This is a genomic window from Pollutimonas bauzanensis, assembly GCF_900129885.1.
In the GTDB taxonomy this organism is placed as follows: domain Bacteria; phylum Pseudomonadota; class Gammaproteobacteria; order Burkholderiales; family Burkholderiaceae_B; genus Pollutimonas; species Pollutimonas bauzanensis.
On sequence record NZ_FQXE01000006.1, the window covers coordinates 307,182 to 348,444 of the forward strand.

The 41,263-nt window shown below is 64.3% G+C and carries 45 protein-coding genes and 4 pseudogenes; 37 read left to right on the plus strand and 12 right to left on the minus strand.

Annotation, left to right across the window (positions count from 1 at the left end; translation table 11 throughout):
• Positions 1-41: 41 nt before the first annotated feature.
• Genes arsH through BUB23_RS13755 form a run of 5 tightly spaced genes read right to left on the minus strand, consistent with a single transcriptional unit; the run spans position 42 to position 3,100 of the window.
• Positions 42-764, minus strand: coding sequence for an arsenical resistance protein ArsH (gene arsH / locus BUB23_RS13735; protein ID WP_013391794.1), 723 nt, complete (start codon positions 762-764; stop codon positions 42-44).
• Positions 757-1,179, minus strand: coding sequence for an arsenate reductase (glutaredoxin) (gene arsC, locus BUB23_RS13740; protein ID WP_013391795.1), 423 nt, complete (start codon positions 1,177-1,179; stop codon positions 757-759). Before arsC ends, arsH begins: the two co-directional genes overlap by 8 nt.
• Before the next feature lie 16 nt (positions 1,180-1,195).
• Entirely contained in the window at positions 1,196-2,272 is a 1,077-nt protein-coding gene (gene arsB / locus BUB23_RS13745; protein ID WP_013391796.1) for an ACR3 family arsenite efflux transporter, read from the minus strand.
• A gap of 10 nt (positions 2,273-2,282) precedes the next feature.
• Positions 2,283-2,777, minus strand: coding sequence for an arsenate reductase ArsC (locus BUB23_RS13750; RefSeq protein WP_013391797.1), 495 nt, complete (start codon positions 2,775-2,777; stop codon positions 2,283-2,285).
• A gap of 2 nt (positions 2,778-2,779) precedes the next feature.
• Entirely contained in the window at positions 2,780-3,100 is a 321-nt protein-coding gene (locus BUB23_RS13755) for an ArsR/SmtB family transcription factor (protein ID WP_016445103.1), read from the minus strand.
• 168 nt (positions 3,101-3,268) lie between these two features.
• Between BUB23_RS13755 and pilL2 the strand changes: the two genes are divergently transcribed.
• The 23 genes from pilL2 to BUB23_RS13870 all read left to right on the plus strand — a co-directional run bounded on the left by pilL2 (position 3,269) and on the right by BUB23_RS13870 (position 23,399).
• A complete protein-coding gene (gene pilL2 / locus BUB23_RS13760; protein ID WP_013391799.1) occupies positions 3,269-3,835 on the plus strand; it encodes a PFGI-1 class ICE element type IV pilus protein PilL2 in 567 nt (188 codons plus the stop codon).
• Complete coding sequence (locus BUB23_RS13765; RefSeq protein WP_013391800.1) at positions 3,832-4,476, plus strand: hypothetical protein; 645 nt, start codon at positions 3,832-3,834, stop codon at positions 4,474-4,476. The genes pilL2 and BUB23_RS13765 overlap by 4 nt, the downstream gene beginning before the upstream one ends.
• Positions 4,477-4,490: 14 nt before the next feature.
• Entirely contained in the window at positions 4,491-5,216 is a 726-nt protein-coding gene (locus BUB23_RS13770) for a TIGR03759 family integrating conjugative element protein (protein WP_013391801.1), read from the plus strand.
• Positions 5,198-5,788, plus strand: a complete 591-nt coding sequence (locus BUB23_RS13775; protein ID WP_013391802.1) for a transglycosylase SLT domain-containing protein — start codon at positions 5,198-5,200, stop codon at positions 5,786-5,788. Before BUB23_RS13770 ends, BUB23_RS13775 begins: the two co-directional genes overlap by 19 nt.
• A complete protein-coding gene (locus BUB23_RS13780; protein ID WP_013391803.1) occupies positions 5,785-6,324 on the plus strand; it encodes an integrating conjugative element protein in 540 nt (179 codons plus the stop codon). The genes BUB23_RS13775 and BUB23_RS13780 overlap by 4 nt, the downstream gene beginning before the upstream one ends.
• A 4-nt stretch (positions 6,325-6,328) precedes the next feature.
• The gene (traD, locus tag BUB23_RS13785) at positions 6,329-8,518 is read left to right on the plus strand and encodes a type IV conjugative transfer system coupling protein TraD (protein ID WP_013391804.1); all 2,190 of its coding nucleotides are present in this window, start codon (positions 6,329-6,331) and stop codon (positions 8,516-8,518) included.
• A complete protein-coding gene (locus BUB23_RS13790; protein ID WP_013391805.1) occupies positions 8,515-9,264 on the plus strand; it encodes a TIGR03747 family integrating conjugative element membrane protein in 750 nt (249 codons plus the stop codon). The genes traD and BUB23_RS13790 overlap by 4 nt, the downstream gene beginning before the upstream one ends.
• Positions 9,265-9,362: 98 nt before the next feature.
• Entirely contained in the window at positions 9,363-9,746 is a 384-nt protein-coding gene (locus tag BUB23_RS13795) for an integrative conjugative element protein, RAQPRD family (RefSeq protein WP_013391806.1), read from the plus strand.
• Complete coding sequence (locus tag BUB23_RS13800; protein ID WP_003050225.1) at positions 9,743-9,976, plus strand: TIGR03758 family integrating conjugative element protein; 234 nt, start codon at positions 9,743-9,745, stop codon at positions 9,974-9,976. Before BUB23_RS13795 ends, BUB23_RS13800 begins: the two co-directional genes overlap by 4 nt.
• Before the next feature lie 16 nt (positions 9,977-9,992).
• Positions 9,993-10,352, plus strand: a complete 360-nt coding sequence (locus BUB23_RS13805) for a TIGR03745 family integrating conjugative element membrane protein (protein ID WP_003090173.1) — start codon at positions 9,993-9,995, stop codon at positions 10,350-10,352.
• Positions 10,353-10,363: 11 nt separating this feature from the next.
• Positions 10,364-10,762 (plus strand): TIGR03750 family conjugal transfer protein, encoded by a 399-nt coding sequence (locus BUB23_RS13810; protein WP_003050133.1) that lies wholly within the window; start codon positions 10,364-10,366, stop codon positions 10,760-10,762.
• Positions 10,759-11,451, plus strand: coding sequence for a PFL_4703 family integrating conjugative element protein (locus BUB23_RS13815; protein WP_003116810.1), 693 nt, complete (start codon positions 10,759-10,761; stop codon positions 11,449-11,451). The genes BUB23_RS13810 and BUB23_RS13815 overlap by 4 nt, the downstream gene beginning before the upstream one ends.
• Complete coding sequence (locus BUB23_RS13820) at positions 11,448-12,359, plus strand: TIGR03749 family integrating conjugative element protein (RefSeq protein ID WP_003116809.1); 912 nt, start codon at positions 11,448-11,450, stop codon at positions 12,357-12,359. The genes BUB23_RS13815 and BUB23_RS13820 overlap by 4 nt, the downstream gene beginning before the upstream one ends.
• Positions 12,349-13,767, plus strand: coding sequence for a TIGR03752 family integrating conjugative element protein (locus BUB23_RS13825; protein WP_003116808.1), 1,419 nt, complete (start codon positions 12,349-12,351; stop codon positions 13,765-13,767). The genes BUB23_RS13820 and BUB23_RS13825 overlap by 11 nt, the downstream gene beginning before the upstream one ends.
• Entirely contained in the window at positions 13,748-14,197 is a 450-nt protein-coding gene (locus BUB23_RS13830) for a TIGR03751 family conjugal transfer lipoprotein (protein WP_003116807.1), read from the plus strand. The genes BUB23_RS13825 and BUB23_RS13830 overlap by 20 nt, the downstream gene beginning before the upstream one ends.
• The gene (locus tag BUB23_RS13835; RefSeq protein ID WP_073103764.1) at positions 14,197-17,091 is read left to right on the plus strand and encodes a conjugative transfer ATPase; all 2,895 of its coding nucleotides are present in this window, start codon (positions 14,197-14,199) and stop codon (positions 17,089-17,091) included. Before BUB23_RS13830 ends, BUB23_RS13835 begins: the two co-directional genes overlap by 1 nt.
• Before the next feature lie 13 nt (positions 17,092-17,104).
• Positions 17,105-17,869, plus strand: a complete 765-nt coding sequence (locus BUB23_RS13840) for a DsbA family protein (RefSeq protein ID WP_073103765.1) — start codon at positions 17,105-17,107, stop codon at positions 17,867-17,869.
• Between the two features lie 175 nt (positions 17,870-18,044).
• Complete coding sequence (locus BUB23_RS13845; RefSeq protein ID WP_003116804.1) at positions 18,045-18,539, plus strand: JAB domain-containing protein; 495 nt, start codon at positions 18,045-18,047, stop codon at positions 18,537-18,539.
• A 163-nt stretch (positions 18,540-18,702) separates the two neighbouring features.
• Positions 18,703-19,149 carry a TIGR03757 family integrating conjugative element protein gene (locus tag BUB23_RS13850; protein ID WP_003116803.1) on the plus strand — a complete coding sequence of 149 codons (447 nt, stop codon included), beginning with the start codon at positions 18,703-18,705 and terminating at the stop codon, positions 19,147-19,149.
• Between the two features lie 83 nt (positions 19,150-19,232).
• Entirely contained in the window at positions 19,233-20,096 is an 864-nt protein-coding gene (locus tag BUB23_RS13855) for a TIGR03756 family integrating conjugative element protein (protein ID WP_425439547.1), read from the plus strand.
• Positions 20,097-20,105: 9 nt separating this feature from the next.
• A complete protein-coding gene (locus BUB23_RS13860) occupies positions 20,106-21,500 on the plus strand; it encodes an integrating conjugative element protein (RefSeq protein WP_013391809.1) in 1,395 nt (464 codons plus the stop codon).
• On the plus strand, positions 21,497-21,868 hold the full coding sequence (locus BUB23_RS13865; protein WP_013391810.1) for a hypothetical protein: 372 nt from the start codon (positions 21,497-21,499) through the stop codon (positions 21,866-21,868). The genes BUB23_RS13860 and BUB23_RS13865 overlap by 4 nt, the downstream gene beginning before the upstream one ends.
• 13 nt (positions 21,869-21,881) lie before the next feature.
• Positions 21,882-23,399 carry a conjugal transfer protein TraG N-terminal domain-containing protein gene (locus BUB23_RS13870; RefSeq protein ID WP_013391811.1) on the plus strand — a complete coding sequence of 506 codons (1,518 nt, stop codon included), beginning with the start codon at positions 21,882-21,884 and terminating at the stop codon, positions 23,397-23,399.
• 15 nt (positions 23,400-23,414) lie between these two features.
• On the opposite strand, the gene BUB23_RS13875 is transcribed toward BUB23_RS13870, so the two are convergent.
• From BUB23_RS13875 to BUB23_RS13885, 3 genes are read right to left on the minus strand one after another with little or no spacing between them, the layout of a single operon-like run.
• Entirely contained in the window at positions 23,415-23,792 is a 378-nt protein-coding gene (locus tag BUB23_RS13875; protein WP_013391812.1) for a DUF3742 family protein, read from the minus strand.
• 26 nt (positions 23,793-23,818) lie between these two features.
• Positions 23,819-24,277, minus strand: a complete 459-nt coding sequence (locus tag BUB23_RS13880; RefSeq protein WP_013391813.1) for a type II toxin-antitoxin system YhaV family toxin — start codon at positions 24,275-24,277, stop codon at positions 23,819-23,821.
• Complete coding sequence (locus BUB23_RS13885; RefSeq protein ID WP_013391814.1) at positions 24,277-24,594, minus strand: type II toxin-antitoxin system PrlF family antitoxin; 318 nt, start codon at positions 24,592-24,594, stop codon at positions 24,277-24,279. The genes BUB23_RS13880 and BUB23_RS13885 overlap by 1 nt, the downstream gene beginning before the upstream one ends.
• Before the next feature lie 299 nt (positions 24,595-24,893).
• On the opposite strand from BUB23_RS13885, the pseudogene mobH reads away from it, so the two are divergent.
• The 4 genes and pseudogenes from mobH to BUB23_RS13900 form a co-directional block, all read left to right on the plus strand.
• Positions 24,894-26,226, plus strand: a pseudogene (mobH, locus tag BUB23_RS13890) (MobH family relaxase); the annotation flags it as partial.
• 104 nt (positions 26,227-26,330) lie between these two features.
• Positions 26,331-26,771, plus strand: a pseudogene (locus BUB23_RS27915) (conjugal transfer nickase/helicase domain-containing protein); the annotation flags it as partial.
• Entirely contained in the window at positions 26,768-26,992 is a 225-nt protein-coding gene (locus tag BUB23_RS13895) for a hypothetical protein (RefSeq protein WP_034012201.1), read from the plus strand. The pseudogene BUB23_RS27915 and the gene BUB23_RS13895, both read left to right, overlap by 4 nt.
• Positions 26,993-27,025: 33 nt before the next feature.
• Positions 27,026-27,283 (plus strand): heavy-metal-associated domain-containing protein, encoded by a 258-nt coding sequence (locus tag BUB23_RS13900; RefSeq protein ID WP_013391817.1) that lies wholly within the window; start codon positions 27,026-27,028, stop codon positions 27,281-27,283.
• On the opposite strand, the gene BUB23_RS13905 is transcribed toward BUB23_RS13900, so the two are convergent.
• On the minus strand, positions 27,243-28,667 hold the full coding sequence (locus tag BUB23_RS13905; protein WP_073103838.1) for a heavy metal sensor histidine kinase: 1,425 nt from the start codon (positions 28,665-28,667) through the stop codon (positions 27,243-27,245). The genes BUB23_RS13900 and BUB23_RS13905 overlap by 41 nt on opposite strands.
• Positions 28,651-29,343: a heavy metal response regulator transcription factor gene (locus tag BUB23_RS13910; RefSeq protein WP_073103840.1), complete on the minus strand. Its 693-nt coding sequence runs from the start codon at positions 29,341-29,343 to the stop codon at positions 28,651-28,653. Before BUB23_RS13910 ends, BUB23_RS13905 begins: the two co-directional genes overlap by 17 nt.
• Before the next feature lie 253 nt (positions 29,344-29,596).
• Between BUB23_RS13910 and BUB23_RS13915 the strand changes: the two genes are divergently transcribed.
• From BUB23_RS13915 to BUB23_RS13955, 9 genes and pseudogenes are all read left to right on the plus strand, one after another.
• The gene (locus BUB23_RS13915) at positions 29,597-31,528 is read left to right on the plus strand and encodes a copper resistance system multicopper oxidase (RefSeq protein ID WP_073103766.1); all 1,932 of its coding nucleotides are present in this window, start codon (positions 29,597-29,599) and stop codon (positions 31,526-31,528) included.
• Positions 31,529-31,553: 25 nt separating this feature from the next.
• Positions 31,554-32,534, plus strand: coding sequence for a copper resistance protein B (locus tag BUB23_RS13920; protein WP_005408883.1), 981 nt, complete (start codon positions 31,554-31,556; stop codon positions 32,532-32,534).
• 37 nt (positions 32,535-32,571) lie between these two features.
• On the plus strand, positions 32,572-33,057 hold the full coding sequence (locus BUB23_RS13925; RefSeq protein ID WP_003090303.1) for a DUF411 domain-containing protein: 486 nt from the start codon (positions 32,572-32,574) through the stop codon (positions 33,055-33,057).
• Positions 33,058-33,090: 33 nt separating this feature from the next.
• Positions 33,091-33,363 carry a DUF2933 domain-containing protein gene (locus tag BUB23_RS13930; protein WP_003097518.1) on the plus strand — a complete coding sequence of 91 codons (273 nt, stop codon included), beginning with the start codon at positions 33,091-33,093 and terminating at the stop codon, positions 33,361-33,363.
• A 155-nt stretch (positions 33,364-33,518) separates the two neighbouring features.
• A complete protein-coding gene (locus tag BUB23_RS13935; RefSeq protein ID WP_218598994.1) occupies positions 33,519-35,957 on the plus strand; it encodes a heavy metal translocating P-type ATPase in 2,439 nt (812 codons plus the stop codon).
• A 141-nt stretch (positions 35,958-36,098) separates the two neighbouring features.
• Entirely contained in the window at positions 36,099-36,485 is a 387-nt protein-coding gene (gene copC / locus BUB23_RS13940; RefSeq protein WP_003090319.1) for a copper homeostasis periplasmic binding protein CopC, read from the plus strand.
• A gap of 4 nt (positions 36,486-36,489) precedes the next feature.
• A pseudogene (gene copD, locus BUB23_RS13945) lies at positions 36,490-37,415 on the plus strand (copper homeostasis membrane protein CopD).
• A 128-nt stretch (positions 37,416-37,543) separates the two neighbouring features.
• Positions 37,544-37,828 carry a CopK family periplasmic copper-binding protein gene (locus BUB23_RS13950; RefSeq protein ID WP_003090336.1) on the plus strand — a complete coding sequence of 95 codons (285 nt, stop codon included), beginning with the start codon at positions 37,544-37,546 and terminating at the stop codon, positions 37,826-37,828.
• A 231-nt stretch (positions 37,829-38,059) separates the two neighbouring features.
• Entirely contained in the window at positions 38,060-38,950 is an 891-nt protein-coding gene (locus BUB23_RS13955) for a LysR family transcriptional regulator (protein ID WP_054517493.1), read from the plus strand.
• Positions 38,951-38,954: 4 nt separating this feature from the next.
• Here the strand turns inward: BUB23_RS13955 and BUB23_RS13960 are convergent, their stop codons facing one another.
• Positions 38,955-39,260: a helix-turn-helix domain-containing protein gene (locus tag BUB23_RS13960; RefSeq protein ID WP_071659031.1), complete on the minus strand. Its 306-nt coding sequence runs from the start codon at positions 39,258-39,260 to the stop codon at positions 38,955-38,957.
• A gap of 107 nt (positions 39,261-39,367) precedes the next feature.
• Between BUB23_RS13960 and BUB23_RS13965 the strand changes: the two are divergent.
• A pseudogene (locus tag BUB23_RS13965) lies at positions 39,368-39,931 on the plus strand (LysR substrate-binding domain-containing protein); the annotation flags it as partial.
• Between the two features lie 76 nt (positions 39,932-40,007).
• Here BUB23_RS13965 and BUB23_RS13970 read toward each other — a convergent pair.
• A protein-coding gene (locus tag BUB23_RS13970; protein WP_118996436.1) for an IS3 family transposase occupies positions 40,008-41,200 on the minus strand; the annotation gives its coding sequence in 2 pieces (ribosomal slippage) (positions 40,008-40,930 and positions 40,930-41,200; 1,194 coding nt in all).
• Between the last annotated feature and the right edge of the window lie 63 nt (positions 41,201-41,263).

The window sequence follows — 41,263 nt, forward strand, 5'->3', positions numbered from 1 at the left end:
GACCGAGAGGTCGTCGGCTCTTTTTTCAGCGCCTCGCAGCGTCAAATTGCACCTTGCCGTACACGCCTGGACAGTGATTCAGCGCTTTCCTTGCGCTCGCTGTAACGATCCACCAGATACGGCGCCACGTCGCGCGTGAGCAGCGTGAACTTCATCAGTTCTTCCATCACGTCCACCACGCGGTCGTAGTAGGCCGAGGGCTTCATGCGTCCGGCCTCGTCGAACTCCTGGTACGCCTTGGCGACCGAGGACTGGTTCGGGATGGTCAGCATCCGCATCCAGCGGCCCAGCACGCGCATCTGGTTGACGGCGTTGAACGACTGCGAGCCGCCCGATACCTGCATCACCGCCAGCGTCTTGCCCTGGGTCGGGCGCACCGCGCCGACCGACAGCGGAATCCAGTCGATTTGGGTCTTCATCAGGCCGGTCATCGCGCCGTGGCGCTCCGGCGAACTCCACACCATGCCCTCGGCCCATTGCACCAGTTCGTGCAGTTCCTTGACCTTCGGGTGATCGGCCGGCGCATCGTCCACCAGAGGCAGCCCGGACGGATTGAACAATCGGGTCTCGCCGCCCAGCGCCCGCAAGATGCGTGCGGCTTCTTCGGCTGCGAGGCGGCTGAACGAGCGTTCGCGCAGCGAACCATAGAGCAGCAGGAAGCGCGGCGCGTGCGTGGCCCGTGCCGGCGCGAACAGATGTTCGGTGTCCGGTTGCTGGAACAGCGCCGTGTCGATGTTCGGCAGGTCGAGACGAGATTCAGACACGGCGGCCGTCCTGATCGACCACCGGCTCGCCGTCTTCCTTGTTGAACGCGCCGCGCTGCGGCTGCGGCAGCAGGTCGAGCACGGCTTCCGAAGGCCGGCACAGGCGCGTGCCTAGCGGCGTGACCACGATAGGCCGGTTGATGAGGATGGGATGCTGGAGCATGAAGCCGATCAGGTCGTCGTCGCTCCACTTCGGGTTGCCCAGGTCGAGGTCGGCATAGGGCGTGCCTTTCTCGCGCAGCACGTCTCGCACCGGCACGCCCATCGCCGCGATCAGCGCCTGGAGCGTGTCGCGGTCGGGCGGCGTTTTCAGGTACTCGATGATGGTCGGTTCCTCGCCGCTGTTGCGGATCAGGCCCAGCACGTTGCGCGAGGTGCCGCAGGCTGGGTTGTGGTAGATCGTGATGGTGCTCATGGATGCCTCTTGGAGGTTACGAAGTGGTCGCGCGGCGTTCGTACCAGCCGCGTGAGCGATTGACCACGCGCACCACCAGCAGCATGACCGGCACCTCGATGAGCACGCCGACCACTGTTGCGAGTGCTGCGCCGGAATGGAAGCCGAACAGGCTGATGGCGGCGGCCACGGCCAGCTCGAAGAAGTTGCTGGCACCAATCAACGCGGATGGCCCAGCGACGCAGTGCTTTTCGCCCACCTGGCGGTTGAGCCAGTACGCCAGACCGGAATTGAAGAACACCTGGATCAGGATCGGCACCGCCAGCATGGCGATCACCAGCGGCTGCCGGATGATGGCCTCGCCCTGGAAGGCGAACAGCAGCACCAGCGTCAGCAACAGCGCGGCGATGGACAATGGGCCGATGCGTTCCAGTGCCCTGTCGAACACGGCCTGCCCCTTGCGCAGCAGCGCCCGGCGCCAGAGCTGGGCCAGGATGACCGGAATGACGATGTACAAACCCACCGACACCAGCAAGGTGTCCCACGGCACCGTGATCGACGACAGGCCCAGCAGCAGGCCGACGATGGGTGCGAAGGCGAACACCATGATGGTGTCGTTCAAGGCCACTTGCGACAGCGTAAATACCGGATCACCGCCAGTCAGCCGACTCCAAACGAAAACCATTGCGGTACACGGTGCAGCAGCCAGCAGGATCAGGCCGGCGATATAGCTGTCGAGCTGATCGGCGGGCAGCCAGTCGGCAAAGACGTGGCGGATGAAGATCCACGCCAGCAACGCCATTGAGAACGGCTTGACGGCCCAATTGATGAACAGCGTGACCCCCATGCCCCGCCAATGCTGGCGCACCTGGCCAAGCGCGGCGAAGTCCACCTTCAGCAGCATGGGGATGATCATTACCCAGATCAGCAGGCCGACCGGCAGGTTGACCTTGGCAATCTCCATGCGGCCGATGGCCTGGAATGCGGCGGGCGCGAACTGGCCCAGAGCGATCCCCGCGATGATGCACACCGCCACCCATAGCGTCAGGTAACGCTCAAAGCCGCTCATGGCGGAGTTTGCTGGCGCGGGGCCGGCAGTATCGGTTGCGCTCATCGGGCGGGCCTCACTGGCGGCCGATGTCGCGCAGTTCACGCTGCAACGACATGGCATCGAGACTCTTGATCGGAAGCGACAGGAACAACTCGATACGTCGGCGCAGCGTCATGGCGGTATCGAAGAACGCCTTGCTTTGTCGTTCCAGGGTGCCTTCCACGGCTGCCGGGTCAGGCACGCCCCAATGCGCCGACACCGGCTTGCCCGGCCACAGCGGACACGCCTCGCCGGCTGCGTTGTCGCAGACGGTGAAGATGAAATCGAACACCGGCGCATCGGGCTTCACGAACTCGTCCCAGCTCTTGCTGCGGTAGCCCGTTGTCGGAAGGTGCAGCCGCTCCAGCGTGGCGAGTGCCAGCGGGTGAACTTCGCCTTTCGGATGGCTACCTGCCGACCAGGCGTGAAACCGCCCTTGGCCCATGTCGTTGAGGATGCCTTCGGCGAGGATGGAGCGGGCCGAATTGCCCGTACAGATGAACAAGGCGTTGTAAGTGGTATCGGTCATGGTCAGCAGCAGGTCTTGGATGGAGAAACCTCGCATACGCCACCTTGGCAGCAATGCTCGGTCAGGTAACCGATCAGACCGTCCATGCGGCCGTACTCGGCGCGATAAATCAGGTTGCGGCCCTGCTGCTCGATGCTGACGAGGCCAGCATGGGCCAGTTCCTTCAAGTGGAAGGACAAGGTGTTGCGGGCCACGTCGAGCTGGTCAGCTAGCGTGCTCGGCGTCAGTCCGCCCGGGCCAGCAACGACCAAGGCGCGGAACACGCGCAGGCGCTGGGTGTGAGCCAGGGCGTTTAAGGCGGAAATGGCTTGATCCTCTTTCATGATTCGATAATACAACATTTATAGAATTAATGTGCAAACCACAGTTGGATTTGCGGGTTGCGCTATGTGTTGGACTGCAAAAGCGGGCACCCCCCAGTTCGCATTTCTGACTGACCGCGCAGCCGCGCGCAGCCAAGGTATCGGCATCGCAACAGAAGAGCCGATGCCATGCCTGCAATCCATGTATCCCGGTGTCTGGTCGGTACCAGCCTCCTGGCCGCAGCCTTGGCCAGCGGCTGCGCGACCACGCCACCGCCGCTGGCCGCCAGCACCGTCGAGGACGTCCCACCCGCGCCCGAGGCTGCACCGCCCGAGTTCATTCCCGTCGTGCGCTATGGCCGCTACACCCTGGTGGAGCTGGCGCCGATGGCGGCGCAGCGCGATCTGCTGGTGCAGACCATCGACGTGTCCATGCCCGAGGAGGTCCGCGCCACGGTCGGCGACGGGCTGCGGCATGTGCTCAAACGCAGCGGCTACCAGCTTTGCGAGACCCCGCATGCGGTGATCGAGCTGTACGCGCTGCCGCTGCCGGCGGCGCACTTGCATCTCGGCCCCATGACCTTGCGCGATGCACTGCTCACCCTGGCCGGTCCGGCTTGGGAACTGCACGCCGATGACCGGACGCGGCAGGTCTGCTTCGAGCGGCCTGGTCGCGACACCGGTGCCGAGCCGGTGTCCGAGCCGCCTGCTGCCGAGGCCGTGCAGACGTTCCCCTTTGCGGGAGGCCAGCCATGAACGCGGCACAGCCGCTCCGGCGCCCGACCGCCGCCGTGGTGTTGCAAAGCCTGCTCTGGCTTTGGCTGCTGGGTCTCAGTGTCTTCGCGATCCTGGGCCACCAGACGATGACCGATCAGGCCGACCAGCAGCAGCTCGATGTCCGGTTGCAGCGCCTCGAAGCCCAGGTGACCGGGCTGGCCGAGACCACGCGGGCCTTGCAGCAGCAGCCCGCAGCCGCCACCGCCGCAGGCCTGCAAGACGCTCGGCAGGCAATGGAGGCGCGCATCGTTCAAGCCGAACAGGCGCTGGGTGGCTATGCCACCGCCGAGGACGTTCAGGCGCTGCGTACCGAAGTCGAGCAGATCAAGGTGCGCCAAGCGACTGCGCGTGCAGCGGCGCCTACCCAGCGGCGCACCCCGAGCCAACCGGCCACCGCCAAGTCCGAACCGCCGCCGCTGCCATTTCGTGTCGTCGGCGCTGAGCTGCGCGCGGGTCAGCGCAGCGTGTCCGTCGCCCCGAGTGCCGGAGATTTCACGCCCGATCAGCTCCAGGTGCTGCTGCCGGGTGATGCGCTGGGTCCGTGGCGCCTGCAGGCGATCGAGGGCAATGCCGCGGTGTTCCAGGCCGGCGACCAGACCCGTCGCGTGGCGATTCCTTGACCGGAGCCCACCACATGAAGCCGTCGATCATCCTGTACGCGTTCCTGCTGGGCTCCATGCAGTTGCCCGCCTGGGCGCAGCAGCCCGCCACGACCCCCGCCCGCAATGCGCAGAGCCAGGAGCGCCCGCTGGCCGCCCGCATCCTGGACGACCGGGTGGCAGGCGAATGGGGCCTGCAACCGCAGGAATGGGCGCGCTATCGCGACTTGATGGATGGGCCGCTGGGCATCTACTCGCCAAATCTGGACCCGCTGTCCGCCCTGGGCATCGAGGCGCGCACCGACGAAGAACGGCGGCGCTACGCAGAGCTGCAGGTGCAAGTCGAAGCGCGCCGCGTGGAGAAGCTGCTCGCGTACCAGCGCGCCTACGACGAGGCCTGGCAGCGCCTGAACCCCGGCATGCAGCGGGTGAACCTGTCTGACGAGAGGCCAGGCGCCGCCGCTGCGCGGGGCAGCGGTCGCACGGCAGTGTTCATCAAGGACGGCTGCGCGGCTTGCGGGCAACTCGTCCAACGCCTGCAATCCTCGGGTGCCGAGTTCGACCTTTACATGGTCGGCAGCCGCCAGGACGATGCGCGCATCCGCGACTGGGCCAAGCGCGCCCAGATCGACCCGGCCCGGGTGCGCAGCGGCGGCATCACGCTCAACCACGACGGCGGCCGCTGGCTGTCGCTGAGCCTGCCCGGCGATTTGCCTGCGGTTGTGCGCGAAGTGAACGGCCAATGGCAACGCCAGCCGTAACGGCGCTGCTGCGCGCACTGGCGCTCACTGCGGGCCTGTTCGCCTGCGCCGCCCATGCCCAGGAGGTTCCGCCACCGGCCTACCAGCTTGCCGCACAGCGCGCGGGCATTCCCTCGACGGTGCTCTACGCCGTGGCCTTGCAGGAGAGCGGCATGCGACGCAATGGACGCATCGTCCCATGGCCGTGGACCCTGAATGTCGCCGGCCAGTCGCGGCGCTTCGCCACCCGTGCCGATGCCTGCGCCGGTTTGCAGCAGGCGATGCGATCTACGCCACCCACGCGCATCGACGCGGGCCTGGGCCAGATCAACCTGGGCTACCACCCGCACCGCTACACCCATGCCTGCGACTTGTTGGACCCGTACCGCAATCTCGCCAGCGCCGCCGAGATCCTCAAGGAGCAGTACACCCCCGGTGAAGACTGGCTGCTGGCCATGGGCCGCTACCACCGGCCCGCGGGCGGTGAGCCTGCCGCCCGCTATCGACGCAGCGTATCCCGACACCTCGCCCGCGTGCAGGGCACGCACTCAATCGCCACGGCGCGAGCCGTGCGTCAGGAGTCGACCCCATGACGAAACCGCTCTGGACCCTGCGGGGCCTGCTCGCGCTGCTGGCGGCGCTGCCGTTGGTCGCGCATGCCGCCGAACCGCTGATCGTGGTCGAGGACCGCGGCGGCGCGTCGGCGCTGCCGTACTACGAAGCGCTTAACCTGCAGCCACGCGCCAACAGCGCGTTGCGGCCTCCCATTCCGACGCCGCAGATTCCCGCCACCCCCGCTGACGAGGCAGCGATGCTGCCGGTACGCAGCGCGAAGCTGATGCCCGGCTTCGTCGCGCGGCGCGTGATCGAGGCACCGGGCCTGCGGCCTTTCGTGGTCATCGGCGACGATGAGACCTCGCAAGCCTGGCTGCGCCGTCACGCGGCGTCGCTGCACGACCGCGGCGCGGTCGGCCTGGTGGTCAATGTCGAGACCGCGCAGGCTTTGGCGCGGTTGCGCGCACTGGCGCCTGGCGTGCCGATGGCCCCCGTGGCCGGCGATGATCTGGCCGAACGCCTGGGCCTGCGGCACTACCCGGCGCTGATCACGGCGACCGGCATCGAGCAATGAGGCCATGTCGGGGAAACAGCCCGTCGAAGTCCTGTTGCGCCCAGCGGTGGAGCTATACACCGTCGCGGCATGTGCGGGCGCCGCGTTTCTGTCCCTGGTGGCCCCGTGGTCGCTCGCGCTGAGCCCAGCCATGGGCGTCGGTGCCGCACTGGCGTTCGGCGCCTATGGCGCGATCCGCTACCGCGATGCGCGGGTGATCCTGCGCTACCGCCGCAACATCCGGCGCCTGCCGCGCTACGTGATGACGAGCAGGGACGTGCCGGTCAGCCAGCAGCGCCTGTTCGTGGGGCGCGGTTTCCTGTGGGAACAGAAGCACACCCACAGGCTGATGCAGACGTACCGGCCGGAATTTCGCCGCTACGTCGAGCCAACACCGGCATACCGGCTGGCGCGACGCCTGGAGGAGCGGCTGGAGTTCGCACCGTTTCCACTGTCTCGCCTCGTACGGCTCACGGGCTGGGATGTGTCATTCAACCCCGTGCGGCCACTGCCACCGGTAGGCGGCCTGCCGCGATTGCACGGCATCGAACCCGACGAGGTCGACGTCAGCCTGCCACTGGGTGAGCGCGTCGGCCATTCGCTGGTGCTGGGCACCACGCGCGTGGGGAAGACGCGGCTGGCCGAGTTGTTCGTCACCCAGGACATCCGTCGCACGAATGCAGACGGTGAGCATGAGGTCGTGATCGTCATCGACCCCAAGGGCGACGCGGATCTCTTGAAACGCATGTACGTCGAAGCCAAGCGAGCGGGTCGCGAGGGCGAGTTCTACGTCTTTCACCTCGGCTGGCCCGAGTTCTCTGCACGCTACAACGCGGTGGGGCGCTTCGGACGCATCAGTGAAGTCGCCACGCGCATTGCCGGGCAACTCTCCGGCGAGGGCAACAGTGCAGCGTTCCGCGAGTTCGCATGGCGCTTCGTCAACATCATTGCGCGCGCATTGGTGGAACTGGGGCAGCGCCCGGACTACATGCTGATCCAGCGGCACGTAATCAACATCGACGCGCTGTTCATGGAGTACGCCCAACACTACTTCGCCAAGACCGAGCCCAAGACCTGGGAGGTGATCGTCCAGATCGAGGCCAAGCTCAACGAGAAGAACATCCCAAGGAACATGATCGGGCGCGAGAAGCGTGTGGTGGCGCTGGAGCAATACCTCTCCCAGGCGCGCAACTACGACCCTGTGCTCGATGGCCTGCGCTCGGCGGTGCGCTACGACAAGACCTACTTCGACAAGATCGTTGCATCGCTGCTGCCGCTGCTGGAAAAGCTCACCAGCGGCAAGATCGCCCAACTCCTGGCGCCGAATTACTCCGACCTGTCTGACGCGCGCCCGATCTTCGACTGGATGCAAGTCATCAGGAAGCGCGCCGTGGTCTATGTCGGCCTGGATGCGCTGTCGGATGCTGAAGTCGCCGCGGCGGTCGGCAACTCCATGTTCTCCGACCTGGTGTCGGTAGCCGGGCACATCTACAAGCACGGGATCGACGACGGCCTGCCGGGTGCCTCGGCTGGCACGCGCATTCCCATCAACGTCCATGCCGACGAGTTCAACGAACTGATGGGCGACGAGTTCATCCCCCTTATCAACAAGGGCGGCGGTGCCGGGCTGCAGGTGACCGCGTATACGCAGACGCTCTCGGACATCGAGGCCCGCATCGGCAACCGCGCGAAGGCCGGCCAGGTGATCGGCAACTTCAACAACCTGTTCATGCTGCGGGTTCGGGAAACCGCCACCGCGGAATTGTTGACCCGTCAATTGCCCAAGGTGGAGGTCTATACCACCACCATCGTCTCCGGCGCGACCGATGCCTCGGACATCCGCGGGACGACGGACTTCACCAGCAACACGCAAGACCGCATCAGCATGTCGAGCGTGCCGATGATCGAGCCATCCCACGTCGTCGGCCTGCCCAAAGGCCAATGCTTCGCGCTGCTGCAGGGTGGTCAGCTCTGGAAGGTCCGGATGCCACTGCCAGCGCCTGACCCCGATGAAGTGATGCCGGCGGACTTGCAGCAACTGGCTGGGTACATGCGTCAGAGCTACAGCGAGGCCACGCAATGGTGGGAGTTCACCAGTTCCCCAGCCTTGCAGGAGGCTGCCTTGCCCGACGACCTGCTGGATGACGCCGCTCCGGCCGAGCCTGACGCGGTGGCCACCGGCGCCGACGACAGCACCGGCGAGGCCGCACCATGAAGGATGCCGCCTCGACCGCGCAGCGGGAGCAGAACCAGCGCCAGGGGCTGATCGTCGGCACCATCACCTTGCCGTTCAGGCTGCTCGGGGTGCTGATCGGTTCGCTGCTGTTCTCGATCGTGGTGGAGTGCGTCGGCATGCACCTGTTCTGGAAGGACCAGGGCTGGCGCCACTCCCAGCAGATGCTGCAGTACGAACTCGGGCACCTGTCGAACCACTTCACGCGCAGCGTGGTGGTGCAGGAGCCCGGGCGCACGGCGCACGAGCTGGTGGATACCGGGTACGGGTGGGTGTTCGTGCGCTCGGGGTTGCTGGAGCGCATGAGCCAGACCGCCGAGCGCGCCCGTGCGCCCAGCCGCGAGCCGACGCGCAACTTCCGCTATTACATCAGCCAGGCCTATGTCTGGGCCGAGAGCTACCTGATCGCCGCGGCCTTCACGACGCTCACGTTCCTCGTGCGCCTGCTGGTCCTGGTGCTCACGCTGCCGCTGATCCTCACTGCGGCATTCGTCGGCCTGATCGACGGCCTGGTGCGGCGGGACGTGCGGCGGTTCGGCGCGGGCCGGGAATCCGGCTTCATCTACCACCGCGCGAAAGCGAGCCTGATGCCGCTGGCCGTGCTGCCCTGGATCACCTACCTCGCGCTGCCGATCTCGGTGCATCCGCTGCTGATCCTGCTGCCCAGCGCAGCCTTGCTGGGACTGGCCGTGAGCCTGACCGCGGGCAGCTTCAAAAAGTACCTCTAGGCCATCAATCCGGTCGCTTCCGGGTTCCTATTGTTTGCGGCCTGAAACAGCCCTGATCTCCACGATCAACCCATTGCTGATCACACAGGAATGGCGCGATGTTGGCTTCGATCTGGCTGCGCGCCGCGCATCGCGGCGTGCCCACTTTTCTCGTGACGGCCCTCGTGCTGGGCCGGTCCCCGATGGCCTTGGCCGAGTCCCCGGCGCAGCGCCAGGAGTTGGTCGCCGCGCTGCGCCAGCTCGACGCGCTGGAACGCACCGTCGCGGACAGCGCCGCGCATACCCCCATCACACCGGGCGAGCGCTACCACTTCGATTACCCGCGGCTCCAGGCTGACTTGGCGCGCGTGCGCGCCGGCATCCAATTTCACCTGACGCCATCGCGCGCTCAACCGCGCGCCCCCTCCGAACTGGCCGGCGAATACCGCACCGAACGGGCGACCGAGCCGCTGCCGGCGACGACTGCGGAGGGCAAGCAATGAACGGCGCCCAGGTCTCGGCATTTCAAGCCAACAGCGGTATCGCGCCTTCCGCGATGGCGACCGTTCTGGTCGGCGTCGTGTTCGCGGTCCTGCTCGTGTGGGGCGTCTGGGCCATCCGAACGGCCTACGTGGGGTGGTCCGAGAGCCGCCTCAACCAGCGCCAGTTCCTCGGCGTCTGCATCCGCTTCGTCGCGATGTACCTCGTCCTGAGTTTCTTCCTTCTGTCCTGACCTGAAAGGCCCGACCATGCACAACCGCAACCTCACTTCCCGTTTTGCCCAGCGCGCCGCCGTGGCCCTGGGCGCCGCCGCGCTGCCGGCGCTGTCGTTCGCGCAAGGTCTGCCGCAATTGGAGAACCCCACGCGCGGCACCGGCAACGGCATCATGGAGACGATCCGCAACTACGGCTACGACATCATCATGCTCGTGGCCCTGCTGGTGGTGGCGTCGATGTTCATCGGCGTCTGCTACCACGCCTACGGGACCTACGCGGAGATCCACACCGGCCGCAAGACGTGGGGCCAGTTCGGCCTCACGGTCGCTATCGGCGCCGTGCTGCTTGTGATCGGCATCTGGCTGCTCACCGAAGCCACCGGCATCCTGTAAGCGAGGCCGGTATGTCCGAGCAGCAGCACGTCCGTGCGGACGGAACGGTCACCTTCCTTCCGCACCGGCTCAACCGCCATCCCGTTGTGGTGCGCGGCCTCACCGCTGACGAACTCTGGATTTGCTGCGGCCTGTCCGGTGCCGCCGGCCTGCTGGTCGGCGCGCCGCTGTCCTGGGTGTTCCGCACGATCGCGCTGGCGCCGACCTTCGTCGTCCTGGGCGTGGCGCTCGGCGTCTTCATCGGCGGCGGCATCCTGCGCCGCCTCAAGCGTGGGCGTCCCGACACCTGGCTGTATCGGCAACTGCAATGGCGCATCGCCACGCGCCATCCGCTGATGGCCGGCTGGGTGGGTGGCCATGTGCTGATCTCGCGCTCGGGCTTCTGGTCCACCCGCAGGAGCATGCGATGAGCCGCTTCAAAAACGAGATCACCCACCTGCAGGCGCACATCAAGACCTTGCGGCTGGCCGCGGGCGCGCTGGTCGTCGTCGCCCTGGTCATGGGCGGCGGCTGGTGGAGCGCGCCGCGCGACCTGACCATCCACGTCCCGCCCGACCTGCGCTCTGGCAGTACCCGCAAGTGGTGGGAAGTGCCGCCCGAATCGGTCTATGCGTTCACGTTCTACGTGTTCCAGACGCTGAACCGCTGGCCAACCAATGGCGAGGAAGACTACTCGCGCAACCTCCACACGCTCTCGCCGTACCTCACCCCGTCCTGCCAGGCCTTCCTGCGGGCGGACTATGACTACCGCCGCTCCACGGGCGAGCTGCGTCAGCGCGTGCGCGGCATCTACGAGATTCCCGGCCGCGGCTATGGCGACGACCCCACGGCGCGCGTGCGCACCGTGTCCGATCGCGACTGGGTGGTGACGCTGGACATCACGGCGGACGAGTACTACGGCGCCGAGCAGGTCAAGCGCGCCCTGGTGCGCTATCCGATCAAGGTCACGCGGGTGGACGTCGATCCCGCCCGTAACCCGTTCGGCCTGGCGCTGGACTGCTACGACGGCGCGCCCCAGCGCATCAGTGCACCGGAGCCGACGCGCCCGGCGCCGAGTGGCCTGTCTCCGCAAGCGCCTCAAGGAGGAAACACCCCATGAAGCACCCTGTACTCGCGCTGCTGGGGCTACTGGCCGTGGCCGCGGCACCCGTCGCCCATGCAGTGGAAATCCTGCGCTGGGAACGCATGCCACTGGCAGTGCCGCTGAAGGTCGGTCAGGAACGCATCGTGTTCATCGACCGCAACGTGCGCGTGGGCGTGCCCGCGGGCGTGGGCGAACGCCTGCGCGTGCAGAGTGCGGGGGGCGCGGTGTACCTGCGCGCCAGCGAGCCGATCGAGCCCACGCGGTTGCAACTGCAGGACGCCGACACGGGCGCGCTGATCCTGCTGGACATCGCAGCCGAACCACCCAAGGACGGGGAAGCCGAGCTGGAGCCGGTGCGCATCGTCGAGGGTGACAGCGCACCGGGACGCTATGGCGAGCAGGCCGACAGTGCCGAGGCCCCGGCACGCGCCCAGGGCCAAGCAGGTGCGCGGACCGCGCGGCGCGAAACTCCGGTCCCTGTCGTGCTGACGCGCTTCGCCGCGCAGAACCTCTACGCACCGCTGCGCACCGTCGAGCCGCTTCCGGGCGTCATGCGGGTCAACCTGCCCCGCGACCTCGACCTGGACACACTGATGCCAACGCTGCCCGTGCGCGCGGTCGCACTCGCGTCGTGGCGCCTGGAGGACCAGTGGGTCACTGCCGTGCGCCTAACCAACGGCAGCGGCGGCTGGATCACGCTCGACCCGCGCGTGCTGCAAGGCGATTTCCTCACCGCCACCTTCCAGCACGAGGCGCTGGGCCCGCGCGGCACGCCCGAGGACACGACCGTCCTGTACCTGGTCACGCGCGGCCGCGGTCTCGCGCAGTCGCTGCTGCCGGCGATTCACCGCTTCGACCCGGCCGTGCATCTGCCGCAGCCGGACGGCGACGAGAACACCAAGGAGGCCCGCCATGCGCAGTAACGGCCTGCTCAAGTGGCTGATGATCCCTGTTGCCATCCTGGTGCTGTTCGTCGGTATCCGGCTGTTCTCGGGTGGAGGCAGCACGGCGCCACCCGCGGCGGACAACGGCGCCCAGCTCACGCCCGATGAAATGAAGGCGCTGGGCATCGAAGGCGACACCCCGCGCGACACCGTGGCGACGCTCGTTGCCCAAGTGAAGCAGTTGCGCACCGAGCTTCAGACCGCGCTCTCGGACAACAAGTCGCAGCGTGAAGAGAACCAGCGACTGCGCCAGCGCGAGAACTCCATCGACCAGCGCATCAACTCGGCGCTCGAATCCGAGCGGTCCAACCTGCGCCGCGACCAAGAGCAGGCGGCCAGCGCGCGCCAGCAGACCGAAGGGCTGCTCGCCGACCTGCAGCGGCGTCTGGACAGCATCGGCGGGCGCGGCGGCGGCCATGCGGACCTGCCCGTGGGCCTGGGGCTGCAGGGCGGCGACGAGGCAGGCATGGAGGGCGGCGTGCGGTGGGTCGAGCCGGACGACGCAAAGCCCGCCGAGGGGCGCAACGGGGGGCGTGGCGCGAGCGGCGGCATGAGCTTCCCCACGAGCTTCGGCCCGGCGCAGAGCACGCTCGAAACCACTGCGGAAACCGTGGCCAACGCGGGCGCCCGCGCCGCCGGGGTCAAGAGTGCCAAGCCGGTCTACACCGTGCCGACCAACTCCACGCTCATGGGTTCGGTCGCCATGACAGCGCTGATCGGCCGCGTGCCGATCGACGGCACGGTCAACGATCCCTATCCGTTCAAAGTTCTGGTCGGGCCGGACAACCTGACCGCCAATGGCATCGACATTCCCGACGTGGCCGGCGCCGTGTTCAGCGGCACCGCTTCGGGCGACTGGACGCTCTCGTGCGTGCGCGGCCAGGTGCGCAGCATCACGTTCGTCTTCCACGACGGCACGATTCGCACGATCCCCGAAGACCGCGAGGGCAACCAGCAGAACAACCAACAGCGCGATGGCTTGGGCTGGATCAGCGATCCCCACGGCATTCCTTGCGTCAGCGGCGAGCGGCGCAGCAACGCCCAGCAATACCTCGGCTCGCAGGCCCTGATCACCGCGGCCGGCGCCGGTGTGGCCTCACTCATCGAGAGCGACAGCGGCCGCATGTCCTATGTCGGCTCGGACGGCTCCATCGGCACCGTGGGCATCACCGGCCAGGAAGCGGTCGGCCAGATTCTGGCGGGCGGCGTGCGGGACATGTCGGCCTGGGTCAACAAGTTGTACGGCCAGGCGTTCGCCGCCGTCTATGTCCAGCCCGGCGCCAAGGTTGCCGTCCACCTCGAAAAGCCGCTCGCCATCGACTTCGATCCCGAAGGCCGCAAGGTCGATCACCGCGCAGGAGAAAGCCATGCACTCGAACTTGACTAACCTGGCCCGTGGCCTGGCACTGGCCCTCGCCGTCGCGGTGCTTGGCGGCTGCGCCACCAGCAAGGAAAAGCTGCTGACCCACGGTGACCGCACGATGATGGACATCTGGCAGCAGGAGGCCGGCGACGGCGGTGGCGCAGCCGGACGGAACGCCGGCCGCCAGCTGCTCGATGCGCGCCAGAGCCTGCGTCGGCCCCTGACCGACGCCGACGTGCAGGTCGCACCCGTCGAGCAGATGCGCTACACGCGCACCGCGCGCAATGAGGTCCACCGCCAGTTCCAGCGTCTGCCCAATCCCGATCTCGTCATGTACGTGTATCCGCACCTGGCGGGCACGGACCCCGTGCCGGTGCCGGGCTACACGACGGTCTTCCCGCTCAACCAGCGCATCCAGTACGCCATGCCAGGCGAGCGCGTGGAGGCCTACTGATGCGGTGGAAACTTCCCTGGCCTAAGCCGGCCGCGCCGAAGCTGGCCGCATCCGGCGCTGGTGATGATGAGCAGCCGGACGGCTGGCAGCGCCACGTCGAGGCCTTGCGGCAGGTCGGCATCCCCGAACCCGGCTCGGCAGCCCGGGGCCGCAAGCCGGCGACGGAGGCCGACGAGCAGGCGCTGTACGACGTCGCACCGTCCTTCGTGGAACTGCTGCCCTGGGTGGAGTTCTTGCCCGAGTCGAAATCGATGCTCCTGGAGGACGGCCAATCGGTGGCCGCCTTCTTCGAGCTGGTGCCGCTGGGGACCGAGGGCCGGGAACCCGGCTGGCTCGCGCACGCCCGCGACGCCTTAGAAAACGCGCTCCAGGACAGCTTCGATGAACTGGACGAGAACCCCTGGGTGTTGCAGCTCTACGCCCAGGACGAACCGAGCTTCGACCAGTACATGCAGACGTTGCGCGACTACGTGCAGCCGCGCGCCCGTGGCACGGTGTTCACGGAGTTCTACCTGCGGTTCTTTGCCCACCATCTGCGCGCGGTGGCCAAGCCCGGTGGCTTGTTCCAGGACACGGTGGTCACACGCTTGCGCTGGCGCGGCCAGACGAGGCGTGTGCGCATGGTCGTCTATCGCCGCGTGACCGGACAAGGACAGGGCCAGGCAAACCGCCGGGGCCAGACACCCGAGCAGATGCTGAACATCGTCTGCGACCGCCTGTGCGGCGGGCTGGCGAACGCCGGCATCCAGGCTCGCCGCCTGGGTGCGGCAGACGTCCATGACTGGCTGCTGCGCTGGTTCAACCCGCGTCCGACGCTGCTCGGGCCTGGGGTCGAGGACCGGGAGCGCTTCTATGCGTTCGCGCGCTACCCCGCCGACACCGAGGCTGGCGAGATCGAACTGGCGAGCGGGCGGGATTTTAGCCAGCGGCTTTTCTTCAGCCAGCCACGCTCGGACGTGGAGCATGGCACCTGGCACTTCGACGGCATACCGCACCGTGTGTTGGTCACTGACCGGCTGCGCATGCCGCCCGGAACGGGACACCTGACTGGCGAAACCCGCAAGGGCGATGCGATCAACACGCTGTTCGATCAGATGCCCGAGGACACGACGATGTGTCTGACCATGGTGGCGACGCCCCAGGACATTCTCGAATCGCACCTGAACCACCTGGCGAAGAAGGCAGTCGGCGAAACACTGGCATCGGAGCAGACGCTCAAGGACGTGCAGGAGGCGCGCTCGCTCATCGGCAGCGCGCACAAACTCTACCGCGGCACGCTGGCCTTCTATCTGCGCGGACGCGACGAAGCCGAGCTTGACCGGCGCGGTCTGGACCTCGCCAACGTGATGCTCAACGCGGGGTTGCAGCCCGTTCGCGAGGACGATGAAGTCGCGCCGCTCAACAGCTATCTGCGCTGGCTACCGTGCTGCTACAACCCCGCGCAGGATCGGCGAAACTGGTTCACCCAACTGATGTTCGCCCAGCATGTGGCGAATCTCTCGCCGGCGTGGGGTCGCAGCCAGGGTACGGGCCATCCGGGCAACACGTTCTTCAACCGCGGTGGCGGGCCGATCACGTTTGATCCGCTGAACCGCTTAGACAGGCAGATGAATGCCCATCTATTCCTGTTCGGCCCCACCGGCTCGGGCAAGAGCGCCACGCTCAACAACCTGCTGAACCAGGTCACGGCCATCTACCGGCCGCGCCTCTTCATCGTGGAAGCCGGCAACAGCTTCGGGCTGTTCAGCGACTTCGCCAGGCGCCTGGGCCTGACGGTGAACCGGGTCAAGCTGGCCCCCGGATCGGGCATCAGCCTGGCACCGTTCGCGGATGCCCGCCGGCTGATCGAAACACCCAGCGACGTGCAGACGCTCGATGCCGATGCGTTGGACGAAGACCTGCCACCGGATGCCTCGGTCATGGAGGCAGACGAACAGCGTGACGTGTTGGGCGAGTTGGAGATCACGGCACGGCTGATGATCACCGGCGGCGAGGACAAGGAGGAAGCCCGGATGACGCGGGCCGACCGTTCGCTGATCCGCCAGTGCATCCTCGACGCCGCCGAACACTGCGTGGCTGAGAAGCGCACGGTGCTCACTCGCGACGTGCGCAACGCGCTGCGCGCCCGCGGTCAGGACTCGACGCTTCCCGAGATGCGGCGCATGCGGCTGCTGGAGATGGCGGACGCGATGGACATGTTCTGCCAAGGCACCGATGGCGAGATGTTCGACCGCGATGGCACGCCGTGGCCCGAGGCCGACATCACGCTGGTGGATCTGGCGACCTATGCCCGCGAGGGCTACAACGCGCAGCTCTCCATCGCCTACATCAGCCTGATCAGCACGGTGAACAACATCGCCGAGCGCGACCAGTACCTGGGTCGTCCGATCATCAATGTGACCGACGAAGGCCACATCATCACGAAGAACCCGTTGCTCGCGCCCTACGTCGTGAAAATTACCAAGATGTGGCGCAAATTGGGCGCCTGGTTCTGGCTGGCGACCCAGAACATCGACGACCTGCCGCGTGCCGCAGAGCCCATGCTCAACATGATTGAGTGGTGGATCTGCCTGTCGATGCCGCCCGATGAGGTCGAGAAGATTGCACGCTTCCGTGAACTCTCACCAGCGCAGAAAGCGCTGATGCTTTCTGCGCGCAAGGAGGGGGGGAAATTCACCGAGGGCGTGATCCTGTCGAAGTCGATGGAAGTGTTGTTCCGCGCGGTGCCGCCGAGCCTTTACCTCGCGCTTGCGCAGACCGAACCCGAGGAGAAGGCCGAGCGCTACCAGCTCATGCAGCAATACGGCTGCACCGAGCTGGAAGCCGCCTTCAAGGTGGCCGAGAAGATCGACCAGGCACGCGGCATCGAGTCGCCCGCCTTGGAACTGTCGTAAGCCGGAGAACGCCATGGAACACAAACATCCTTCCATCCCGATGCAGGTGCAGGCGTTCCGCCGTCGGCGCTGGGGGACCCGCTGGCCGTGGGCGTTGGCTGCAGTGCTGGTTGCGCTGCTGCTGATCTGGCTCGTGTCCCGTTCGCCAGGCGGGTCCACACCTCAGACTTCGGCGCCAGTCAGCGAGACACAGGTGGCAGGGCCTCCGTGGCAGATGGGCAATCCGGAAGGTCGTTTCACACTGACGCTGTACGCGGACCTCGAATGCCCGTTCTGCCGGTCCTATTTCCCTGTGCTCAAACGTTGGGTGGCCGGCAATGCCGACGTGGCCTTGCAATGGCACCACCTGCCGTTGGCCGCACATGAACCGGCCGCTTCTGCCGAAGCGCGTCTGGCGGAATGCGCCGGCGAAGCCGGCGGGCATGCCACCTTCTGGCAAGCCGTCGAGTGGGTATATGCCCACACGCGCAGCGACGGCCAGGGCTTGCCCGAGGACCTGCGCTACCCCGACCTGACGCCAGCCATCGAGCAGTGCATCGCGAGCGAGCGGCCCGACGCGGCGATTCGTACCCAAACTGCGGAAGCCACGAACAGCGGCGTGACCGCCACGCCGTCGCTGCGGCTGCACGATCGCGAAAGCGGCAACGCGATCCTGCTGCAGGGTCCGATCGAGGGCGATGCCTTGCTGTCAGCCATGGACATGCTCGCCGCCGGCGATCCCGCCACCACACCCACATCGGAAATGCCTGCCGACGTCGTCGGCGACATGCCCAGGTAGCCCCGGTCTTCAAGGCTACGGCGCAGTCCGCTGCGCTGACCGCAACCCGTTCGCCTCGCGTCCTGGCCGCGAACGATCACCGCTACCGCGGTGATGGATGCACCTTGTTCGTTCCCCAGGAGGGCTTGCCCTCCCAGGGCGCGCGCCCTCCGATCTCACCGTCTGGAGGTTCGCCATGTCTTTCGTCGTCAATGACTCCTACCTGGAGTCGCTTTCCGCCATCGCTACCCAACACGAGGACTGGATCATCCAGCAAGCCATCGTGCTGCTGGAGAGACGGATCTTCAAAGCTGGACCGTGCCTCAGCCGACCGGCCGCTGTGCGGGACTACCTGCGTCTGAAACTGGTCGCTGAGCCCAATGAGATATTCGCCGCTGTGTTCCTGGACAGCATGCACCAGGTGCTGGCCTACGAGCCGTTGTTCAGGGGCACGATCAACTCGACATCGGTCTATCCGCGTGTCGTCGCGCAGCGTGTGCTGGAGTTGAATGCCGCCGCGGTGGTCTTCAGCCACCAGCACCCCTCGGGCATCTCCGAACCGTCGAGCGCGGATCGCATGCTGACCCAGCAACTGCAGGTCGCGCTGGCGCTCATCGATGTGCGGGTACTGGACCACATCATCGTCGGCCAGGGTGCCCCGTTCTCCTTTGCGGAGTCCGGCCTGCTGTAAAGGTTGCACTGCTTCGTTGATCAGCGCGGAGGCTTCGGCCTCCGCTTTTTCTTCGCAGCGACGCAAGCAGGTATGCGGGGTGGCCGCGATGCGCATTGTTTGTTGGGGCCGCGTGGGGTTCGGCGTTTGACTATGGCCCTGATCAACTTCCGGGGCGCATGACATGCCAGCAGCTTTTACCCGGTTCGCACCAGGCTGGCGAACCCTTGGCCTGGCCGTGGCGCTGCCGGCATCTCTGGCCGTGTTCAGCCCGGCCACCTTCGCCGCCGACGTGGTGGTCGTCACCGACAGCCGCCACCCGGTCAAGACCGCCGGCGGCGAGCGGCTGATCGAGTTGGACGAAGCGCCCCGGATCGAGGCCGAGCTTTCCGCGGATCTGCCGGCCGACCCCGAGCGGGCAGCAGCCATCGTCCGGCAACGACTGAACCAAGGCGGCACCGATCTTCAGCGCCGCATCGGCACCGCCTACCAGGGCGTCGCCGATGCATGGAGCCTGGGCGTCGCCGCCATCCCGGCCGTCGTGGTAGATCAACGCTATGTGGTCTATGGCGAGCCGGACGTGGCCCGGGCGGTGTCCCGCATCGAGCAGTACCGGAGGACGCAGCCGTGACCCATCGCCCATTCGACTTGCTGCGCCGCCTGCGCGTCGCCGTGGCCTCGCTGCTGTTGGTCAGCGCCACCGGCAGCTACGCCCTGAACACCGCCACCATCGTGTCCTCCGTCATGTCGCCGGACTGCCTGGAATACCGGGTGGTGGGCATCTGCTACTGGCTCTACTGCACCTGGACGGGCTGCACGGTGCGCACGTCCACCAAGGTCCGGCACTACGTGCCCGATGCGGTCGTCTCCAGCTACAGCAACACCGGGGAGAACCCCTGGGTCGAAGTGCAGGCGATGAGCACGCCCAACCCATCCGCACAGGCAGGTGGGGATGGGACCACGAACGAAGACCACGAAAACAACCTCGCCAAATTCAAGAACAGCGATGTCATCGGCCATCCTGGCGGCGAGGTATTCAACCAGTTCGCATCGTCGTCGGGCTATTTCTGCCAAGGCGCGGGCACGGCCTTCATGCCGTATCTACTCAGCACGCTGGACACGCTGGCTTGGCGCTACAACGTGCCTGAAATGGCCTACCCGGAGGCGTTGATTCCGGGCATGCGCGAGGTCGGTGCGCGCACCACGATGAATCTCTGGGGCAACGTCTATCCGCGCGGCGGCTTCCTGCACCAGACCGACGACCAAAAATCCGGGGCTGTGGTGGCCCAGCGCGCGGGCGATGTCGTCACGCGCCGCGGGCAGATCCACGTGTACCAGCCGCTGCTTGCCAACGCCCGCGACGGCTACTGGCCGGCCGGCGAGCTGATGGAGGGTGATGCCTCTACGGGCAAGTGGCAGGAGCTGACGCCGCGCCTGTCCAACACCTGCGTGGTGTTCCCGCACAGCGGCACGCTGACCCAGGCCCAGCAAGGCGACTACGCCTGGGCGCTGTGGCGTCCCTATGCGTGCTGCGAACGCCGCGGTCAGGTGTTCCTGGGCAGCGTCGATTTCCTCTGAGGTGCCACGATGAAGCGTCCTGAACCGATGAACCTTTCCGCCAAGGCGTGCCGCCTGCTGCGCCCGACGGCGCTGGCCGGCACGCTCGCTCTGGTCTGCGGCATGGCGTGGGCGCAGGTCGGATACCAGAACAGCGGCCCCGTCCTCGGCGATGACGTCATGTACTCGATCGGCGGTGGCAGTGCGGTGTCCATGGGCCGCGCGGCCGGCATGCGTTCCATCGGGGTCGGCGTGGGGTGGAACAGCAACCTGATCTGCGGCGACATGAGCATCCAGACCACGCTGCGCAATCAGCTTAACGGCATCACGAACGGCTTTCAGCAGATCATGAGCAACGTGATCCAGAGCGCGACCAGCGCGGTTGCATCGCTGCCGGCGCTGATCATTCAGCGCGCCGATCCGGGCCTGTACAACCTGCTGACTAACGGCGTGCTGCAGGCGCGGCTGGACTTCGACCGCTCCAAGCTGACGTGCCGCGCCATGGCGGAGAAGATGGCCGAGACGGCGGGTGGCCAGCTTGGCTGGAGCCAGATGGCCGAAGGCATGGCCCTGCGTGACGCGGTTGGCAGCAACGATGCCGTATCGGCCGTCGAGCAGGCCGAGACGCGCCGCGGCAACGACGGCGTGCCCTGGGTGGGCGGCAGCAATGCCGGTGGCGCGGGCCAGTCCGCCATCCGGGTGGTCGGCGACGTCACCCGCGCGGGCTACAACCTGGTCAACGGTCGCGGCGTGACGGACACCTCCTCCATCGCGTCCACCAGTTGCGCGAGCCTGTCCTGCCAGACCTGGACGTCGCCGCAGCAGGCGACCGAATGGGCCACGCGCGCCCTCGGAGAGCAGGTGCAGCGCACGTGCGACTCCTGCACTAAGACCGAGACGGTGCCCGGCGTCGGGCTGACGCCGCTGATCCAGGAGGAGTACGAAGCCAAGCTGGAGGTCTTGCAGGAGCTGGTTTCCGGCACGCGTAATACCACCTTCGAGAACTTGCGCGAGGCCGGCAGCACGTCGCTGCCGATCACCCGCGGCGTGATCGAGGCGCTGCGCGACGAGCCGGACCAGGACCTGCTGGCGCGGCGCCTCGCGTCCGAAGTGGCGCTGTCATCGGTGCTGGAGAAGGCGCTCCTGCTCCAACGCACGCTGCTCACGGGCAAGAAGGAGCCCAACGTCGCAGCCAACGAACTTGCGGTGCAGGCCGTGAACCATGAGAGCGACACGCTCGACCGGGAGATCCGCAACCTGAAGACGGAATTGGAGCTGCGGCGCGAACTGGCGAACAACTCGCCGATGGCCATCATCCAGCGCCACGGCACGCGGGCGGCCGGCTCGCGCGGCATCTACGAGGGCGATCCGGTACCCGACCGCCTTGACCAGTTGCAGAAGGGCAATCCCGGAGCCAGGCCATGAACGCGGAGCGCATGGCCTGGCGCCCCTTGCGCTGGCTCTTCAGCCGGCGCGCGGCGACGGCGCTGCTGTGGGCGGTGGTGCTCGTCGCCGCTGCGGTGGGTGCCAACATCGCCGGCATCTACCTGGTCGGCAGCGTGGCCGGATGGGAGCGGTGGCTCGCGGCCGCATCGGGCTACTTCTTCGTGTGGCGGCTGTGTCTGTACGGGGCCACGGTTTACGGGTGGCTCTGGATGCGCCGCCGGCTGCTGGCGCGCGAAGACCAGGACGGGGCAGATGGGCAGGCACGGCGCCGCCTGATGCGCAGCGAGATCGCGGGCGTCGTCGCCATCGTCGTGCTGGAAGCCAGCTTGTTGATGCAGGCCGCTTGAGGGGATCGAGGCCATGACGCTTTTCACGACCGACTACCTGGAGTACTACCTCACACTCGTTTCCTGGATCGTCAACAACGGCATCTGGGCGGCCCTCGTATCCAGCGGGGTATTCGCGCTGCCTTTCGTCGCCATCGTCGTGCAGGAGTGGTTGAAAGCTCGTGCTGAAGGCGCCGACGAGGGCAATAAAGGCGTGCTGAGCGCCGCCCGCATCGAGAACCGGGTCTTCGTCGCCATCGTGGTGGTGATGTTCGCCGGCATTCCGTTCATCGACGTGGACCTAAACACCATCCAGTACGACAGCTCGCGCTCGGCCCAGTGCCAGGTCAGCGTGGCGCAGCCCGCGGATACCGGCTGGTCGCAGTCCTTCAGCACCATCAACAACCAGTCGGCGAAGGTGCCGGTGTGGTGGGCGTTCATGCACGCGCTCTCGCGCGCCGTCACGGGCGCTTCGGTGGCGGCAATCCCGTGCGGCACGGACCTGCGGCAGATGCGCATGGAGATCGACGCCACGCGCATCGATGATCCGGTGCTGGCTCAGGAAGTAGCGGATTTCTCTCGGGATTGCTATGGGCCTGCACGGGCCAAATTGTTCATGCAGCGCCCTCAACTTGATGAGCAGCAGATGCACGACGTGACCTGGATCGGATCGCGGTTCTTCACCGACACGAACGGGTACTACGACACGTATCGCTCCAGCACGCCGCGCGATGACTGGCCCTATGACAGCAACCGCGACGCTGGGCTGGCCCAGGTATCCAGTGGCGGTGGCTACCCGACCTGCAGGCAATGGTGGGCTGATGGCAGCAATGGCCTGCGGGCACGGCTGCTGGGACAGGTGGACCCGAGCCTGCTCAATCGCCTGGCGGGCTGGGCTGGCTTCCTGAGCCGGGCCGAGGTGGACAATTCGGTGATCCGCGCGATCGCGTCACCGCGGCAGCAGAAGCTGAACCAAGGCAGCGTCTATACCGACTACGGCGGCCAGATCGACAAGACCTTGCCAAACATCGTGACGCGGGCTACGGGAGACGTTGGAATGGCAGTTGGCGCGATTGCCTCGTTTCCCGCGATGGACGTCGTGCGGCAGGCGCTGCCGATGGTGCTCGCCTTGCTCAAGATGGCATTGGTAATCTGCATCCCGCTCGTGCTGGTCGTGGGCACCTATGACTTGAAGACGGTCGTCACGGTCAGCGTCGTGCAGTTCGCGCTGTTCTTCACGGATTTCTGGTTTCAGCTTGCGCGCTGGATCGATTCGACGATCCTGGACGCACTTTATGGCTGGGGGTTCGGCTGGAACCGGCCGCACACCAACTTCGACCCGCTGGTGGGGCTGAACAACGCCTTCGGCGACATGCTCCTGATGTTCGTCACAGGCACGATGTTTCTGGTCCTGCCGACGTTTTGGGTCGCTGCTTTGGGGTGGGTCGGAGTTAAGGCTGGGGTGATTGCTCAGAACCTTGCTGTCGGCTCCAAGGAAGCGCGTGATAGCGCCGGGTCAGGTGTAAACAAGGTAGCCGGCAAGGTTCTGTGACAAACAGGCCAAACCTCAGTCATCGAACGGATCGTTCGGGTCGTGAGGGTCGAGCCGCTGGCCATTGGAAGAATACAGGCCAAAGCCCGCCTCGCCATTGCGCAATTCATCCTGTTGCGTCCAGCGGTCTTCATCTCTAGCCGAATTGCCAGCCATCCATACCGCCGCAACGCCCAGCAGTAGCAACACCGCCAGCCAGAAGGTGGTGTACAGCAGCACCCCGAGCGCAACCAGCTTGACCACCCACACGAGCGCGGTGGCACCGGCCGCCGCCCCCCCCTTTGACACCAACCAGCTCGATGCCCGGCGTTCGCCGCGCACGTAGGCACGCCATCCGCGACCCAAGGTGCGGCCGAGTCGTTCTGCGGTACGGATGCGTGTCGTGGTGTTCATGGTCGTCTCCTGCTATTGAGCGATGCCTATTCCAGTTTGCTCCAATCCTGCTTGCTTGCCTGTATCAGCGCATGCCAGTCGTCTGGTGGGTTCCCGCGCCCGAGCATCTTCTCGAACACGACATACGGGTCCGATTTGCTACCCGAAGACCGCAGGGTCTGTTCATCGTTGACCCAGGCGTACACGATGACCTTCGCCTTCGAGTCATACCGGAAGAACAGCCGGAACCGCCGTCCGATCTTGGCCCTTCGCCAGTGGCGGTGGGCAGGTCCCAAGGTGTTGCCCTGGCGGTACTCGTCGCGTGCCGGATCGCCTGGCACCACATCCAAGATCAACTGGCTCAAGGCCCGGAAGAGCTTGACGTTGGCATTGGACTCGAAGCCCGTCGGGTCGTTCTCCTGCGCGCGCCTCGCGGTCGCATGCAGTTTCTGCAACTGCTCGATCACGCAGTCGTGGAAGAGCAGCGTCCAGCCATGCCGTTGCATCAGAGTTCCACTTTCCCGTCGATCTCCTCGTCCAGGTCCAGACCGTGGCCAGCATGCTCCAGCATGGCGCGGGCCAGATCCTCGGGCAGGCCCTGGACGTTCCGGCCAGCTTCGATGTCGCGGGCCAGCAGGCTCAGGAATGCGCCGATGGCGGGGTCCTCATGCTCGGCATCGACGCGGGTGACGACGACTTCGCTGCCCCGCAGATCGAACGCGAGCTTGCCACCGGCATCGACGCCGAGCGCCTGCCGGATGGGCTTGGGCAGCGTGATCTGGCCTTTGGAGGTCAGCGTGGCAACTTCGTGGATGGCAGGCATGGCGGCTCTCCTGATTGCGATACCCGCATGGTAAGGAAATTTCCTTACTTTGTCAACGTGAAGCCTCACGGCGTTCTCCGAGTCCAAGAATCGGCCCATCGTAGGGCGTGAACAGCCAGCCTTCCTGCATCAATCCGGCCCTGCTGCAACCCGCATTGGCGGTGGACGGTCAGCACCCGTCGCCCTATACCCAAAGGCTGTAAAGGGTCGAAATGGCAAGGGAATGGGGTGCAAGGGGAAAGGCTCTATCCCGAAAAGGCAAAAAGGCCTCCCCGCTCGGCCCGCGACAGGACACCCGCATGCTCTCTCTGTTCCAGCGAAAACGGCCCGCGGTTGCTGCTGCTCCGACGCCACCATCGGTCACCGACCTCCCGAAAGGGTTGATGCGGCCCGAGTCGGCCGCATCGCTGCTGGCCACCCCGCGCCGGCAGAAGCTGCTGGAGCACATCTGGCAGCGCACGTCGCTCTCACGTAAGCAGTTCGCCACCTTGTACCGGGCGCCACTGGAACGCTACGCCGAGCTGGTCCAGGCTTTCCCGGCTTCCGAGGCGCATCATCACGCTTACCCCGGCGGCATGCTGGACCATGGCCTGGAAATCGTCGCCTACAGTCTGAAGCTGCGGCAGTCCCATCTGCTTCCCATCGGCGCAAGCCCCGAGGACCAGGCTGCGCAGGCTGAGGCCTGGACTGCTGCAGTCGCCTATGCCGCGTTGTTGCACGACATCGGCAAGATCGCCGTCGATCTGCACGTCGAACTGGCCGATGGCTCGCTGTGGCACCCGTGGTACGGTCCGCTGCACCAGCCGTACCGCTTCCGCTACCGCGACGATCGCGAATACCACCTGCACAGCGCGGCGACGGGCTTGCTCTACCGCCAACTGTTGGACACCCAACTCCTGGACTGGCTCAGTGGCTATCCCGACCTGTGGGGACCGCTGCTCTACGTCCTGGCCGGCCAGTACGAGCACGCCGGTGTGCTGGGCGAACTGGTCGTGCAGGCCGACCGCGCTTCCGTGGCCCAGGAACTGGGCGGCGATCCGGCGCGCGCCATGGCCGCTCCCAAGCACGCGCTGCAACGCAAGCTGCTCGACGGGCTGCGCTACCTGCTCAAGGAACAGTTGAAGCTGAACCAGCCGGAAGCCTCCGATGGCTGGCTCACCGAGGACGCGCTGTGGCTGGTGAGCAAGACGGTATCGGACAAACTGCGTGCGCACCTGCTGTCCCAAGGCGTTGACGGCATTCCTGCGAACAACACCGCGGTGTTCAACGTCCTCCAGGATCACGGCATGTTGCAGCCGACGCCCGACGGCAAGGCGATCTGGCGCGCGACCGTGACCAGTTCCACCGGCTGGTGTCACTCGTTCACGCTGTTGCGCCTCGGGCCCGCGCTGATCTGGGAGCCAAGCGAGAGGCCGGCGCTGTTCGCCGGCACAGTGGCGATCGACGCGGCGGCCACGGACAAAGGGCCCGATGTGTCAGCCACTACTCCGCCGGCCGGAGCGCAGTCAGCCTCGGAGGGCCAAGAGGTTCCGCCATGGGAGGGAGGTAACCCCTCTCGTCCAGCGAAAGGTGAACCGCTGCCCGACGCCATGGAAGACATGCTTTCGATGGTGGGCATGGTGAATTCACCCGCAACCCGGCAGGACGCTGAAGCACCTTCGGAGCCGGTGTCTGCCGCGCGTACTGAAGCGACGACCTTGACCGCACCTCAGCGTTCGTCCCCAGCGCCCAAGCCCACGACAGCGCCATCCGGAGAGCACTTCATGGCGTGGCTGAAACAAGGCATCGCTTCCCGCCGGCTCATCATCAACGACGCGAAAGCGCTCGTGCATACCGCGAGCGGCACCGCCTACCTGGTCAGCCCCGGCGTATTCCAGCGCTATGCGCAGGAGCATCCGCAAGTCAGCGCGCTGGCCAAGCAGGAGAGCCAGCAAGACTGGCAGTGGATACAAAAGCGCTTCGAGAGGCTGCAGCTGCATCGCAAGCAACCGAACGGCCTGAACATCTGGACCTGTGAAGTAACCGGGCCTAGAAAATCCCGCCGTCTGCATGGATACCTTCTGGAAGATCCGAGCCTGCTTTTCTCGGAAACGCCTCCGAGCAATCCCTATCTATCCCTGTTGGGTGAGACCAGACACTGCGAACAGACTTCAGGAAAGCAAGGGGCGTCAACATGACCTCCTCAATTTCGCCGGGGCAGTCTATTGCCGCCAAAGCGCACCTTTATTCAGACAGAGCCAAAGGCCCGATGAGCGCAGCGATGATGGAACAAGGCAGCGCCTCTCCCGTCTCTGGGCTGCACTACGCCGGCAAGAAGCATAAGGTCATCGCTCCCGACCGGGAGATTGTCTTCGAGTTCTCGCAGGACTGTCTGGACTCGGGCCGATTCGCTCCTTGACACCACAAATACAGCTAACAGGAAAGAGCATTCATGAAGTCGATCAACGTTGAAGTCGGAGGGCTTGTATCGAGCCTGAGCGGTGAGGGAGTGCGCCGCAAGCTGCTGTATCTTCACGGCGTCCATAATGCGGATGCCAACTATGTTGCGGGAAGCGCAACGATTCATCTCGACGAGCGATGCCTCAGGGTCAAGGATCTGCGCCATTGCATCTCCGAATGCGGCTATCCGGCACCGAAGCTCACCCGGACTACTGCCGCAGATGGGGCAGTGCCAAGTCAAATCTTGTGACAAGCTCGCTGGAGGTCACGGCAACAGAACCACCATGCGCCTCCGCAATCGATTTCACGATGGCAAGGCCAAGACCGGCGCCCGCCGTATTTCGTTGCCGTGCCGGATCAACTCGGTAGAATCGATTGAAGAGCTTTGGTAGATCGGGCTCAGGAATTTTCTCACCGGGATTGACCACACTGATCGTTGTCCACTGCTCATCCTGCGAGAGCAAGACCGTGATGCTCTTCCCGCGAGGAGTGTGTCGAATTGCGTTCGAGAGAAGATTGTTCAGCGCCCGGGTGAGCATTTCCCGATCCGCCGCTATGCTGCCGATCGCCCCTTTAACGCCAAGCGTAATGCCGCTATCTTCTGCCAGCGCCTCGAAATAGTCGAACAGACTCCGCACCAATTCGGACAGATCAATTGTAGACAAGCGCAAGTTGCGGGGATCATTTTCCGTTTGGGCAAGAAACAGCATGTCTCCAATCATGCGTCCCATCCGATCAAACTCTTCCAAATTTGAATAGAGGATTTCTCTGTATTCCTCGTTGCTGCGCGGCTGGCCAAGCGCTACGTGAGTCTGCGTGACCAGGTTGGTGACGGGCGTGCGCAACTCGTGCGCTATGTCTGCGGAAAAGTGTGATAGCCGGGTGAAGCCTTCCTCGATTCTCGCCAACATATCGTTGAAGGCAAATACCAGTTCCGCCAGTTCGATCGGCACATCCCGAGGATCCAACCTCACATCCAGCTTTGAAGAGCGAATCGCCCGAATCTCTTCATTGACCTTGCGAATCGGCAGATGGCCCCACTGCACCGCCAGCCAAGCCACACCGAGCGCCAGACACATGACCAAGCCGGTTGCCCACCAAAGCATGCGCTTGAACTCCGCCAGGAAGTCGAGATGAAAGCCGATGTCCATGGCGGCGACGATGCGGTAGCCGGACGCCGCTGAATCGTCAGCAGGCAGTTGTACCACCACACCTCGATATGACCTCTGATCCTCGTGCCACACGATCAAATCGTCAGCGGTGATGCGGTTCACCAACTTTTTGTTACTGTCAAGTTTCGACAGGTCAGGACCGGGCGTGGCATAGATGCTGTTGCCAGACCCATCGTAGACGCCGTAGGTCATCCCATGATGTCCTGCGACTGCGTTGGCCAAGTGTTGCTTTAGCTCGTCGCTTGCGATGTCACTTGCAAGCTGGTGCAAGGGCTGAGCCAAGGCGGTTGTCACTGCCTCCAGTTCGTGGGCATCCTGTTGAGCAAAGTGGTGCTCCAATGACCGGAGAATGACCCAGTTGAACACCAGAAACACCAAAGTCGTGGCGATACCAACCAGGGCCGTGACCCTCAATGCAAGCGACGCTGGACGGCTTTGCCGCGGCTTATGGCGCAAGGGCATCATCGGGCGCGTCGAGCGTGTATCCCATTCCACGCACGGTGTGGATGAGCTTCGGATTGAACGCATCGTCTATCTTCGCGCGTAGACGGCGGATGGCTACATCGATGACGTTGCTGTCGCTGTCGAAATTCATGTCCCATACCTGCGACGCGATCAGCGAACGCGGAAGGACTTCGCCCTGGCGACGGGCCAAGAGCTCGAGCAACGCGAACTCCTTGCTTGTGAGATTGATACGTTGGCCAGCGCGCGTTGCACGTCGGCGCGCCAAGTCCAGCACCAAATCGGCAACCTGGATGCGATCAGGCTGGCTCGGAGCGCTTCCGCGTCGCAGCAGCGTCCGCACCCGCGCCAGCAACTCAGAGAACGCGAATGGCTTGACGAGGTAGTCGTCCGCTCCCAGTTCCAATCCCTTGACACGGTCGTCTACACCGCCACGCGCCGTCAGAAAGAGCACAGGGACCTGTTTGCCGGCATCTCGAAGGGCACGCACAATGCGCCACCCATCCACATCCGGCAGCATGACATCCAAGACCACCAGATCGTATGTCTCGCCCATGGCCAGGTGGTGGCCGTCCAGTCCGTTGCGCGCTAGGTCCACGACAAACCCTGCCTCCATGAGACCTTGGCGGACGTAATCCGCCGTCTTGTTCTCGTCTTCAACGACCAGCAGTTTCATCGCATGTCCCATGAAATCGCTACGGCGTAGAAAATTAGCCAATCACGATGTACCATTCATCCACTTTTGATCAGTAATTTACTGGTTGCCACCTTCCATGAACATGACATGAACATTACATGAATGTAATTCAATGGTCATTCGGTGGAAAGTGCCCAACCCATAGCATGACCTGCATTGCGTCGAACTGTGCCGCTCCGGATGGGGTGGCGTTTAGAACGACTTTCGAGTCATCTATGGAGGATTTCAGGCCATGCCGCCTCGTTCACCCTTTTTTATCGTGCCCCCACTGGGCCTTTCTCGTCGGCGTTTTGTCCAAGGATTAGCCGTCGGCGGCGTTCTCGCTGGGCTGTCCACGCCGGCGTTCAAGGCATTTGCCCAGCAAGGCTCCGCGACGCGCGGTGCCGCCCCTGTGCTAAAGGGCACCGAGTTCGACTTGGTGATCGCCGAATCGCCCGTGAACTTCACGGGCAAGCCAGGCGTGGCTACGACCATCAACGGCTCGCTGCCGGCACCGACATTGCGTTGGCGCGAGGGTGACACCGTCACAATCCGTGTGACCAACAAGCTTCGTGAAGCCACATCCATCCACTGGCACGGGATCATCCTGCCGTATCAGATGGATGGCGTGCCGGGCATCAGCTTCAATGGCATCGCTCCCGGCGAGACCTTCACGTACCGCTTCAAGGTTCAGCAGAGCGGCTCCTACTGGTACCACTCGCACTCCGGCTTCCAGGAACTCACGGGCATGTACGGGGCGATCATCATCGACCCCGCTGGCGCCGAGACCATCCGCGCCGACCGTGACCACGTGCTGCTGTTCTCGGATTGGACCGACGAAGACCCGATGCGGGTGTTCACCAAGCTCAAGTCCCAAAGCGACTACTACAACTACAACCAACCTACCGTCTTCGACTTCTTCCGGGACGCCTCGCGCGAAGGCACGGCCGCTGCGATCGACAAGCGCAAGATGTGGAACGAGATGCGGATGAATCCGACGGATCTCGCAGATCTGTCTGCCGCCACGCTGACCTATCTGGCCAACGGCGTCACCCCCGCCGGCAATTGGACGGCGCTGTTCCGACCGGGTGAGCGCGTGCGGCTGCGCATGGTCAACGGTGCGGGCAACACCTTCTACGACGTACGCATTCCCGGACTGAAACTCACGGTGGTGCACGTCGATGGTGTTGACGTGGAGCCGGTGACCGTCGATGAGTTCCGATTCGGTCCGGGCGAAACCGTCGACGTGATCGTCCAGCCACGGGATGACGCTTACACGATCTTCGCCCAGGCGATGGACCGGACAGGCTACGCGCGTGCCACGCTGGCCGTGCGTGAAGGTCTTCAAGCTCCCGTGCCTGCCCTCGATCCGGTCGAATGGCTGACCATGAACGACATGATGGGCGGCATGATGGGGGGCACGATGGGGGGCATGGACCATGGCGGGTCCGGCCAGGCCATGGAGATGACCGGGATGACCGGGATGACGGGCATGACCGGGATGACGGGCATGACCGGGATGACCGGGATGGGCTCGGGTTCGATGTCCGGGATGGATCATGGGGCGATGGCAGGCATGAATCACGGCGCCATGAACCACGGTGGCATGGCGATGGATCACAGCCAACACGCCGCGGCGGCGGGGGGACTGGCCGTGCCCAGCACTACTGCTCGCCACGCTCGCACCGAGTATGGTGCCAGCACGGACATGCGCGTTGACATGGCGCGCACCAACCTCGATGACCCCGGCATCGGACTGCGCAACAACGGTCGGCGCGTGTTGACCCTCGCGGATCTGCATACCCCGTCGGGGCCGCTGGACAAGAGAGGCCCCGGCCGGGAGGTCGAACTGCACCTCACGGGCAACATGGAACGCTACGCATGGTCCCTGGACGGGCTGGAGTTCGGAAAGTCCACGCCGGTGCACTTCAAACACGGCGAGCGGCTGCGGGTCATTCTGCACAACGACACCATGATGACCCATCCCATGCACCTGCACGGCATGTGGAGCGAGCTGGAAAGCCCCGACGGTCGCTTCCTTGCGCGCCGCCACACCCTGCCGGTGCAGCCGGCACAACGCATCAGCTTCCTGGTGACAGCCGACGCGCTCGGCCGCTGGGCGTGGCACTGCCACCTGATGTTCCACATGGATGCCGGCATGTTCCGCGAAGTCGTGGTGTCTTGAACCCAGCGCACAAGGAAGACCAAGAATGTCCAAAGCACTCCCCACTCGCGCACTGGCCACGACGCTTCTGGCCCTGGTAAGCGTCGCCGCCCAGGCACAAGCACAGAACGACCATGCAGCGCACGGCCAGGCCGACGCTCAAACGGCCGCGCCATCCACTCAGACCGTGGCTCCTGCCGCCGACCCGCACGCGGGTCACGCGACGTCGGCGAGCGGCTCGACCGCGGCCCCGGCCATGGATCACGGCAACATGCAGATGCAGGGCGGGTCGGCGCCTCCTGACGCCCGCGATCCGCATGGCTACTCCAATGGCCTGACATTGGGATCGGGCGACTACGCCGTACCCGGTGTGCCGCGGCTGATGCTGGCCGACGAACACAGGTTCTTTTCGTTGCGCGGCGAAACCCTGGAACGCCGCTTCACGCGCAAAGGAGACGATTCCACGGCCTACGACCTCCAGGCGTGGTATGGGACGACCTACAACAAGGCCGTCGTGAAGGCCGAAGGCGATATCGCCAAAGGAAAGCTCGAAGAATCGCGTACCGAGCTTCTCTGGGGGCACGCCGTCGCACCGTACTGGGACACCCAGCTCGGCGTTCGGGTGGATAACGGGGAAGGCCCGAGCCGTCAATGGTTGGCTTTCGGCATCCAGGGCCTCGCCCCCTACTGGTTCGAGCTGGAGGCGACGGGCTACGTGGGAAGTGGTGGACGTACGGCGCTGCGTGTCGAAGGCAGCTACGAGCTGCTGCTGACCCAGCGACTGATTCTGGAGCCTCGCGCCGAGTTGCAGTTTTATGGCAAGGACGACCCGGAACGCGGTATCGGCAAGGGCCTGGCCGAAGCGTCTGCTGGCTTGCGCCTGCGCTATGAATTCAGTCGCCAGTTCGCCCCCTATATCGGCGTGGAACGGGCGGGCAGCTTCGGACGCACCGCGGACTATGTGCGTGCCGAAGGCGGCCGTGCGCAGCAGACGCGCTGGGTGGCTGGCGTGCGATTCTGGTTCTAGAACCTAGCGGGTTTGATCATCTGATGAGAGGCGATCCATGAACATGCACTACGACAGAAGCCAGGGCAAAGTGCCGAGACGCCAGGCATTGATCGCTGGCTTGTTGGTGATGGCACTCGCAGGACCGAGCCTGGCGCAGAGCCGACCGATTGCCAAGGTCTGGAAGGACCCGAGCTGCGGATGCTGCAAGGACTGGGTCTCACACCTGCAAGGCGCAGGCTTCGATGTGCAGGTTCTCGACACCGGGAACACCGCAGCGCGCACGCGGCTGGGCATCCCGCAGAAGTACGGTTCTTGCCACACGGCGCAGATCGGCGGCTATGCCATCGAGGGTCATGTGCCTGCCTCGGACATTCAACGCTTGCTGCGCGAAGCCCCGCAGGCCATCGGCCTCGCGGCGCCCGGCATGCCGGTCGGTTCGCCCGGCATGGATGGTCCGGCCTATGGTGGACGCAAGGACGCCTACGACGTGCTGCTGATTGGGAAAAACGGTAGCAGCACGGTCTATCAGTCGCATCGCTGACCATCCATCAACCCTTCTCCGTGGAGATATGCCATGCAGCATCAGCACACACAGACCCCCAGCGATCGCCCCCGGTTCTGGCGATCGCGCTACGGCGTGGCGTTCCTCATCATCGCCGCTGTCGCCGCGTATTTCCTGCTCAAGGAGCACACGGCACATGTTGCCGGCTATCTCCCCTTCCTGCTGCTGGCGGCTTGTCCGCTGATGCACCTGTTCATGCACCGTGGTCACGGCCACGGCGGACACGATCATGCCGCGCGTCAGGGTAAGGAAGGTGCCGCAGCCTCCAAGGAGCAGAAGCAATGAGTCGAGGCACTCGCACCGTGCGAGCACGCGACGCCGCGCTTGTCTCCTTGCGCGCCTGCGGCCTGCTGCGATCACCAGACACCAAAGGTTAACGGCGGAGGGCACTTGTCACTATGAATTCACCCAGCAAGTCTTCAGGACATGAGCACGCAGGCATGGCGGCGGGTGCCACAACGTCCGGCCCGCATACGCACCACCATCACGCCAGCCATGCTGGAAGTGACGACGCGGGCGGGTCCTCAAGCCACACGCAGCCCGATGCCGCGACGCGAGATCCGGTGTGTGGCATGGCGGTCACGGCGGCGTCGCAGCACCGTTCCACGCACTTGGGGAACACGTACTTGTTTTGCAGCACCGGATGCAAGGCCAAATTCGACGCCGATCCGGCGCGATATGCCAGCGGTGACGCGGGCATAGGCACAGGCAGCGGCCATGTACCGCATCACCATGCCAGCACCGCAGTTTCACCGGCCCCGGCGGCATCGCCAACCGCGCCCGGAACCATCTACACCTGCCCGATGCACCCGGAGATCCGCCAGGATCATCCGGGAACCTGCCCCAAGTGCGGGATGACGCTGGAGCCTCTGCTGCCCGACCTCGATGACGACAACCCGGAGTTGCGTGACTTCTCGCGTCGCTTCTGGTGGACCTTGCCGCTGACGCTCGTGGTCTTGGCGCTGGCGATGCTGGGCGAGCGGCTGCACCTGATGGACATGGCTACACAGAGCTGGGTCGAGTTGGTGCTGTCGTTGCCGATCGTGCTGTGGGCCGGCTGGCCCTTCTTCTCCCGCGGCTGGCTGTCCGTGGTCAACCGCAGCCCGAACATGTGGACACTGATCGGCCTGGGAACGGGTGCGGCATTCATCTACAGCGTTGTGGCAACCGTTGCGCCGGAAGTGTTTCCAGCTTCCTTCATGTCCATGGGACGGGTCGGCGTGTATTTCGAGGCCGCCGCCGTCATCATCTCGCTGACACTGCTCGGCCAGGTGCTGGAACTCAAGGCCCGCTCCCAGACTTCGGCAGCCATCAAGTCGCTGCTGGGGCTGGCACCCAAGACGGCGCGGCGCATCAATGCGGACGGCAGCGAGGAAGACGTGCCACTCAGCCATGTGCACGTCGGCGACCTGCTGCGCATCCGACCCGGCGAGAAGGTGCCGGTGGATGGCATCGTGCACGAGGGCAGCAGCTCGATTGACGAATCCATGCTGACCGGCGAACCGCTGCCCGTCAGCAAGCGCGTGGGCGACAAGGTCATCGGGGCCACACTCAACACCAGCGGCGCGCTGATCATGCGTTCGGAGCGGATCGGCTCGGACACCGTTCTATCGCAGATCGTCCAGATGGTCGCCCAGGCGCAGCGTTCCAAGGCACCGATGCAACGCATGGCCGATGTCGTTGCCGGCTACTTCGTGATGGCCGTCGTCGCCATTGCGGTAACGACGCTCCTTGTATGGGGATTCTTCGGGCCACAGCCCACCTGGGTCTATGGACTGATCAATGCGGTGGCCGTCCTGATCATCGCCTGCCCGTGCGCGCTGGGTCTGGCCACGCCGATGTCGATCATGGTCGCAACGGGCCGTGGCGCCACGCAGGGCGTGTTGTTCCGCGATGCCGCGGCGATCGAGAATCTTCGCAAGGTCGATACCCTCGTCATCGACAAGACAGGAACCCTGACCGAAGGCCGACCTGCTTTCGATCAGGTCGTCGCAGCACCCGGCTTTACGAACGACGAGGTGCTGCGTCTTGCGGCCAGCCTGGACCAGGGCAGTGAACACCCCCTGGCCGACGCCATCGTGCAGGCCGCGCGTGCCCAGGGCCTCCAACTCGTGAAGCCTCAGAGCTTTGAATCGGGAACCGGCATCGGCGTGCGCGGAAAGGTTGAGCACCGGCAACTGGCGTTGGGCAACACAGTGCTGATGGAACAGTCTGGCGTATCGGTGGAACCGCTCGTACCCCAGGCCGAAGCTCTGCGCGGCGAAGGGGCCAGCGTCATGTACCTGGCGGTGGACGGGCAGCTCGCGGGCTTGCTCGCCGTGTCCGATCCGGTCAAGGGCAGCACCCCCGAGGCCCTGGCCGCGTTGAAGGCTGCGGGCCTGCGGGTCATCATGGCCACCGGGGACGGGCAGACCACCGCCAAAGCCGTCGGTGCACGCCTAGGCATCGACGAGGTGCATGGTGAGGTCAAGCCGGCGGACAAGCTCATGTTGATCGAGCGACTGCAGAAAGAAGGACGCATCGTCGCCATGGCCGGAGACGGCATCAACGACGCGCCGGCCTTGGCGAAGGCAGACGTGGGCATCGCCATGGGAACGGGAACCGACGTGGCGATGAACAGCGCCCAGGTCACGCTGGTCAAGGGTGACCTGCGTGGCATCGCTGTCGCTCGCACGCTCTCGGTGAGTACCGTGCGCAACATGAAGCAGAACCTCATGTTCGCCTTCCTCTACAACGCGCTGGGCATCCCCATCGCCGCCGGGGTTCTCTATCCCCTCACGGGCTGGCTGCTGTCGCCGCTGATCGCAGCATTGGCGATGAGCCTGAGTTCGGCGTCGGTCGTTGGCAACGCCTTGCGCCTGAGAGCGAGCCGACTGTGACCGGATTTTCTTTCTGAAACTACAGGAGCCTGCTATCGCCCAGCAAACCGTTTCTTTCGTTCCACGCCGTTGCAAAGGTGCAAGCCTTATCTCGGCATTTCGTTCTTAAACCACACCTCACACATCCAGGTAGAAACTTCTATGACCCGTTCACATTTCATCGCCAAGCTCGTCGCGCCGATCGCTGCTGGTCTGTTCGCCACCGCCGCATTCGCGCATCCTTCGCTGGTGTCTTCAACGCCGGCCGACAAGTCGCAGGTTTCTGCGCCAGCCACCATCGAACTGAAGTTCTCCGAGACGCTGGTGCCGCAGTTCTCCGCCGCGAGCCTTGTCATGACTGGCATGCCGGGAATGGCGAGCCATGGCCCGATGAAGATCAACGCCAGCGTCGCGGCTGCCGGCGACGGCAAGACCATGGTCATCACGCCGGCACAGGCGCTCCAGCCCGGTGACTATCGCGTCGAATGGCGTGCCGTCTCCTCGGACACGCATCCGATCACGGGTAACGTCACCTTCAAGGTGAAGTAAGCCCATGGCCGGGGATTGGTTGACCATCGTCCTGCGCCTGGCGCTGTATCTGGACCTGGCGGCGGCGTTTGGCGTCGCCATGTTCGGTCTCTATGCTTTGGGCAACGACGAGCGATCCTCGACGATCTCGCGCCGCTATCGCGTCCTCATTGGCGCATCCGCTGCCATCGGCATTGCCCTGTCGATGTGGGGCATGACGGTCATGGCCAAGGCCATGTCCGGTGCCCAGAGCTACGCGGAGCTGTCAACGCACGTCTTCGACATGCTCATTACGGGCACGCACATGGGCATCGCCTGGTGCATTCGCATCCTCGCGCTGTTGGTGTGTGTGCTCGTCGCAATGTTGAAATTGAACGCTACCTTGCGATTTGCAGTGATGGCGCTCTCCACCGGCGTGGCGCTGGCGACCCTTGCGTGGGCAGGCCACGGCGCGATGGACGACGGCGTTCGCGGCTACATCCATCTTGCGTCGGATATCACGCACCTCTGGGCAGCGGGCGCTTGGGTGGGCGCATTGGTGGCGTTCTTATGCTGGCATCCCACAAGCAGGATGTCGCGCAAGACCCGGTAGCGGTCCTCAGTCGGACGTCGAATGGCTTTACTCGCATAGGTACAGCGATCGTGGCTGCACTCGTCGTGAGTGGAATTCTCAATTACCTGTTGATCGCCGGACCATCGTTTGATCCGCTCATCTCGACGCTGTATGGCCGGCTGCTGATGGTAAAGCTCTTGCTTTTCGCAGGCATGCTGGCGTTGGCTGCTGCCAATCGGTATCGGTTGAGCCCGAGCCTGGAGGCTGCTTTGAAGGCAGGCAATCGCGCACAGGCAGTCATCAAGCTTAGACAGAGTCTGTTCACGGAGGCGACCTTGGCCGTTTTGGTTCTGGCGAGCGTTGCATGGCTTGGCATCTTGTCTCCCACTGGAACCTAGTCCTTCATGGGCGGCAGATGACAGCACATGAATTGAATGTAATGCACGGGTAAGCGCTCTGTAGACCGCCTGCTTCTACATTTAACGACGCGGCGCAAGTTGTCGTCGTTTTTACAAAGGAGTCGATCATGAAATCGCAAATTGTCATTGCCGCCCTGTTGAGCGCTCTCTCCGTGCCAGCCTTCGCCGGTCATGCAGCAGCCCAAGCAGCCAAGGAAATGGTTCCCTTGGCTGACGGGGGAACGCTGTACATCTTCAAGGACGGAAAGATGGCACAGGAAAGCCGCTTCGGGCGCGCCGTCTATCTCAATGTCGGAGCTTCGGTGTCGACGAAGGATGGGCGCAACATCGCGATCACCAGCAATGAAGTCGCTCGCCTCGGGTCGCTGCTACAAAAAGAGCACGGCGGATGACGCCGCGGGTGTGCGGTGCTTTTCAAAGCTTCTGCACAGTGTGACAGAGACGCGCGCCCCGATTGGGCGCGCGCGCTTGGGACGCGTCACGAGCAACCACGAGCGCTCAAGGTGCCAGTTTTTGCGATGTCAAGCGCATCAACTTCCCTGAAATGGATCCAGCCTCCCCGTCCACCGTGATTCGTCCACGGGACATCTGGCGCGAATGAGGACTTGCGAGGAGCCCGATTTATGGAGTTGCGTCATCTACGATGCTTTGTCGTCTTGGCAGAGGAGTTGCATTTCACGCGGGCGGCCGAGAGGCTGCATATAGAGCAACCCCCCTTGTCTCGCGCGATCAAGGAATTGGAAGATGAGCTTGGGGTCACGCTGTTTGACCGCGACCGCAGGGGCACGCGGCTGACCGTGGCGGGGGCGGCATTCTTGCAGGACACCCGCCGACTCTTCACTGTCCTGGAGCAAGCGCGTGAAAATGCCAGAGCCATTGCCGCGGGCCTGAGGGGCAGCCTGCGCATTGCAATTTCCGATGGTGCGATGGACCCACGACTATCGGCGTTCCTAGCTCGTTGCCGCGCGGAAGAGCCCGAGGTCGAGATACGTCTCTCCGAGGTACCGCTGACCGAGCAGATACGGGGCCTACGGTCTGGCGACTTCACGATCGGATTTGCACACGCGGCGGATGTTGGCGAAGGCATCGTGGCTGAACCGATCTGGCGAGACCCGATTGTGATCGCCATGCCAGCGCGGCACTCGCTTCTTGCGCACAAGCAAGTTCCGCTGAACGAACTTCAGGGTCACCCACTGGTTCTGTGCGACAAACTGGCCTGCGAAGGCTACTGCCGAGAACTAAATCGGCTGCTACAGGTTCTGGAACACAGACTCAACGTTGTCGAAGAAGTGTCGTCGCTGGACATGATGCTAACGCTCGTCGGCGCAGGCTATGGGATTGGTTTCATGACGGCGACCAAGATTCCCATCAGCCAGAGGCCGGACGTGGTGATTCGCCCTCTGGCGCAGGACACGGCGGTAATCACAACCTATCTGCTTCGGCCAGAAAGCAGCAACTCATCGGTTTCACTGGATCGCTTCATCGAACGTCTGCGAGGACCTCCGGATGACTAAAGCGTCAATGCCTATCTGAATCGTGCGCCGCGGCACGAAGATTGCGTTCTGCTGCGCTGACGAGTTCCGCAGCACTAAGCTTGAGTCCGGCGGCGATTCTTAAGATCAGAGCGAGAGTGGGCATGTGCTCCCCACGCTCTATTTTGCCCATGTGCGATCGCTCGATCCCTGCTTTCGCAGCCAGTTCTTCCTGAGCAATACCTTGCGTCAGGCGGGCGACACGAACGGCCGCTCCGAATGCCAACGCTGGCTCGGCGTCGAAAGTGGTAGTGCCTGGGGGACGGCCTCGTCGGACAGTTCGCTTCTCCATCCTTGGAAGCGTCGAACAGCCCCGACAATTTAACCACGTTAAGTTTAACTCAAACTAGCTATCATGAAGACTTTCCATCCTTGTCTTATCGCTTCTTGGGGCCTCTCATGCACGACGCCACCAGCCCACGCCCACAGCTCAGGCTCGCCATAGCGCCTGGTGTGGCCTCTTCGAACCTAGCTGCATTGCTTGCCCTGCAGCGCGCGGAGGAGCCCGATGTTTCTATGGAATTTAATGAGGTTACGACGAGCGATCTCATTACAGGCCTCTACAAACGGCGCTTCGACGTCGGCCTTTCTCTGAAGCAGGTGAGCGATTCTTCGCTGAAGAGTCTTTCTCTTTGGTTTGAGGCGACAGCTCTTGCCACGCCGCTGCGATACCCACTGCTCCGGCAGCAGTCAATCAGAATAGATGAACTTAAGGAGCACTCCGTGTTTCGATGGAAGGCCGAATATTCTCCTTCGCTGGACCAGTACCTGTCCTCCATGTCATCAACGGAAAGGCCAAATGTCCAGCATGTCAGTTCTTTTGAGATGTTGTTGCTCTGGGTCGCAGCTGGATATGGCGTAGGGATTTCTTCGCGATCACGCATTGAAACCGCTAGCCAGTGCGGAATCTGCACGCGTCCAATAGCCGATGGCCCCTACGAGGTCATTACGCACCTGCAGCGACTCTCGGGACAGACGAATCTTGTAGCTGATCGATTTGTGATATTGCCCCCGTTTCTCGTAGTCCTTAGCCTCGGGTTCAGGCAGCGACCTTATATTGGCTCGCATGCCAGCGTTCTTCATATTCCATCGGACTCGTATAGCCCAATGCCGAATGCAGTCGTCGGTGGTTATAGAATGTTATCCAGTCCATCACAGCAGCCGTAGCGACTCGGTGGGAAGCGAATTTCCGCCCCTCCAAACTCGCCAGCTTGAGGCGGGCCCAGAAGCTTTCTATCGGGGCGCTATCCCAACAATCCCCCTTCCTGCTCATTGAGGCACGTATCTGCCGGGTGCGCAATATTTGCTGGAACTCATGGCTGCAATATTGACTACCTCTGTCGCTATCGAATATCAGCCCAGGCGCCGGCAGTCTGCGCAGGTACGCCATTTCCAGGGCATCCTTCACCAGGCTGGTCTGCATGTGGGGCTTGATGCTCCATCCTACGATCTTTCGACTGAACAAGTCGAGCACGGTCGCCAGATACAGCCAACCCTGCTCTGTCGGCAAATACGTGATGTCACCACACCAGATCTGATCTGGTGCAGGAGGATTGAATTGCCGCTGTACCAGATTCGGGGCCACCGGCAGCGCATGCTTGCTGTCGGTCGTGGAAGCATACTTGCGTTTGACCCTGCCACGCACGCCATGGGCTTGCATCAGCAGCCGCACCCGTTCCTTGCCTACACGCAGCCCTCGGCGACGCAGCTCCTGATGGATTCGTGGCCAACCATATTCCCCCTTGACCTCGCGGTGGATGGCTCGGATGTGAACCAACACCCGCTCATCCGGCAGCCGCCTGCGCGTCGGTCCGCCGCAACAGCGCTGCCAACCGTAGTAGCCGCTCTCACTGACTCCCAGCACCCGGCAAATCGCCCGGACAGGCCAGTGTCCCTTCATTTCTTGAATCCAGGCGTACTTTGCAGCGTGTCCTGCGCAAAGTACGCCGCGGCTTTTTTTGCTATATCGCGCTCCATCCTCAGCTGCACGACCTCCGCCCGTAAACGGGCAATCTCCATTTGCTCGGCCGACACAGCACCGGGAGCCGTCGTCGGTGTTGCGACGACACCCAGCTCACCGCGTTGTTGCTGGCGAACCCAATTACCTAAACTGGCCTTTGGGATGCCCAGCGAGCTGGCCACCGAGCCCACAGACGCCCCCGCCAGCACCTGCCGGACACTTTCCTCTTTGAATTCCTGCGTGTACCTTGCACGCCTTCTCGAATCTGACATTCCTTGCTCCTTCTTTCCAATTTAACTGGAACTAAGGACTCCGTCATTCGGGGGCAAGCTCAT

Excerpts from the sequence above, each read along its gene's own strand:
- arsC (WP_013391795.1), bottom strand. The coding sequence starts at position 1,179 with ATGAGCACCATCACGATCTACCACAACCCAGCCTGCGGCACCTCGCGC.
- arsB (WP_013391796.1), bottom strand. The coding sequence starts at position 2,272 with ATGAGCGCAACCGATACTGCCGGCCCCGCGCCAGCAAACTCCGCCATG.
- BUB23_RS13750 (WP_013391797.1), bottom strand. The coding sequence starts at position 2,777 with ATGACCGATACCACTTACAACGCCTTGTTCATCTGTACGGGCAATTCG.
- BUB23_RS13755 (WP_016445103.1), bottom strand. The coding sequence starts at position 3,100 with ATGAAAGAGGATCAAGCCATTTCCGCCTTAAACGCCCTGGCTCACACC.
- pilL2 (WP_013391799.1), top strand. The coding sequence starts at position 3,269 with ATGCCTGCAATCCATGTATCCCGGTGTCTGGTCGGTACCAGCCTCCTG.
- BUB23_RS13765 (WP_013391800.1), top strand. The coding sequence starts at position 3,832 with ATGAACGCGGCACAGCCGCTCCGGCGCCCGACCGCCGCCGTGGTGTTG.
- BUB23_RS13770 (WP_013391801.1), top strand. The coding sequence starts at position 4,491 with ATGAAGCCGTCGATCATCCTGTACGCGTTCCTGCTGGGCTCCATGCAG.
- BUB23_RS13775 (WP_013391802.1), top strand. The coding sequence starts at position 5,198 with ATGGCAACGCCAGCCGTAACGGCGCTGCTGCGCGCACTGGCGCTCACT.
- BUB23_RS13780 (WP_013391803.1), top strand. The coding sequence starts at position 5,785 with ATGACGAAACCGCTCTGGACCCTGCGGGGCCTGCTCGCGCTGCTGGCG.
- traD (WP_013391804.1), top strand. The coding sequence starts at position 6,329 with ATGTCGGGGAAACAGCCCGTCGAAGTCCTGTTGCGCCCAGCGGTGGAG.
- BUB23_RS13790 (WP_013391805.1), top strand. The coding sequence starts at position 8,515 with ATGAAGGATGCCGCCTCGACCGCGCAGCGGGAGCAGAACCAGCGCCAG.
- BUB23_RS13795 (WP_013391806.1), top strand. The coding sequence starts at position 9,363 with ATGTTGGCTTCGATCTGGCTGCGCGCCGCGCATCGCGGCGTGCCCACT.
- BUB23_RS13800 (WP_003050225.1), top strand. The coding sequence starts at position 9,743 with ATGAACGGCGCCCAGGTCTCGGCATTTCAAGCCAACAGCGGTATCGCG.
- BUB23_RS13805 (WP_003090173.1), top strand. The coding sequence starts at position 9,993 with ATGCACAACCGCAACCTCACTTCCCGTTTTGCCCAGCGCGCCGCCGTG.
- BUB23_RS13810 (WP_003050133.1), top strand. The coding sequence starts at position 10,364 with ATGTCCGAGCAGCAGCACGTCCGTGCGGACGGAACGGTCACCTTCCTT.
- BUB23_RS13815 (WP_003116810.1), top strand. The coding sequence starts at position 10,759 with ATGAGCCGCTTCAAAAACGAGATCACCCACCTGCAGGCGCACATCAAG.
- BUB23_RS13820 (WP_003116809.1), top strand. The coding sequence starts at position 11,448 with ATGAAGCACCCTGTACTCGCGCTGCTGGGGCTACTGGCCGTGGCCGCG.
- BUB23_RS13825 (WP_003116808.1), top strand. The coding sequence starts at position 12,349 with ATGCGCAGTAACGGCCTGCTCAAGTGGCTGATGATCCCTGTTGCCATC.
- BUB23_RS13830 (WP_003116807.1), top strand. The coding sequence starts at position 13,748 with ATGCACTCGAACTTGACTAACCTGGCCCGTGGCCTGGCACTGGCCCTC.
- BUB23_RS13835 (WP_073103764.1), top strand. The coding sequence starts at position 14,197 with ATGCGGTGGAAACTTCCCTGGCCTAAGCCGGCCGCGCCGAAGCTGGCC.
- BUB23_RS13840 (WP_073103765.1), top strand. The coding sequence starts at position 17,105 with ATGGAACACAAACATCCTTCCATCCCGATGCAGGTGCAGGCGTTCCGC.
- BUB23_RS13845 (WP_003116804.1), top strand. The coding sequence starts at position 18,045 with ATGTCTTTCGTCGTCAATGACTCCTACCTGGAGTCGCTTTCCGCCATC.
- BUB23_RS13850 (WP_003116803.1), top strand. The coding sequence starts at position 18,703 with ATGCCAGCAGCTTTTACCCGGTTCGCACCAGGCTGGCGAACCCTTGGC.
- BUB23_RS13860 (WP_013391809.1), top strand. The coding sequence starts at position 20,106 with ATGAAGCGTCCTGAACCGATGAACCTTTCCGCCAAGGCGTGCCGCCTG.
- BUB23_RS13865 (WP_013391810.1), top strand. The coding sequence starts at position 21,497 with ATGAACGCGGAGCGCATGGCCTGGCGCCCCTTGCGCTGGCTCTTCAGC.
- BUB23_RS13870 (WP_013391811.1), top strand. The coding sequence starts at position 21,882 with ATGACGCTTTTCACGACCGACTACCTGGAGTACTACCTCACACTCGTT.
- BUB23_RS13875 (WP_013391812.1), bottom strand. The coding sequence starts at position 23,792 with ATGAACACCACGACACGCATCCGTACCGCAGAACGACTCGGCCGCACC.
- BUB23_RS13880 (WP_013391813.1), bottom strand. The coding sequence starts at position 24,277 with ATGCAACGGCATGGCTGGACGCTGCTCTTCCACGACTGCGTGATCGAG.
- BUB23_RS13885 (WP_013391814.1), bottom strand. The coding sequence starts at position 24,594 with ATGCCTGCCATCCACGAAGTTGCCACGCTGACCTCCAAAGGCCAGATC.
- BUB23_RS13895 (WP_034012201.1), top strand. The coding sequence starts at position 26,768 with ATGACCTCCTCAATTTCGCCGGGGCAGTCTATTGCCGCCAAAGCGCAC.
- BUB23_RS13900 (WP_013391817.1), top strand. The coding sequence starts at position 27,026 with ATGAAGTCGATCAACGTTGAAGTCGGAGGGCTTGTATCGAGCCTGAGC.
- BUB23_RS13905 (WP_073103838.1), bottom strand. The coding sequence starts at position 28,667 with ATGCCCTTGCGCCATAAGCCGCGGCAAAGCCGTCCAGCGTCGCTTGCA.
- BUB23_RS13910 (WP_073103840.1), bottom strand. The coding sequence starts at position 29,343 with ATGAAACTGCTGGTCGTTGAAGACGAGAACAAGACGGCGGATTACGTC.
- BUB23_RS13915 (WP_073103766.1), top strand. The coding sequence starts at position 29,597 with ATGCCGCCTCGTTCACCCTTTTTTATCGTGCCCCCACTGGGCCTTTCT.
- BUB23_RS13920 (WP_005408883.1), top strand. The coding sequence starts at position 31,554 with ATGTCCAAAGCACTCCCCACTCGCGCACTGGCCACGACGCTTCTGGCC.
- BUB23_RS13925 (WP_003090303.1), top strand. The coding sequence starts at position 32,572 with ATGAACATGCACTACGACAGAAGCCAGGGCAAAGTGCCGAGACGCCAG.
- BUB23_RS13930 (WP_003097518.1), top strand. The coding sequence starts at position 33,091 with ATGCAGCATCAGCACACACAGACCCCCAGCGATCGCCCCCGGTTCTGG.
- BUB23_RS13935 (WP_218598994.1), top strand. The coding sequence starts at position 33,519 with ATGGCGGCGGGTGCCACAACGTCCGGCCCGCATACGCACCACCATCAC.
- copC (WP_003090319.1), top strand. The coding sequence starts at position 36,099 with ATGACCCGTTCACATTTCATCGCCAAGCTCGTCGCGCCGATCGCTGCT.
- BUB23_RS13950 (WP_003090336.1), top strand. The coding sequence starts at position 37,544 with ATGAAATCGCAAATTGTCATTGCCGCCCTGTTGAGCGCTCTCTCCGTG.
- BUB23_RS13955 (WP_054517493.1), top strand. The coding sequence starts at position 38,060 with ATGGAGTTGCGTCATCTACGATGCTTTGTCGTCTTGGCAGAGGAGTTG.
- BUB23_RS13960 (WP_071659031.1), bottom strand. The coding sequence starts at position 39,260 with ATGGAGAAGCGAACTGTCCGACGAGGCCGTCCCCCAGGCACTACCACT.